Origin of the sequence: Streptomyces sp. HNM0645, assembly GCF_030056615.1 — a bacterium.
Taxonomy (GTDB): Bacteria; Actinomycetota; Actinomycetes; order Streptomycetales; family Streptomycetaceae; genus Streptomyces; species Streptomyces marianii.
Genome location: NZ_JASHLT010000040.1, coordinates 1 through 56,258, shown reverse-complemented (window position 1 = coordinate 56,258; position 56,258 = coordinate 1). Strand labels below are relative to the sequence as shown.

The window sequence follows — 56,258 nt, the reverse complement described above, 5'->3', positions numbered from 1 at the left end:
CGGTGACTCGACATCGCTGATCGACACCCTGGCGCGGCTCGCCGCGGAGTCCGTGGACGAGCTCCCGGAGGTCGTCCTGGTCCACGAGCGGATCGGTCCGGTGCCCGCACTCGAACTGATCCGGGAGGTGGCCCTGCGCTTCCCCGCGGTCGGGGTCATCCTGGTCACCGCCGACGCGAGCCCCGGCCTGTACTCGGCCGCGATGGACTCCGGCGCCCGCGGCCTGGTCGGCCTGCCCCTCTCCTACGAGGAGCTCGTCCAGCGAGTGCAGGCGGCGGCCGCGTGGTCGGTCGGCGTACGGCGCCATCTGGGCTCCGGCGGCGATGTGTTCACCGGCCCCGGCGGTACGGTCGTCACGGTCAGCGGCGCCAAAGGGGGCGTCGGCACCACGCTCACCGCCGTCCAGCTCGCCCTGGCCGCCAGGGCCGGCGGGATGACCGTCGCCCTCGCCGACCTCGATCTGCAGTCGGGCGACGTCGCCTCGTACCTGGACGTCCAGTTCCGGCGCTCGATCGTCGACCTCGCGGGCATCCAGGACATCTCGCCGCGCGTCCTGCAGGACGCGGTCTACACCCACGAGACCGGGATCGGGCTGCTGCTCGCCCCCGGCGAGGGCGAGCGCGGCGAGGAGGTCACCGAGCGCTCGGTGCGCCAGATCGTCAGCGCCCTGCGGAACCGCTACGAGGTCGTGGTCGTCGACTGCGGCAGCCATATGAACGGCGCCAACGCGGCGGCGATCGAGATGGCCGACACGACGCTGCTCGTCACCACGCCGGACGTGGTCGCCGTACGCGCGGCCAAGCGCATGGTCAGGCTCTGGGACAGGCTCCAGATCCGCAAGGCGGAGGAGACCGTGACCGTCGTCAACCGCTATGTGCGCAACGCGGAGATACAGCCCCCGCTCGTCGAGCGGATCACCTCCACCCGGGTCTCCCGGGTCGTCATCCCCGCCAACTTCAAGGAACTGCAGGCCCTCGTGGACGCCGGCCGGATGCAGGACCTCGAGGCCAAGTCCACCGTCAAGCAGGCGCTGTGGGGACTGGCGGGGGAGCTGGGACTGGTGAAGGCGAATGAAGCACCGCAGAAGCAGGGAAAGTTGAGGAGCGACCGGGGTGCCCTGGGCATCCGGAGAAGGTCCTGAGGGGCCGGAGACCGAGGGGGCGAGTTGAAGCGATGCACATCGTGGCAGGTACGGACCGGAGGGTTACCGACGGGCGTCCCGCCGACCGGCGTCGCGCCGGTGTGCGGACCGTCGGGGGTCGGGTGACGGGCCGGAGGCACATGGGGACCGGGCCGGCCGCCCGGAGGCGTGCTCTCCGGAGCGGGACCGTGGTGGGGGACGACCGCGGGCAGACCGCGGTGGAGTTCACCGGAATGGTGCCGATCATCCTGGCGACGCTGGTCCTGCTCTGGCAGGCGGCGCTCGTCGGCTACTCGTTCTCGCTCGCGGGGAACTCCGCGGACGAGGGCGCCCGGGCGGGCGCCGCGGCGGGCTGGGGCGCGGCCGGGCAGGTCTGCGAGCAGGCGGCGCGGAAGAACCTGCCGGACTCCTGGGAGGCCGAGATCAGCTGCCCGCCGGGCGGTGGGGACCTGTACGACGTGGAGGTAAATGTCGTCGTCCCGGTCCTCTACCCGGGATTCATCGACTTCTCGTTCACCGCACCCGGGCGGGCCTCCGCCGTGTGGGAGGGCTGACCATGCAGAAACACACCCGTGGACGGCGGTTCGGTGCACACGGGCGCCGCGACCGGGGCCAGACCGCGATCGAGTACCTCGGCTGGATCCCCATCCTGCTGCTGGTCGCACTCGCCGCGATCCAGCTGGGCATCGCCGTGTACGCGGTCCAGCAGGCGGGGACGGCGGCACGGGCGGCGGCGCGGACCGAGTCGATCGACAACGGGAGCGGAGTGCAGGCGGGGAAGGCGGCGATGAGCGACTGGCTGGCCGGCGGGACGGACGTCGACGTAAGCATGGCCGGTGACGAGGTGACCGCCACCGCGTACGTCGACATCCCCTCCCTCATCCCCGTTCTCGCGTTCGACCGGGCCACCCGTTCCGCGACCATGCCCGTCACCGACCGCTGACCCACCGCCCTCCGGCGCCACCGGGCACGCCGTCCGGTCAACCCTTCGAAGGAGTCGAGCACCTATGAGCCTCCGGGCGCGCATGAGCAATCCCGAACCGGGCCCCGGTCAGGGGTCGGACAGCCGGCTCGTCGGGATCTACCGCGCCAAGCTCCTGGAGGAGATCGACCTCGCGGAGATGTCCATGCTGCAGGCCGCCGAGCGGCGTGCGCGGCTGGAGCGCGTGCTGGGCCACATCATCAGCCGCGAGGGGCCGGTGCTGTCCTCGGTCGAGCGCTCGCAGCTGATCCGCCGGGTCGTGGACGAAGCCCTCGGCCTGGGCATCCTGGAGCCCCTGCTGGAGGACGCCTCCATCAGCGAGATCATGGTGAACGGGCCCGAGCAGGTCTTCGTCGAGCGCCGCGGCCGGCTGGAGCTGCTGCCCATGAGGTTCAGCTCGAACGAACAGCTCATGCAGACCATCGAGCGCATCGTCTCGACCGTCAACCGCCGGGTGGACGAGGCCAATCCGATGGTGGACGCGCGGCTGCCCAGCGGGGAGCGCGTCAACGTGATCATCCCGCCGCTCTCGCTCAGCGGCCCGATCCTCACGATCCGGCGCTTCCCCCGCGCGTTCACGCTCCGCGAGATGATCGAGCTCGGTTCCCTCGACGACCAGATGACGATGTTGCTGTCGGGCCTCGTCCGGGCGAAGTTCAACGTGATCGTCTCCGGGGCGACCGGCACGGGCAAGACCACGCTGCTCAACGCGTTGTCGGGGCTCATCCCCGACGGGGAGCGGATCGTCACCATCGAGGACTCGGCGGAACTCCAGCTCCAGCAGAACCATGTGATCACGTTGGAGAGCCGGCCCCCCAACGTCGAGGGCAAGGGACGGATCACCATCCGTGACCTGGTCCGCAACTCGCTGCGCATGCGCCCCGACCGCATCATCGTCGGTGAGGTCCGAGGCGGCGAGACGCTTGACATGCTCCAGGCAATGTCGACGGGTCACGACGGCTCCCTCGCCACCGTCCACGCCAACAGCGCGGAGGACGCGCTGATGCGGCTGCAGACCCTGGGCTCCATGTCCGAGATCGAGGTCCCGTTCGTGGCGATCAAGGACCAGATCAACAGCGCGGTCGACGTGATCGTCCAGCTCACCCGGCACGCCGACGGCTCCCGCAGGATCACCGAGATCGCCATCCTGGACTCCCACGGCAGGGAGGAGTACCGCATCGTCTCGGTCTGCCGGTTCAACGCCCGGCCGATGTCCGCCGACGGTCTGGTCCACGGTTCGTTCGAGTACCTGCCGTTGCCGCGACGGGTCGCCGAGCGGCTGTACATGAAGAACGAGCCGATCCCACCGGCCTTCGGCGTCGCCGACTCGGAGGACCAGCTCACGCTGCGCAGGGCGGTCGCATGAGTTCCCCGAGCCTGGCGCACCCACCGGGCCTGGCGCTTCCGCCGAGCTTGACGCTTCCGGGCCCGACGCACCCGCCGAGCCGGGTGCGCCGCACGAGCCCTGTGCCGTCCCCGACCGCGACAGAAGGTTCAGCCCGTGGCTAATCTCCCGCTCCTGACGATCGGCGTCACCCTGCTCGCCTGCGTCCTCGGCGTCCTCGGCGTGCACGTCTACTCCTCGGGCAAGGCCCAGCGCCAGGCGCTCGTCGACCGGATGTCCCAGACGGGGCAGATCGCCCTTCCCACGGGACGGCGGCGCCGTTTCCACGGGGTGGACCGGCGGCTGCGCGGCACCGCACTCGGCAAGCGGATCGAGCACAAGATCGCCACGACCGGCCTGGACCTCACCCCGGGCGAGTACGTCGTCTACGTGATCGGCGCCCTGCTCGCCGTCTACTTCACCGTCGGGGCCGTCTTCGCACCGTTCTTCGGCGTCCTGGCCGCCGTCACCGGTCTCTGGGGCGCCAACGCCTTCCTCAACTGGCAGCGCGCCAAGCGGACCGATGCGTTCATCAACCAGCTCCCCGAATTGACCCGCGTCCTCGCCAACGCCACCCACGCCGGACTCGCGATGCGCACCGCGCTCGCCATGGCCGCCGAGGAGCTGGACGACCCGGCCGGCGAGGAGCTCATGCGCGTCGCCGACCAGCTCGCCGTGGGCCACACCCTGGACGACGCGCTGGGCGAGCTCGCCGAGCGACTGCCCTCCCGCGAGCTGGTCGTCCTCGTCACGACCCTCGTCCTCTCCAACCGGGCGGGCGGCCAGGTCGTCAGCTCGCTGCGCAACCTGACCGAGACGCTGGAGGAACGCAAGGAGACCCGGCGCGAGGTCACGACCCTGCTCTCGCAGGTGAAGGTGACCGCGCTCGCCGTTCCGCTCCTCGGTCTCAGCTTCCTGCTGATGATCAACGCCATACGTCCGGGCGCCCTGGACAAGATGACCGCCTCGGTCGTCGGCCAGTTCGCCGTCGTCATCGCCTTCGGCATGTACGCCGTCGGCTTCTTCCTCATCCGCCGTATGTCCCGGATCCGGGTCTGAGGAACGGACGAAGGGAACAGGGGTACTAGCCATGGGACTTCTGCTGGCGGCCGTCGTCGGCCTCGCGGTGTACGGGGCCTTCCACGGCATCCGGATGTACCGGGCCGATGCCAAACTGCCCGGCGACCTCGCGGTGGCACTCGAGGTCGGCTCGAGCCGCACCACCGCGGTCGGTTCCGGAATCGACCGCATGGGCATGCGCTTCGCCCCGACCGTGCTCTCCATGATGGGGCCGAAGCGCGTCGACGCCCTGCGCCGCAGGCTCGACATGGCGGGCAACCCCGGCGGTATGACCGTCGACCGCTACGCCGCCCGACGTGCCGTCTACGGCATGCTCGGCGCGGCCGCCGCCTTCTCCCTCGTCCTGCGCGGGCAGGCGGTCATCGGCCTGCTCGCGCTGGTGTACGGACTCGTCTGGACCGATGTCGTCCTGCGCGCCGCCATCCGCCGTCGCCGCAACGACATCGAACGCACCCTGCCCGACTTCCTCGACGTGCTCGCCGTCGTCGTGTCCGCGGGACTCGGCTTCCGGCAGGCGCTGGAGCGGGTCGCCGAGAAGTACAAGGGCCCGTGGGCCGACGAGCTGCGGATCACCCTGCGCCAGATGGACATGGGCGTCAGCCGGCGTGAGGCGTTCGAGCAACTGCGCAAGCGGAACTCGTCCGAGCAGGTGTCGATGTTCGTCACCGCGCTCCAGCAGGGAGAGGAGCTCGGCGCCCCCATCGTCGACACGCTCATCCAGATCGCGACGGACATGCGGCGGACGGACGCGCAGAACGCCAGGCGCTCCGCCTCCAAGGCCGTCCCCAAGACGACGCTCGTGGTCACGATGGTCATGCTCCCCGCGACGATGATCCTCATCGTCATGAGCTTCTACTACGGCTCCGGCGTCGACTTCGCCGACATCCTGAGCGGCACCTGACCGGGCCTGCGCGACGGGGGGCCGGCGGGACACCGGGGCCGCCCCCCGGACCGTACCGGCGACGCGAGACGAGCATGAGCACGACGGCGGGACCGTACCGGCACAGCACCACCGACACGACAGCGCGAGCGAGCGGAACAGGAGGTGACCCACATGGGCCTGAGGATCCCCGTCCCAGGAGGCGGCGGCAGCACCGGAGCGTCCCGCGGCGGGACCGGCGACGGCCCGCACGGCGCCACCGCCGGCGAGATCCGGGGCGGGATCGGCGGAGGCCTCGGCGGGGAAGTACCGGGGCAGCCCGCCGCCGCGGCGTCCCGGCACGTGCCGTCGCTGCCCATCCAGGTCAACGCCCTCCAGGCCCTCTGCCGTCAGGTCTTCGGCTTCCGGCTGGCGACGATCGCGCTGGCCACGCCGTTCGCCCTGGACAACACCCGGCCGGGTCTGGGCACGTGGCTCGTCGGCTCGGCCGTGATCGTGACCTTCATGGTGTCGTACATCCCCCTGCGGGACTGGGAACGCTTCGGGCCGTTCCTGCTCCGGCATCCCGCGCTCCTCGCGATCGACTCGCTGTTCGGTGCGCTGCTCCTGGCCACCGCCTCACCCGAGTCGATCCTCGCGTACGTCACCCTCTGCACCCCGCTGCTCGCCGGGCTGGTCTACGGCTGGCGCGGGGCGGCGGTTTTCGCCGTGCTCCAGTCGCTCATCATCGGCGGCGCGTTCGCCGTCAACCCGGACGTGAAGGCCGGGCTCGGCGATCTGCTGCTCCCCGGGCTGTGCGTCATCGCGGGCGCGGTCGGCAGCACCCTGCGCAACCTCATGCTCGGCTTCGGAACCGCCACCCAGGCGCTCACCGAGGCCCGTGCCCGTCTCGCCGTCAACGAGGCGGTGGAGGGGGAGCGCGCCCGCCTCGCCCGGGAGATGCACGACTCGGTGGCCAAGACGCTCCACGGGCTGGCCCTGGCCGCGGACGGCCTGGCCGGGTCAGCGGACCGCATGGACCCGCTCACCGTCAAGCACCAGGCGGAACTCGTCGCCCGCTCGGCACGCCGGGCCGCCGCCGAGTCCCGCGAGCTGCTCTCGGACCTCCGGCGACAGTCAGGCCTCGACGGCGGTGTCGACCTGCTGTCCGAACTGAGCGCCCGTACGGAGGACTTCGCCCGACGGCACGACGTAGAGGCCCGCTTCCGCCGGCTCGGCCGGGCGCCCGTACCGGCCGTCCCCCAGATCGTTGCCCGCCAGGCGCTCACCGTCGCCTCGGAGGCCATGGAGAACGCCCACCGCCACGGGCGGCCCACGTACCTCGACGTCTCGGCCGGCGTGGTGGGCGACGTCCTGCGTATCAGCGTCTACGACGACGGCAGGGGGCTGCCGCCGGGCACGACACTCGACGACCTTCGCCGAGCGGGCCACTTCGGCCTCGTCGGCATGGTCGAGCGCGCCGCGTCCATCGGGGCCCGTATCCGCATCGGGCGCGGACGCCACGCCCGGGGGACGGAGGTACGGCTCGAACTTCCGCTGATGGCCATCGCCCCGGCGCCACTGGGCGTGCTCCCGCAACAGCGGCGGGCGACTCCGCTCCTGAACTGAAGGGCGTACGCGTTCCGTCGACTGACCGACCGACCGAGCGAAACCGACCGACTGACCGACTGACCGACTGACCGACCGACCGACCGACCGACCGAGCGAAACCGACCAACCGACCCAGTCCCCGTCCCGAGCACCCGACCCTCCCCGACAACCGCCCCACTCCGAGAGGAGGCCGCAACCATGCCGGACGACATCTCCCGTGCATCGGGGCAGCAGTGGACACGGCAACCGCACGTGTCACAGCACACGTCCTCGCATGCCGCACCGCTCACTTCCGACCATTCCTCCGGACCGTCCGCCTTCCCCGCTCCCCAAGGACCGGCGGACGCGGCATCCGGTGACTACCCGGCCCTGCCCGCCCCCGTCGCCTCCGCCCCGACGCTCCGGGTCGTCGTCGCCGACGACAACCCGGTAGTACGAGCCGGCCTGACCGTGCTGCTCCAAGGCCGCCAGGACATCCATGTCGTCGCGGAGGCCGCCGACGGACGCCAGGCATACGACGCGGCCGTCCGGCACCGGCCGGACGTCGTGCTGCTCGACGTGCGCATGCCCGGTGTCGACGGCATCTCGGCCCTTCCGCACCTGGTCCGCCTCGCGCCGGTGCTGATGATGACGTACAGCCGCGAGAGCGAGATCGTCCACGAGGCCCTTCGCCGCGGCGCGGGCGGCTATCTGGTCCACGGCGAGTTCACCGCGGACCAGCTCGTCGCCGCGGTCCGCGACATCAAGGAGGGCAGGGCCTCGTTCACGTCCTCGGCCTCCAGCGCCCTGCTCGCGGCGGTGCGTGGCACCACCGCGCCTCCGGAGCCGCCGGCGTCACCTCTGCCGGACGGTCTGGGTGCGGCGCTCGGCGGCCCGGAGGGACGGGGATCAACGTCTGCAACCGCACACGACACGAGCCAGCCTTCTGTCTACACATCATCAACAAATCAGCAGGTGGGCTTAGTTGCCCATCGTTCCCCTTCGCAACAATTCGATGCATCCCCTTCGCTTTCGCAAGCGAATGTGGCACATTCTTCTGCAGGATCGGCCCCCTCCGGGGCTGCCCCGGGGCCAGGCTCCGGGGGTCTGCTGACCGAGCTGAGCCAACGGGAGGTGGAAGTGATGGACCTGATCGCGTCGGGCATGACGAATCAGCAGATCGCCGCCACCTGCTTCATCAGCCAGAAGACCGTCAAGAACCACATCAACCGCATCTTCGCCAAGCTCAACGCCGGCAGCCGGGGCGAGGCCATCGCCATCTGGCACGGCCTGGCCCGAGGGGGGCCGGCGAGTCATGGCTGACACGACCGGGACGACGGGCACGATCGGCGTGACCGGAGCCGCGGGTACGACCGGGACGCCCGGACGATCGAGGGCCCAATCCGCGGAATGGGCCCCCGGCTGGGCCCTGAGGCCCATGCCGAGGGGTGTTCTCGCCCCGTACGTTTCTCATGCCGCCAGTGAGACCGGCCAGGAGGAAGCCGGAAGCGCGAGCGGCGCCGAGGACTCGTACGAGTCGGCCGGCAAGCGGCCGGCCGGACCAGGAGGGGAACACCATGTCGAACATCACTCTCAAGGCCGCGACCAACGCCCGCGTCTACGTCGGCAACTGGGCGAAGACGACCGTCGAGGCGATCCAGCGCCGCGGCGACAAGGGCCAGGGTGCCGTCGAGTACGTGGGTGTGATCGTGCTGGTCGCGCTGATCATCGCGGCGCTGGTGGGCTCGGGCGTGGCGGAGACCATCGCTTCCGGCCTGTCGAACAAGGTCAACGAGATCATCGGCGGCTGATGCAGCTTGATGCCGGTGAGAAGGGGCAGGTCGCTCCCGCCTACGTGGTGGTGGTAGCGAGCCTGCTCTTTCTCGCGCTTGCGTTTTTCGCGGTCGGCCAGGCCGGCGCCACTCGCAATGGCGCGCAGACGGGCGCCGATGCCGCCGCCCTTGCGGCGGCCAAGCAATCTCGGGACCAGTTCGAGCTGGAGCTGCCGGCCAACCTCAACCCGGCGCTTCTGACGGCGATCTTCAATTTGGGTCAGTTCGGAAGCTTTCGGGGCTGCGAGGCGGCCCACCCCATGGCACAGCGGAACGGCACCGTCGTGAAGCCGGGCGGCTGCAGCCCGGCGTTCAACGGCGGTTGGGCCTTCACCGTCGAGGTCGAGACGGAGAAGCCGGTCGGGGACACCGTCCTGCCGGGGACCGAGTCGAAGAAGGCGACGGCCGAGGCCACGGCCGAACTCACGTCCCGATGCCTCTACAAGCCGGTCCCCAAGCCGCTGGGGACGTTGACGTGCAAGGGGGCGGCTCCCTGGCTGGTGGGCGAAGGTCCTCCGCCGGACGGGCCGGACCTCTTCGACATCCGGCTGACCGAGAACTGACCGTGAAACGAACGCAGAAGGAATGACACGCATGAGTATCCGGCACGGAGTGACCACGCGCAGGGTGGCGACCGCCGCTGTCCTCGCGGCAGCGCTGACCCTTTCGCTCACCGCCTGCGGCGGGGACGACGGAGGGTCGGCGAAGGACAAGGGGAGCAGTTCGGCGCCTGCCGCCACGGGGAACGGCAAGCCCCAGGACGACGGCGGCAACACCGTGCCGGATACCAGTCAGACTCTGGCAACCATCAACGGCAGCAACGGCTTTCAGATCGTCGTCCACACCGCAACCCGTGAGGACGGCGGCTTCCTGACCGTGACGGGAACCGTCAAGAACACCAGCGGAAAACGGGCGGTCGCTCCGATCGAGTGGAACGGTCAGGAGAATCAGGTGCGTCGCACGGGGCGGTCGCTTGGTGGGATCACGCTGATCGACAAGGTCGGGAAGAAGCGCTACTACGTGCTGCGCGACACAGAGGGCTATCCGCTGACGACCACTGGGATCTTCAATGTCGACGCTGGTGCGTCGGTCGCCTTCTTCGCCCAGTTCCCGTCACCGCCTGACTCGGCCTCTCAGGTCGATATCCAGGTGCCAGCCATGCCCACCGCCACGATTGAGATCTCCTGATGACCGCCACCATGTCCCGCCCCCGCAGGGCCGCGGCATCGACCCTTCTCTCGGCCGTGCTGGTCGTCGGAATGCAGTTCACCGCCGTCGGCGGTGCCTGGGCCGACGAGACGCCCGCCCCGGGCACGCCGCCAGGTACCGAGTCGACCTCGCCGCCGCCCGAGGTCGACGGGAACTCGCCGGGCCTGAAAATCCGCGACGGTGCGACCCTCGCGCCCGCCCGGGTGCTCGACATCGTCTCCGTCGTCGAGTCAGAGGGTGGTGAGGAGCGCCGTGAGGAGACCAGCTCCAACCTGAAGTTCGCACTTCAGGCGGAGGTGCTCTTCGGTAAGGACAGCGCCAAGCTGTCCGGCGCCGCCAACGCCCGTATCGCCGAGATCGCGTCCGAGATCCGCAAGCAGGGGGCCAAGAAGGTCCGCGTCTTCGGCTTCACGGACAACCTCGGCTCGGCCGCGCACGGTGACGTGCTGTCCAAGCAGCGGGCGGACGCCGTGCACAACGTGCTCTCCCGGCAGCTGGCGAGCTCGGGGATCAGTTACGAGATCCGTGGCTACGGCGAGCAGTACCCGATCGCCGACAACAGCAGTGAGGAGGGCCGCAAGAAGAACCGCCGGGTGGAGGTCTCCTTCCCGCGCGGCGAGAGTGGCGCCTCGCAGAGCTGAGCCCGGGTCCCGACGCGTATTCCCCCGCAGCGACCCGAAGTCCCGTGGGGGACGTCGGACATGACGTCCCCCACGGGACTTCCTGCGTCGGACGCCGCGAAGCAGCGGCAGGCGAGGCCCGGACCGGTCGGCGCGGGCGAGGAGGACCGAGCCCCCCCGCTGCCGGCCGACCACGGCTGTCAGCCGCGGCACGGCAACCGAACCAGGCGTTCCCCCGTTTCCCGGTTCCGGCAGGCAGCGTCTCGGTCTTCCTCGCCCTCCCCCGCGCGATCCGATCCTCCCAGTCTCGTGGCCGCGTTCGCATTGCCGACGATCGGCAATATTTACGTATCCTTGATGCCGGACGTCGTTCGCCGGACGTCAGCCGTCTCTGATCTCCGGCAGCAGGAAATCGTCGTCGGCGTTCCGGGAAGCGGGGGAATCGATCATGACGCTGCAGGAGACCACGCCGTATCTGGAGGGGTACGCCGAGGCGCTCACGGGCGCCTGTGCCACCGGCCGGAGGCTCACCCGCGACGAACTGGCGTCGCTCCGCGGCCAGGGGGAACGGGCCGCGGAGATGGGTCTCGGACTGCGCACCATGGTCCACGCCCACCTCGCCGCCGCCCGTGCGATACGGCCGGGACTCACGGGGGCCGCGGCCGACCACCTTCTCGCCGCGGTCGAGCAGGCCGTGGACGCCTTCGCCGAGGGCCATGAGAGGGCGCAGCGTCTCGCGGTGCGCCAGGAGGAGGCGGCCCGCCGTGAGTTCGTCGACGACCTGCTCTACGGGCGCAGCGACCTCGGCCGGCTCGCCGAGCGGGCCGTACGCTTCGGACTGCTGCTTTCCCACGCCCACGCGGTGGCCGTCGCCCAGGGTTCGGAGCCGTACGACGACGGCCATCCCCTCATCCGCCGGATCGAGTCCTCGCTCGTCGCCCGCTTCGGAGATCGCCGCATCCTCCTGACCACGAAGGACGGCCGGTTGATCTGCATCGCGCCGGGCGACCAGTCCGATGTGCTCAACCACTTCGCGAAGCAGGCGTACGGGGCGACGGGCGGCGGCCGGGTGGCCATCGGACGCCCCCACCCGGGCGCAGGCGGGGTGGTCCACTCCTACGAGGAGGCGCTGAACGCCCTGGACCTGGCCGATCGCATGGGCCTGGACGATCCGGTGCTGCTGGCCTCCGACCTGCTGGTGTATCCGGTGCTGACCCGTGACCGGCAGGCCATGGCCGACCTCGTGCTCAGCGTCCTCGGCCCGCTCAGGGACGCCCGCGGCGGAGCCCTGCCGTTGCTCGACACGCTCACGGCGTACTTCGACGCGGGTTGTGTGGCGGCCGAGGCGGCCCGCCGGCTCAACCTCAGCGTGCGGGCCCTGACGTACCGGCTCGACCGCATCCACAGGCTCACCGGCGCGGATCCGGGCGATCCCGTGCACCGCTACACCCTGCAGACGGCGGTCATCGGAGCACGTCTGCTCGACTGGCCGCGCCGGGAGGTCTGACCCACGGCACGCAGGACCTCCACCGTGCGCGGGGCGCGGGGCGCGGGGCGCGGGTCCGGGACGGGTTCGGGTGAGACACCGGTGACGGTCACCGTGTCGGTCCCGCGCGCGTCGTCCGGCCCGTGGCGGGAGGTGATCCGGAACGGCTCCAGGAGGCCGGCCGTCGCGGTGACGGTCCGCTCGGTGCGGACCCTCACCTCGTAGGCGGGCGTCCCGCAGGGCTGCTGTGCGACGGCGAACACCCGGCAGGGGAAGGCGGGGTCGTACGCGGAGGCGCCGTCGAGGGCGAGGGTCGCGACGACGTGCACGTCGGCCGAGCCCACGCACCCGGTCCGCCGCCTCGGGTGGGTGCCGGGCCCAGCCGGACGTGCTTGCGGACTTTGGGTCCACGGGCCCATGACCGTTCCCTCCGTCGCCCCTAGCCTCCGGAGTATGGCTGCAACCGGTGGGGGAACGGCGGGAGTTGCGCCTGCGGGCGCTTCCGGAGGGATGGGTGCGGGGACGTTGCCGCCCGTCCGGGGGAACGGCCGGCAGCCCATGCCGCGGGCCGTGCGGGCCGTGCTCGTACTGCTGCACGCGCTGTTCGGGGTCACGCTGCTGGGGGCTTTCGGTCTGCTCGTGACGGCCGCGGCCGTGGACGGGGTCGACGGGGAGCTCCTCGGCCTTCTGGTGTACGCCGCCGCTCCGGGAGTGGCCGGATTCCTGCTCGCGCTGCGGGTGTGGACCGGTGGTGAGTGGGTGCGGCGGGCACTGCTCGCGGTGCAGGCGTGGCTGCTCTTCGGGGCGTTGAGCGCACTCGTCGACGGCAGCGGCCGGGGTCTGACCCAACTGCTCGTCCCCGTGGCCGTGATCGTGCTGCTTTTCCGGCCGTCGGCGCGCCAGTGGTTCCTCGTGCCCGGTACGAGCCGGGTAGAGCGGCGACCCCCGAAGCTCGCCCGCCTCATCAAGTGGCGCAGGGACGGCGGCCAGACGGCCACCGAGTACGTCGGGCTGATCGTGCTCGTCGCGGCCGTCGTCGTCGGCCTGGTCGCGACCGGGGTCGGCGGTCAGATCGCCGGAGGGCTCCGGTCCGCGGTCTGCGAGATAACCGGCACGGCGTGCGGGGGTGGCGACGGCGGGCCGGCGGACGTCGAGGCCGGCGACGGCAGCGACAACGGCACTGGCACTGGCACCGGCGACGACAGCGCGGGCACGGACGGCGGTGCGGGTGCCACGGGCGGCACCGGAGGTACGGGCGGCACCGGTGGGCCCCAGGACGGCACCGGCGGGACCGGGACGGCCGACGAAGCCGTCTACGACGAGGACGACGAGACCGACGAGACGGGCGTGCCGGGCGTGCCGGACGACGGTCTCGACGACGTCGACGACGGCGGGGACGCCGGAGACGGTGAGGACGCCGGCGAGAGCTGCACCTCCGGGATCGGCGCCTTCCTCTCCTGCGGTGCCAAGCAGGTGGGCGGCTTCTTCGAGGGCGTCGTCGTGGACGGCCTCTGGGGCGACATCACCGGCACGTTCGAGACGATCCTCGACCCCGGCAAGGCCTGGGAGGGCATCAAGGACTACGGATCCCAGCTCGGCGACCAGTGGCTCGAGGACAGTGCGGGGGCGGGCGACAAGTGGTCCGAGGGGGTCTACCTGGGAGCCCTCTGGGACTGGGGCTCGGCGTCCGTCAACACCGGAGTGACCGTTCTCGACGACGTGTTCGTCGGCGACGAGGTCCGCGACATGTGGAACCGGGGCGACGAGGGCCAGGCCATCGGCACGGTCTTCTGGAACGTCGGCTCCCTCTTCATCCCGGGCTACGGCGAGGCGAAGCTCGTCGGCAAGCTCGGGAAACTGGGCAAGCTCGGGAAACTCGGCAAGGTCGGCGAGCTCGCGCAGAAGGCCTCCGAGGCCGCGGCGAAGGCACGCAAGGCGGCCAGGGCCGGCGATGTCGAGGGCGCCGAGCAGGCCGCCAGGGAAGCGCAGCAGCACGCCGACGACGCCGCCCGGGACGCGGGGCTCACCGGCTGCACGATCGGGATGGGCGCGCGGACGCGCATCCCGTACGGCGGCGGGCCGGGCGTCCCCGGCAGCGGCACGGGCGTGGTCGCGGGCGGGCGCACCGCCGCACCGGTCGCGCTGCTCGCGGGCAAGTGCGACGAGGTCGACCCGGAGAAGAAGCAGGCCGCCGAGGAGGCGGCGAAGCAGGCAGAGGAGGCGAAGAGGGCGGCCGCCGCGGCGAAGCGGAAGGCAGGGCTCGAGAGGGCGCAGCAGCAGCCGAAGCCGTCCTGGTACGAGAACCTCACTAACCCCCGCGCCGGGACCAAGGACGGCGGCGGCGGGAAGTGGGAGCACATCAAGCCCGCCCTTTTCAGCTACGAATCCGAGATGGGTGCGCGTTACCAGGAGCAGATCTCCGGAGTGAACCGCGGAAAGGAGTACCAGGTCCCCCTCGACAAACTCGACGGCAAGCCCGTCAATTTCGACGGGTGGGACTCCGCGAAGGGGACCTATCTCGAGGCGAAGTACGGCTACCGCAATCCGAAGTACTACGACGCCGAGGTGGGGGAGCTTAAGCTCGACATCGCCAACCGCTGGGCCAAGCAGGCGCAGCGGCAGGTGGACGCGGCCCGAGGGAAGCCGGTTGTATGGCACTTTTCCGATCCGGAGGTGGCTGAGGCCGCACGGGCGATGTTTGAGGAGAGGCGTATCAAGGTTAAGGTTGAGCACACGGCGGATGACGTTGTTGGCACAAGCTGAGGGAAGAGGGAGAGCGAAGGTGCTGTACGTCGTGGTCAACGGGGGATGGGGGAGACGGCAGGAGAGCGTTGTTCAGATCGCTGAGCGCTGGGTGGAAAGCCTGTCGGCCTTGGGTGATTTGGATGATGCGGCTTTCACCGGCTGGCTCGAGGCAGTCGACGATATTTCCACTGCGCCGCGTATGCCGCTGTCGGTGGCTGCGCTCTCCGAGTACCTGAAGAGGGAGAACCCGGAGTCCGACGTGGACCGTATTGGCTACACGACATCCCTGCTGACAAACAATCACGGGATGCCTCGTGTGACATTTTCGATTCATGCAGGTGGTGCTTCGGAGTGGGTGACAAATTCCGTTGCACTGTCGTTCCGATCGCGCAAGCTGGATGAATCCGTGCCGGCTGTGGGTCGCTCCTCGGATGTACTGCGAATTCTCGCCGACGCCTGGGACATCGACACGGGACAGGCCTACGGCCGTGCCCAGTACGATGCGGTGCGAGATGAGTTTGGTCTCGATAATTCAGCCCCCCGCTGCGGCCGATCGGTGTACTTGTCTGCGAAACGCGCGGCCCTGGCTCCGGAGGGATTTCCCGGTACTTATGCACGCACGGCACACGGCGGGCTGATCATCGATCTCACTCGGGACGGAGCTGAGGAGCCCGACATCGAGACGATCCTCGAGACCAACCGGGCCCTTCGGTCCGCCGGGGCCCTCGAGGAACTGCCCGTGCCGTACGACCGCGCCAAGTGGTGAACCCGCCCGCGTCGGCCGTCCCCGCACCGTGAGCGCGGTCACTTCCACCCCGCGGCGATAATCGGGCGCATGTCTGACCAGCCCGAGTCCGAGCCGCAGGGCACGCGTCCGCGCAGAGCGCCCGTCCCGCCCGGGCTCCCCGGTGCCGCCCCCGCACTCCTGGGCTACGCGGCCGTCCGGGCGCTGGGGGCGGCGATCCTCGCGGTGGCCGCCGCGGTGCAGGGCAAGGACGCCCTCCACCGGTTGAACGGGCGCTGGGACTCCGTCTGGTACGTCCGGATCGCGGAGAACGGATACGGGTACGAGGTGACGCTGCCCGACGGCAGCGTCCACTCCGATCTGGCCTTCTTCCCGCTGCTGCCCGCGCTGGAGCGGGCGGTCTCCGAGGTGCTGCCGGTCGGCGCCGCCACGGCGGGGCTGGTGATCGGCTGGATCGCGGCGTTCGCCGCCGCCTGGGGCGTCTACGCCGTCGGCGCGCATGTGGCGGGGCAGCGGGCCGGGGTGCTGCTGGCGGTGCTGTGGGGCGTGTACCCGACCGCTTTCGTGCAGTCGATGGCGTACACCGAGACGCTGTTCACCGCGCTGGCCGCCTGGTCGCTGTACGCCGTGCTGACCGACCGCTGGATCACCGCGGGGACGCTCTGCGCGCTGGCCGGGCTCACCCGGCCCTCGGCCGCCGCGCTCGTCGCCGCCCTCGGGGTCGCCGGGCTCGTAAGGCTGTTCAGAAGGGACCTGACCTGGCGGACGGCCGTGGGCGTGGTCGTCGCGCCGCTCGGTTGGCTGGGGTACGTCGTCTTCGTGGCCGTGCGCCAGGGCAGCCCCACGGCCTACTTCGAGGTCCAGGCCGCCTGGGGCAACAACATCGACGGCGGGGTCGCACTCGCCCGCTTCGTCGGCGCGCAGCTGAGCGGCCCCGTTCCGCTCGCCGGCATCGGCCTCGTCGCCGCGATCGGGCTGCTCCTCTGGGTGGTGTGGCTGTGCGTGAAGCAGCGCCAGCCGCTGCCGCTGCTGGTGTACGGGGCGGGGATCGTCGTCATCTCACTGATCGGCGCCGCGTACTTCGGCTCCCGCCCACGGCTGATCATGCCCGCCTTCCCGTTGTTGCTGCCCGCGGCGGTCGCCCTCGCGCGTCCGGCCCGCCGGACGACGGCCGCGCCGGCGGTGGCGCTGCTCGCCGTCGCCTCGGGGGCGTACGGGGCGTTCACGCTGCTCGGTTCGGGACCGCCCTGAGCCCGGGCCGGGCCCGGAGCGACGCTCACGGGTCAGGGTGCCCCGCGCCCCGGTCCGCCGATCGCGAGCCGGACCCCCGGACGCACACCCCACTGCGCCATCGCCCCCGCCTCGGCCTCCAGGACATGGCGGCTGCGCAGCCTCGGCAGCCCGAGCCGCCCCGGGCGCATCGTGTGGACGTCGAGGACGCGCAGTTCCCTGTCGAGGTACGCCACGTCGATGGCGAAGCGCATCCGGAAGGTGTGCACACTCGTGCACGGCGTCAGCATGAGCGCGCCGTCCAGGCCGTCACGGCCCAGCAGGCCCCGGTACCGCGCCCCGTACGACGCGGCGACCAGCAGCTCGACCGGTTCCTCCCGGCCGGGGACCGTCAGCGTGCCCTTGCCGTCCTGCCATCCGCCCATGTGCCCAGACCGTAGCGGGAGTCGGGCGGCCGTGGGCCCCGGATGCCGGAGAGTGGGCCCGTGGGCCCATGACCCCGGGGCCTCGCGGCCCTAGGGTCGGACCGTGGAGTACGCGTACGTCACGCTGATCGCCGCCGCCGCCCTGTGGGGGGCCGCGGCCGGAGTCCTGGTGGCGCGCCCCGCCTACCGGATGTCCGTCGAGCCGGAGGAGACGTGGCGGGACGCCTGTCCCGCCGGCCATCCGATCACCGGGCCCGCGCAGGGCTGGCTGGGGGCCGCGCGCTGTGCCGGCTGCGCGGTGCCGCCCGTGCCCGTACCGCCCGCGCCCGTCGCCGCAGGGGCGGCGCCCGGGACCGGCACGCACGAAGTGCCGGGCGAGCGGAGGACAGCGGACCGGCCGGGCGCGGCCGAGCGGGGTGGCACGGGAGATCCCGTCGCCGCCGTCCGGGAGCCCGCAACCTACCGGTTTTCGCCCGTCGTGCCCGCGGCCACCGCCCTCGCCTGCGCCGCGCTCGCCGCGGCCGTCGGGCCCCGTCCGGAGCTGGCCGTATGGCTGCTGCTCGCGCCCGTCGCCGTACTGCTCGCCCTCGTCGACCGCAATGTCCACCGGCTCCCGGACCGGTTGACGCTGCCGCTGGCCGCTGCGGCGGCCGCGCTGCTCGGCGGTGCGGCTCTGCTCCCCGGTGCCGGGGGGTCGTGGCCGGCCGCGCTGCTCGGCGGACTTGTGCTCGGTGCCGCGTACCTCGTGCTCTTCCTCGTCAATCCGAACGGCATGGGCTTCGGCGATGTGAAGCTGGCCCTGTCGCTCGGTGTGGCGCTCGGCTGGTACGGGTGGGAGGTGCTGTTCGTCGGCGCCTTCGCGGGGTTCCTGCTGGGCGCCTTCTACGGGCTCGGCCTCGTGCTCCTCCGTGGGGCGGGGCGCGGGACGGCGATCCCCTTCGGGCCGTTCATGATCTCGGGCACCCTGATCGGGCTGCTGCTGGGGGCGTTGTCCGTTTAGCCCCGACCTGCTCGGCCGCGGCCCGAGGGGCCGCCCGGCCCTCGACACGGCCGCCACGGCATCGCGATGCGCGCCGCGGACGGCACCGGGCGATGGCCGGGCCCCGACCGGGCTCCACGTGCGGGGGCACGTCCGTCGTGCCGGGACGCGCCGGAGACCAGCCGTCGTCGTCCCGGGGAGGTCCCGCGTCCGCGCCCGTCGCGAGGTCCATGGGTGGCCGCCACGAGGGGGAGATCCCAGGTCATGTGGACGGCGCCGCGGACGGCGCCCTCTAGCATGCCGACGTATGCGGACATTCTTTGACAATCTAACGGTCTTGCGTACGCAGACGAAGCCACTTCCGGCTTCCGCGGACGCCCGGCCGGCGGAAGGTCCCGTCGTCGCCCTCCTCCCCTGGGTCTGGGCGGCGGTCCTGTCCCTGCTCTACGCGACCGTCGCCGTGCGCCGTCACCAACTCCTGCGCACCACGGGGTACGACCTCGGCATCTTCGAGCAGGCCGTACGCGCCTACGCCCAACTCCAGTCCCCCGTAGTCCCGTTGCGCGGGGACGGCTTCAATCTGCTGGGCGACCACTTCCACCCGCTGATCGCCGTGCTCGCCCCGCTCTACGGGCTCTGGCCGTCCCCGCTCTGTCTGCTCCTGGCCCAGTCCGTCCTGCTCGCCGTGGCCGTCGTGCCGCTCGCCCGCTGGGCGGTTCGGACGCTCGGCCGCCGCGCCGCGCACGTCGTCGCCTTCGGTTACGGCGCGAGCTGGGGCATCGCCTCGGCGGCCGCCTTCGACTTCCACGAAGTGGCCCTCGCCGTACCGCTCCTGGCCTTCGCCCTCGAGGCGCTCGGCCGGCGGCGCTGGGGGAGGGCCGTCGTCTGGGCCGCTCCCCTGCTGCTGATCAAGGAGGATCTGGGGCTGACCCTCGCGGCGGTCGGCGCGTACGTGGCGTGGCAGGGGCCCCGGAAGCTGGGGATCGCGACGGCCGCGGCCGGGCTCGTCGGCAGCGCGATCGAGATCAAGCTGCTGCTGCCCGCCTTCAACCCCGGCGGCGGGTACGCACACGGGGGCAACCTCACCGACGGGCACGGCTCGCTCCTCGCCACGATGGCCTTCGCACCGCTCGACGCGCTTCGCCCGGACGTGAAGGCCATGACGCTCGTGCTCGTCTTCGCCCCGAGCGCCCTGCTCGCCCTGAGGTCACCGCTGTCGCTGATCGCCGCGCCGACGCTCGCCTGGCGGATGCTGTCGGAGAACGCCTTCCACTGGGGGACCGCCTTCCACTACAGCGCCGTCCTCATGCCGGTCGTGTTCGCCGGGCTCGTCGACGTCCTCGGCCGCTGGCGGCAGTCCGGCGATCCGCTCGCGGCGCGCCATGTCCGCGCCTCCCTGGCCACGGTCCTGGCCGTGACCGTGGTCATGCTGCCGTCCTTCCCGCTCGCCCAGCTGGCGCAGCGGGCCGCCTGGCGCACGACCCCGCACGTCGAAGCCGCCCGCGCACTCCTCCAGCGGATCCCGGACGGGGCGACGGTGGCCGCCTCCAACCGGCTCGTGCCCCAGCTCACCTCCCGGTGCGACGTCGTGCTCTTCCCGACCTGGCCCGTCGAAGGGCATCTGTACGAGTACGACCGGAAGCGGCTGCCCAGGCCCACCGCGGAATGGATCATCCACGACCGCGAGGCCCCGGAGGCGTGGCCGTACAAGACGGGCCACTGGCCGTATCCGCCGGAGCAGCAGCAGGCCGAACTCGACGCGGCGCAACGGGCGTACGGCTACGAGCGCGTCGCGGCGCGCGACGGCATCACGCTGCTGAGGCGCACGCGGTGAGGCTCGGCCGCCAGGAACCACCGCCGGGGCGTCGGCCGTCGTCGTCCCCTCGCCGCCCGCGTTGCCGGGTCCGCCGCCCGTGCGCCGGTGCCTCCCCCCGGCCACGTCAACCGGGTGCACCACACCCCGGGTCCCCCGTGGGGAGTACGGGCGGGGCCGGGCGCGGCGACCTGACACGGCCCCTGCGCTGGCCCTTTCCCCCTCCGTACCGCAGTCACGTGATCTCGGAGAGTAGTGGCGGCATGCCGCAGCACGCGTCTGCCCTCACGAAGGGTTATGGTGGAAACCCCCCCTCGGGCCGGTCCGTATCCCCCCCACGGACCGGCCCGTTTTCTCTGGCCTCGGCGACCCGGGGCGCCGGGTCAGCTGCGACCGGCCCAGATGTTCGTCCCGGCGGTGTCCACCGCGAAGACGTCGATCTCCTTCAACTCCTCGCCGGTGAGCGGTGCGGCCTGCAGCGCGGCCACGTTCTCCTCCAGCTGCCCGACGCTGCTCGCGCCGATCAGCGCCGACGTCATCCGGTCGTCGCGCAGCACCCAGCTGAGCGCCAGCTGGGCCAGGGACTGGCCGCGCCGCTGGGCGATCTCGTTCAGGCCCCGCAGCCGGCGCAGCACGTCGTCGGAGAGCAGGTGCGGGTCGAGGGACTTGCCCTGCGTCGCCCGCGAGCCCTCCGGGATGCCGGTGAGGTACTTGCCGGTGAGCAGCCCCTGGGCGAGCGGCGCGAAGGAGATGCAGCCCATGCCGGCCGCCTCGAGCGTGTCGAGGAGCCCGTCGTCCTCGATCCAGCGGTTGATCATCGAGTAGGACGGCTGGTGGATGAGGGCCGGGACGCCCATCTCCTTCAGCAGCCCGGCCGCCTCGGCGGTCTGCTCGGCGTTGTAGGAGGACACGCCCGCGTAGAGCGCCTTGCCCTGCTGGACGGCGGACGCCAGCGCGCCCATCGTCTCCTCCAGCGGGGTGTGCGGGTCGAAGCGGTGCGAGTAGAAGATGTCGACGTAGTCCAGACCCATCCTCCTCAGGGAGGCGTCCAGCGAGGACATCAGGTACTTGCGGGAGCCCCATTCGCCGTAGGGGCCGGGGTGCATCAGATATCCGGCCTTGGTGGAAACGATGAGTTCGTCCCGGTACGGGGCGAAGTCCTGGGCGAACAGCTTGCCGAAGTTCAGCTCGGCGGACCCTGGGGGAGGCCCGTAGTTGTTCGCCAGGTCGAAGTGCGTCACGCCGAGGTCGAAGGCGCGGCGCAGGATCGCCCGCTGCGAGGCGAGCGTGCGGTCGTCGCCGAAGTTGTGCCAGAGGCCGAGGGAGATCGCGGGGAGCTTGAGCCCGCTGCGGCCGGTGCGGCGGTACTCCATCGAGTCGTAGCGGCTCTCGATTGCACGGTAATAGGGGGAGTCGTTCACGCTTCCCTCCCTATCACGGACTTGTGACAGACCGGGTTGGGTGCGTTCGGCCGCTCCGCAGTAGTGTGACGGGCGTCGGGGGGTCAGCCACAGCACGGAGGGGTTAAGGACTGTGAACCTGCGCGACCTGGTGTACGGGCTCTACGCACGCCGGGTGGAAGGCCGCCTCGACCACGCCCAGGTGCCCAAGCACATCGGCGTCATCCTGGACGGCAATCGCCGCTGGGCGAAGGCGTCGGGCGGCACGGCCGCGGAGGGACACCAGGCCGGGGCCGACAAGATCTCCGAGCTGCTGGGCTGGTGCGCCGAGACCGACGTCGAGGTCGTCACCCTCTGGATGCTGTCCACGGACAACTTCGACCGTCCGGAGGAGGAGCTGCGCCCGCTGCTCGGCATCATCGAGAACACCGTGCGCAATCTGGCCGCCGACGGCCGGTGGCGGGTGCACCACGTGGGGACCATGGACCTGCTGCCCGCCAGGACCCAGTCGGTCCTCAAGGAGGCGGAGCAGTCGACGCTCGGTGTCGACGGGATACTGGTCAACGTCGCGGTCGGCTACGGCGGCCGCCAGGAGATTGCGGACGCGGTCCGCTCCCTGCTGAACGAGCACGCGGCCAAGGGGACGACCTTCGAGGAGCTCGCGGAGATCGTCGACACCGAGATGATCGCGTCCCACCTCTACACGCGCGGACAGCCCGACCCCGACCTGGTGATCCGCACGAGCGGCGAGCAGCGCCTGTCGGGTTTCATGCTCTGGCAGAGCGCCCACTCCGAGTACTACTTCTGCGAGGTCTTCTGGCCGGCCTTCCGCAAGGTCGACTTCCTCCGCGCCCTCCGCGACTACGCGGCACGCCACCGCCGCTACGGAGCCTGAGGGCGGGCCGCCCCGCCAGGGCCCGTCCGGGAGCGGTCCGCGCCCGGACCCACCCCCGTCCGACGGTGGTGCGCCCCCGTTCGCGGCCGGGGTCCGGGGCGGTGGTCCCCGTTCGAGCGCGTGCGGGCCCGCACCGCGGTGGGTTCCGCGGGCGGGGTGGCGGGATCTTGACGACCGGTCGCACGTTCGGCCCTGGAGCAAGGGGCCGATCGGGTGGTGTTCGCGTGTCCGTGGGTGCGGTCCCGGGCGTGGTCACCGCATGTTCATCGACGCGTCGTCATATGCCATGGCATGGCCTTGCTTGTTCGAGGGAATATCCCTGACAGGTCGACATCCGGACACCCGCTCCGGATGCCGTTCTGCAGCGCGCGGCACCGAGCCGCTCGCCCGGGAGGCCCTTTGCGCCAGGACGACCGTGCGGCCAGCACGGAAGGAACGGGGGGCCGGTGCCCGGCCCGTGCATCGTGGCCGGAGACCGGTCCTGTCCCCTGCCGTTCGGCGGGGAGACCCCAAGTACGCGACGCCGTCGCACCCCGATCTCAGCCGAGGGGGTACGTCCTTCCGTGGTGAACAGCACAAAGCGCCGCATGTCCGACAGGCGCACCTACGTTCTCGACACCAGCGTCCTGCTGGCCGACCCCAATGCCGTCTCGCGTTTCGACGAGCACGAGGTCGTGCTCCCGATCGTCGTCGTGACGGAGTTGGAGGCCAAGAGGCACCACCCGGAGCTCGGTTACTTCGCCCGGCAGGCGCTGCGCCTGCTCGACGACTACCGGGTCCGGTACGGCCGCCTGGACGCACCCCTCCCGTTGGGCGACCTCGGCGGCACGCTGCGCGTCGAGCTCAACCACTCGGACCCCGGGGTGCTTCCCGCCGGCTACCGGCTGGGTGACAACGACTCACGGATCCTCGCGGTGGCACGTAACCTCCAGGCAGAGGGGTACGACGTCACCGTCGTGTCCAAGGACCTGCCGCTGCGCATCAAGGCGTCCTCCGTCGGCCTGCTCGCCGAGGAGTACCGCGCGGAGCTCGCGGTCACGGATTCCGGTTGGACCGGTATGTCCGAACTTGCCCTGTCCGCGGAACAGGTGGACATCCTCTTCGAGGAGGAACGCCTGTACGTTCCGGAGGCGTCCGATCTGCCCGTCCACACCGGGCTCGTCCTCCAGTCGGAGCGGGGCAAGGCCCTCGGTCGGGTCGCCTCCGACGGAAACGTCCGGCTGGTCCGCGGCGACCGCGAGGCCTTCGGGATCCGCGGCCGCAGCGCCGAACAGCGCATCGCCCTCGATCTGCTGCTCGACCCGGACGTCGGCATCGTCTCCATGGGCGGCCGGGCGGGCACCGGCAAGTCCGCGCTCGCGCTCTGTGCCGGTCTGGAGGCCGTCCTGGAGCGCAGGCAGCACCAGAAGGTGATGGTCTTCCGGCCGCTGTACGCGGTGGGCGGGCAGGAGCTGGGCTATCTGCCCGGCACCGAGGCCGAGAAGATGAGCCCTTGGGCGCAGGCGGTCTTCGACACGCTCTCCGCGGTGGCAGGTCGCGAGGTCATCGAGGAGGTCCTGGGCCGGGGCATGCTCGAGGTGCTGCCGCTGACCCACATCCGCGGGCGCTCGCTGCACGATGCGTTCGTCATCGTCGACGAGGCCCAGTCCCTGGAGCGGAACGTCCTCCTGACCGTTCTGTCTCGTATCGGGGCCAACTCGCGGGTGGTCCTGACCCATGACGTGGCACAACGGGACAATCTGCGTGTCGGGAGGTACGACGGGGTCGTCGCCGTCGTGGAGAAGCTGAAGGGCCATCCGCTCTTCGCGCACGTCACGCTCACCCGGTCCGAGCGCTCGCAGATCGCCGCGCTGGTGACCGAAATGCTGGAGGACGGACCGATCTGACAGGACCTGCCCGACTTGGGAGTTGACGCCGCCCGGTGAAGCGAAGGAGCTTAGCCGGGCGGCGTCGTGTCGTGCCGCCCTTTCCAAGAAACTCCTGGGACAAACGAGGTGTGAGCTTTCACACGCAGCCATGAATTGCCTTGCGGTATCGGCTTCCGGCAGAGTCTGGGTTCCGTCAGGCCCCGCATACGGCACAGCCGCACCCTCAGGGGTGCGGCAGCACACAACTCCACAGACGCCGCCGTATGCCGCCCGAGCACCACGCGGCACTCCCGCAAGGGAGCGCCCACCGGGCCCGTGCCTCCCGTGACCTAGCAAGAGGGAGTGCCAGTGTCAGGGGCACGATCGCGCCCGCGAGGTCACCTGTGCGGGCGATGCTGGAAGGAAACCGTGTGAGCCGGATCTCGGTCCGGGGATTCGCAGTGGCGTCCGCCACCGCAGTCACCACTGTCGGCGCTGTCGTGGGTGTTGCCTCGGGCAACACCGTGCCCGCGAACGGCGACAACCTGGAGACGACCGCGGCAGACGCGACGCTCCTCGCGGACATCCCCGTCGGTGAGCAGGCCCAGGTTCAGGTCGCATCCCTGACCCAGCAGGCCGACGCGCAGGCGGCCGCCGCCGACGCGGCCGCGAGGAAGTCCGCCGAGGAGGCGGCTCGCCTCCAGGCCGCCAAGGACGCCGAGGCGAAGAAGGAAGCCGCCGAGGAGAAGGCCCAGCGCGAGGCCGAGGCCAAGGAGGCCGAGGAGCGCGCCAGCCGCTCCGCCGTCCGTGACGCCTCCAGCTTCGCGACGCAGTCCTCGTACAGCGTCTCCGAAGTCCAGGCGATGGCCCGCCAGATGGTCCCCGGTGACCAGTTCCAGTGCTTCAGCAACATCGTGGACCACGAGTCCAGCTGGAACTACCGGGCCCAGAACCCGTCCTCCGGTGCCTACGGCCTCGTCCAGGCGCTGCCGGGTTCCAAGATGGCGTCCGCCGGCGCGGACTGGCAGACGAACCCCGCGACCCAGATCAAGTGGGGCCTCAACTACATGAACGACCGGTACGGCAGCCCCTGCGGTGCCTGGTCGTTCTGGCAGGCCAACAACTGGTACTAGGCCGACCATCGGTACCGGCCCGACGGCCGGTACCAGACGGACAACCGGTACCGACCGGGCCCCGGATTCCCGGGAGTTCCGGCTGCTCGACTCCGCTGAGCCCCTCACCGTCCGACGGTGGGGGGCTCGGTGCGTGTACGGTCGGGGCGGACCTTGGGGGGAGAGGGAAGCACGAGATGTCGAAGACGCCAGCTTGGCTGGGCCGGCTGGGGGCCGGACTGTCCCGGCTCGGGGCACGGTTGGAGGAGCGCCGGGCCGCGGCCGCGGGCAACGGCAACGGCATGGGTGACGGCGATCTCGGCGCCGTGAACCCGCCCGAGCACGTCCCGCCGCCGCCCGCGTACGCCCCGGCCGTTCCGGTGAGGCCCCATCCGGTCGAGGCCATTCCCTGGGGCATGAGGGTCGCGGCCGAGGCGGGCTGGCGGCTGCTGGTCCTGGCCGGAACGCTCTGGGTGCTGATGCGTGTCATCGGCGCGGTCCAACTCGTCGTGCTCGCCTTCGTCGCGGCCCTGCTGGTCACCGCGCTGCTGCAGCCGACCGTGGCCCGTCTGCGGGGGTTCGGCCTGCCGCGCGGGCTCGCCACGGCCGTCACGGCGATCCTGGGCTTCGTCGTCATCGGCCTCGTCGGCTGGTTCGTCGTCTGGCAGGTGATGGACAACCTCGACAACGTCGCCGACCGGGTCAAGGACGGTATCGAGGAGCTCAAGCGCTGGCTGCTCAACAGCCCGTTCCATGTGACCGAGCGCCAGATCAACGACATCGCGAACAACCTCCAGGACACCATCGGCACCAACACACAGGAGATCACCTCCGCCGGTCTCGAGGGCGTGAGCGTGATGGTGGAGATCCTCACCGGGATGCTGCTGGCGCTGTTCTCGACCCTGTTCCTGCTCTACGACGGGAAGCGGATCTGGCAGTGGACCCTGAAGCTGGTCCCCTCGGCGGCCCGCCCGGGTGTCGCCGGTGCCGGCCCGCGCGCCTGGCGGACGCTGACGGCGTACGTGCGGGGCACGGTGGTGGTCGCCCTCATCGACGCCATCTTCATCGGACTGGGCATCTACTTCCTCGATGTGCCGCTGGCCGTTCCGCTCGCCGTCTTCATCTTCCTGTTCTCCTTCATCCCCCTCGTGGGTGCGGTCGTGTCGGGGGCCCTCGCGGTCGTCGTCGCACTGGTCACCCAGGGTGTGTTCACCGCCCTCACGGTGCTGCTGGTGGTGCTCGCCGTGCAGCAGATCGAGGGGCACGTGCTGCAGCCGTTCATCCTCGGCCGCGCGGTCCGCGTCCATCCGCTGGCCGTCGTCCTCGCCGTCGCCACCGGAGGTCTGACGGCCGGAATCGGCGGCGCGGTGGTCGCGGTGCCACTGGTCGCGGTCACGAACACGGTGGTCACCTATCTGCGTGCGTACGGCCGGGGCCAGGTGAGCCGGATCGGTCCCGCTCCGCACGGGGCGACGGTGATGGACCTCGCCCCGTCCCCGCCCCCGCCCCCGACCGCGCCCCCGACCGCGCCGAAGCCCGAGTCCTCGCCCCCGGAGGACGAGGAACGCACGTGACATTCCGCCCGAATCGGTGCGCGGGGCCGGTCCCCCGCCCCCGAGCACGGGTCAGACCGTCGCCGTGCGGGCGGGACCGTGTCCGGTGACGAGCGTCGGCCCGCGCGACCCCGGAGGCCGTGGCTGTGGGCGCTCGGCGGCGCGACGGTGGCGTCCGCGGTCCGGGCGGCGATCTGCGGAACCCCGTGTACGAGGAGGGCCCCGCCCGGCACGCAGCCGGGCGGGGCGCCCTCCTCACGTCCGGCCGTCCGGCCGGGACGTCACTACTCGGCCAGAACGGCTTCCGCGTCCAGCGTGGTCCCGACGGCCTGGATCACCGAGGCGATCTTGAAGGCCTCCTGGACGACGGCGCGTTCGACGCCCGCCTTGCGGAGCACCTGCTCGTGGGAGTCCAGGCACTGGCCGCAGCCGTTGATCGCGGAGACGGCCAGCGACCACAGCTCGAAGTCGGTCTTCTCGACACCGGGGTTGCCGATGACGTTCATCCGGAGACCGGCGCGCAGCGTCCCGTACTCGGGGTCCGACAGCAGGTGCCGGGTCCGGTAGAAGACGTTGTTCATCGCCATGACCGCGGCGGCCGACTTGGCGGCGGTGTACGCCTCGCCGGACAGGTTGGCCTTGGCCTCGGGCTCGAGCTCGCGCAGCACGATCGGCGAGCGGGAGGCGATCGCGCAGGCCAGGACGGTGCCCCACAGCTGCTGCTGCGGGAGGTCGCTGTTGCCGATCACCGAACCGAGGTTCAGCTTCAGGTCCTTGGCGTAGTCCGGCAGGGCGGACTTCAGCTCATCGAGCGCCATGCTCACTCACCGGCCAGCAGCTTGACCGGGTCGAGGGTGGTCTCGCCCTTGGTCCAGTTGCAGGGGCAGAGCTCGTCGGTCTGCAGGGCGTCGAGGACCCGCAGGACCTCCTTGGGGTTACGGCCGACGGAACCGGCGGTCACCATCGTGAACTGGATCTCGTTGTTCGGGTCGACGATGAAGACGGCGCGCTGGGCGAAGCCGTCCTCGCCCTCGATGCCGAGGTCGCGCATCAGCTCGTGCCTGGAGTCGGCCATCATCGGGAAGGGCAGGTCACGCAGGTCGTCGTGGTCCTTGCGCCAGGCGTGGTGGACGAACTCGGAGTCGCCGGAGAAGCCGAGGACCTGGGCGTCGCGGTCGGCGAACTCGTCGTTCAGCTTGCCGAACGCGGCGATCTCGGTGGGGCAGACGAAGGTGAAGTCCTTGGGCCACGCGAAGACGACCTTCCACTTGCCCTCGTAGGACTTGTGGGTGATCTGCTCGAACTCCTGGCCGCTCTCCAGCGAGACGCAGGCGGTCAGTTCGAAGGTGGGGAACTGGTCACCGACAGTGAGCACGCGCTCTCCTTGCAACAGGAAGCCCCTCGTGAGGGCCTCCGGGGGGTTGGACGGATCCCCACCCTGGCACAGAGTGCATTGATCAAAGAAATAGCTAGACTGGGTCGCCGTGATCGGAGGTGCTTATCAGTGGTGGCGAAGAATGGGTCGAATCGGGGCAAGCAGCCCAGCCTCGCTCAGCTTCGCGCCTTCGCCGCCGTCTCCGAGCATCTGCACTTCCGGGACGCGGCCGCCGCAATCGGGATGAGCCAGCCCGCGCTGTCCGGGGCCGTGTCGGCGCTGGAGGAGGCACTGGGTGTCCAGCTGCTGGAGCGTACGACGCGGAAGGTCCTCCTGTCGTCCGCGGGTGAGCGGCTGGCGGTCCGGACCAAGGCGGTCCTCGACGCCGTCGGCGAACTGCTGGAGGAGGCCGAGGCGGTACGCGCGCCGTTCACCGGGGTGCTCCGGCTCGGGGTGATCCCGACCGTCGCGCCGTACCTGCTGCCGAGCGTGCTGCGGCTGGTCCACGAGCGCTACCCGGAACTGGACCTCCAGGTCCACGAGGAGCAGACGTCGTCGCTGCTGGAGGGGCTCTCGGCTGGCCGGCTCGACCTGCTGCTCCTCGCCGTCCCCCTCGGGGTGCCCGGGGTGACGGAACTGCCGCTGTTCGACGAGGACTTCGTGCTGGTGACGCACGACGACCACTGGCTCGGCGGCCGCGAGGGCATTCCGCGCGACGCGCTCCGGGAGCTCCCGCTGCTGCTGCTCGACGAGGGCCACTGCCTGCGCGACCAGGCCCTCGACATCTGCCGGGAGGCGGGCCGCGCCGAGGGGGCGCCGGTCACCACCACGGCCGCCGGGCTGTCCACGCTGGTCCAGCTGGTCGCGGGCGGACTGGGCGTCACCCTCCTCCCGCACACCGCCGTCCAGGTCGAGACCGGCCGCAATCCGGCCCTGGCCACCGGCTACTTCGCGGACCCGGCCCCGGCCCGCCGCGTCGCCCTGGCGATGCGCACGGGAGCGGCCCGCCAGGGCGAGTTCGAGCAGTTCGCCGGCGCGCTCCGGGAAGCGCTGGGGGACCTCCCGGTGCGCGTGCTCCACGACGGCGGGCTCGCCGCCTCCGCCCTTCCGGTCGCATCGGCCGGAGCGGCGCCGGCAGGCTGAGGAGCGTCACCGGGGGCGCCGCGACGACACCGACGCCCGTCATGGCGCGGCCGGCCCGGTCGACGGCCTGCCGCCGGCGTCGTCACCCTCTTCCGTTCCGGGGCTCCGCTCCCGCGCGGCCGCCTCGCCGGCCGGCGGTCTCCGAACGGCGGGCGCCCTGCGGAGACGGCCCCGGCTACTCCTCGGGCGGTGCCTTCGGCGGCCGTCCGCGGCGGGGGATGGGCCTGACGCCGCCGGGCAGACGGCCCGACTCCGACAGTGCCCGGCGCAGCAGGAACTCGATCTGCGCGTTGGCGCTGCGCAGCTCGTCCGATGCCCAGCGTGCCAGCGCCTCGTACACCGCCGGGTCGAGCCGCAGAAGCACCTGTTTCCGTTCGGGAGGGGTCACTGGTAGAGCGTGCCCGTGTTCAGGACGGGCTGTGCGGCGCGGTCCCCGCAGAGCACCACCATCAGGTTCGACACCATCGCGGCCTTGCGCTCGTCGTCCAGCTCCACGAGGCCCTCCTCGGCGATCCTCGACAGCGCGGTCTCCACCATGCCGACCGCACCGTCCACGATCTGCCGGCGGGCGGCGACCACGGCCCCCGCCTGCTGGCGCTGGAGCATGGCCGAGGCGATCTCGGGTGCGTACGCGAGGTGGGTGAAGCGGGACTCGACGATGTGGACGCCCGCGGCCTCGACCCGTGCGCGCAGTTCCAGGGCGAGCTTCTCGGTGATCTCCTCGGCGTTGCCGCGCAGCGACAGGCCGTCCTCGTCGTGAGCGTCGTACGGGTACTCGATCGCGATGTGCCGCACCGCCGCCTCGGTCTGGGTGGAGACGAACTCCCGGAAGTCGTCCACCTCGAACGTCGCCTGTGCGGTGTCCTCGACCTTCCACACGACCACCGCGGCGAGCTCGATCGGGTTGCCGTAGGCGTCGTTGACCTTGAGCACCGCGGTCTCGTGGTTGCGGATCCGGGTCGAGATCTTCGCCCGGGTGGTCAGCGGGTTGACCCAGCGCAGTCCGTCCGTGCGGATCGTGCCCCGGTAGCGGCCGAAGAGCTGCACCACCCGTGCCTCGCCCGGCGCGATCATGTTGAGTCCGCACATCGAGAGGGCGGAGGCGCCCACCACGACGACTCCGAGCACGACCAGTGCGACCGCGGCGGCCGTCGCCGTCGCTGTGGGGCCCGTCACGATCAGTGCGACGCCGGCCGCGAGTCCGGCCAGGGCGAGGAGCAGTGCCAGGCCGCCGCCGATGCTGTGCGCGGCGAACTCCCTGACCTTCGGTGCGGGCATCTCGGGTGCGTCGTCGTGGCGCAGGGATGTGCTGGTCGCGGGCATTCTCGTCCCCCGTTCCGCGGGCCGCACCGGCGGCCCGACTAGCTAGCAATGTGATTACACATTATCTGAACCGGCAACCCTGTGCACCCCTCGTGAGTCGGTTCCTTGTGAGACGGGTGCTGATTGTCACGTCCGGAAAAGACCGGATCGGTGGTCCTTTGTCTGTACGACCGGTGTTAGCTTTCTGAGCTGATCTGGCGAAGAACGCCGGGGTACGGCACGACCAAAGACCAACGACCAACGACGAGCGCGGAACAGAGAGCGGAGCGACGAAGCGATGGGCCGAGCGGAAGCGCGGAGAACCCGGCAGCGCGACGCGCGCCGGGCGGGCAAGGCCGGGGGGATACGGCGCTTCTTCACCTGGCGGAAGCTGCTGGGCACCTTCTTCACCCTCTGCCTGCTTGGCATGGGCGCGCTCTTCATCGTCTACCTGCTGGTGCCGGTCCCCACGGCCAACGCGCAGGCCGAGAAGGAGAGCAACGTCTACAAGTACAGCGACGGCTCCATCCTGGCCCGTACCGGCTCCGTCAACCGCGAGATCGTCGGCCTGGACAAGATCCCGGACGAGGTCGAGAAGGCCTTCGTCGCCGCCGAGAACAAGACCTTCTACAAGGACTCCGGCGTCGACCTGAAGGGAACCGCGCGTGGTGTCTTCAACACCCTGACCGGCGGGGGCAAGCAGGGTGGCTCCACGATCACCCAGCAGTACGTCAAGAACTACTACCTGAACCAGGACCAGACGGTCACCCGCAAGCTCAAGGAGCTGGTGATCTCGCTGAAGGTGGACCAGCAGAAGGACAAGGACGAGATCCTCGCCGGCTACCTGAACACCAGCTACTACGGGCGCGGCGCCTACGGCATCCAGGCCGCGGCCCAGGCGTACTACCGCAAGGACGCCCAGAAGCTGACCGTCGCCGAGGGCGCCTATCTCGCCGCCCTGCTCCAGGCCCCCAGCCAGTACGACTGGGCGGTGGCCTCGCCGACCGGCAGGAAGCTGGTGACCGAGCGTTGGAACTACGTCCTGGACAACATGGTCGGGGAGAACTGGCTGGACGCGTCGGCGCGTTCGGCCCTCACGTTCCCCGTGCCGAAGAAGCCGAAGGCGGCCCCGGGCATGGAGGGGCAGACCGGATACCTCGTCAAGGCGGCCAACGCCGAACTCGCCAGGCGCGGCGTCAGCGAGGACCAGATCGAGGCCGGCGGCTGGACGATCACGCTCAGCATCGAGAAGAAGCGCCAGGACGCCCTCGTCGAGGCCGTCGGCGAGCAGTTGGAGGAGAAGCTCGACCGCGAGGGCGACACGCGCGACGCGACCGTCCAGGCGGGGGCGACCTCCGTCGACCCGAAGACCGGCAAGGTCGTCGCCCTGTACGGCGGGGTCGGCGCGACCGAGCACTGGATCTCCAACGCCACCCGGCGCGACTACCAGCCCGCGTCCACGTTCAAGCCCGTCGTGCTCGCCTCCGCACTGGAGAACGGGGCCGAGACCCAGGACGGCCGGCGGATCGGCCTCGGCACGATCTACGACGGCAACAGCAAGCGCCCGGTGGAGGGCAGCGACACGCCCTTCGCGCCGGAGAACGAGGACGACCGCAGCTACGGCCCCGTCACCGTCCAGAGAGCCACCAACAGCTCGATCAACTCGGTGTACGCCCAGATGATCGTGGACGTCGGCCCCGGCAAGGTGAAGGAGACCGCGGTCGGCCTCGGGATGCACGACGGCGAGGGCTGGCCGGTGCGGCCGGCGATGTCGCTCGGCACGATGGGCGCCTCGACCTGGGACATGGCAGCGGTCTACGCGACCCTCGACAACCACGGCGAGCAGGTCGTGCCGTCGATCGTGAAGGACGTCAAGCACCGGACCCGCGAGGCGGGAGCCGCGCCCGAGGGCGGTGACCGCGTCATCAGCCGGGAGGCCGCCGACACCGTGACCCAGGCCATGACCGGCGTGGTGCGGAACGGCTCCGGGCGCAACGCCCAGGGCGACTACTCCGCGGCCGGCAAGACCGGCACCTCGGAGAACAACCGCTCGGCCTGGTTCGTGGGGTACACGCCCGAACTGGTGACCGCCGTCGGCCTGTTCGGAGAGGACGCCAAGGGCCGCCAGGTCACCCTGACCGACACCGTCAACGAGGGCCGCGCCAACGGCGGTGGCGTGCCGGCCCTGATCTGGCAGCAGTACACGACCGGTGCGCTCGGCGGCGGCTCGGACGAGCGGTTCGACCTGGATCTCCTGGAGCCGGTGCAGGAGGAGCTCCCGGCGAGTCCGAGCGGGTCGCCCTCCGAGAGCGAGGAGCCGGAGGAGCCCTCGGACGAGCCGTCGCAGTCGGAGCAGCCGGACGACCGGCCGAGCAACTCACCCGATCCGTCGCAGTCGGACGACGAGTCCACGGGGCCGGGCGACTCGACGGGCACCACGGAGGGCACCGACAGCGGTACCACCGAGGGCGGCGGGACCGACTCCGGCACCACGGAGGGCGGCGAGAGCGACGGCGGAACCGATTCCGGCACCACGGACGGGACGACGGCGGGGACGACGTCCGGCGCGCGGCCGCCCCGGCCCCAGAACACCTGAGGGCTGTCCCCCGGGGGAACCGTGGGACAGCCCTCGGGACACGGGGGCCGCCAGACCCGGGAAGGCCCGGCGCCGGAGCGCCGGGCCTTCCGTGTGGTCCGCACGGAGGCGGGCGGTCAGCCTCCGTTGACCTCCTTGGAGATCCGGTCGCCGATCTCCTTGTCGACGTTGCGCCAGTACTGCACCGCCCGGTCCAGCACCGGTCGTGAGACGCCCTGCTTCAGATGGCCGCTGACGTTCGACACCAGCCGTGAACGGGCGGCGTCGTTCAGGACGTTGCGGACCATCGTCCCCGCCTGGCCCCAGTCGTCGTCCTCGCGGTGCAACTTGTACGCCTCACGCACCATCTCACCGGCCGTCGCCCACCCCGCGGGGTCGCCGAAGCGCGCGAAGTCGGCGGCCGGGCCGCCGTAGGAGTTCGGGGCGTAGGGCCGCGCGGCGTAGGACGGCGCGTAGCGCATCGGGCCGTCCTTGGCGTACGAGTTCACCGGCGCGTGCGGCCGGTTGGGCGGCAGTTGCGCGTAGTTGGGGCCGATCCGGTACCGGTGGGTGTCCGGGTACGAGAACAGCCGGCCGAGCAGCATCTTGTCCGGCGAGGGGCCGATGCCCGGAACCATGTTCGACGGTTCGAAGGCGGCCTGCTCGATGTGGATGAAGTAGTCCTCCGGGTTCCGGTTCAGCGTCATCCGGCCCACGTCGATCAGCGGGTAGTCCCCGTGCGGCCACACCTTCGTCAGGTCGAAGGGGTTGAACCGGTAGTCCGCGGCGTCCTCGAACGGCATGACCTGGACCTTCAGGGTCCATGAGGGCGCGTTCCCGGCCTCGATCGAGTCGTACAGATCGCGCCGGTGCCGGTCCGCGTCGGAACCGGCGAGTTCGTCGGCCTCCTCCTGCGTGAGGAAGTCGATGCCCTGGTCGGTCTTGAAGTGGTACTTCACCCAGAACCGCTCACCGGCACCGTTGATCCACATGTAGGTGTGCGATCCGTAGCCGTTCATGTGGCGGTAGGTCTTGGGGATGCCCCGGTCGCCCATCAGCCAGGTGACCTGGTGCGCCGACTCGGGGGAGAGGGTCCAGAAGTCCCACTGCATGTCGTTGTCGCGCAACCCGGTGGCCGGGTGGCGCTTCTGCGACCTGATGAAGTCCTGGAACTTGATCGTGTCGCGCACGAAGAAGACCGGCGTGTTGTTGCCGACCAGATCGTAGTTGCCCTGCCCGGTGTAGAACTTCAGCGCGAAGCCGCGCGGGTCGCGCCAGGTGTCCGGGGAACCCTGCTCACCGGCGACCGTGGAGAACCGGGCCAGCATCTCGGTGCGCCTGCCCGGCTGGAACAGGTCGGCCTTGGTGAACTGGCTGACGTCGTTGGTGACTTCGAAGAAGCCGTACGCGCCGGAGCCCTTGGCGTGGACCACCCGCTCGGGGACCCGTTCCCGGTTGAACTGGGCCATCTTCTCGATCAGGTAGTGGTCCTGCAGAAGGATCGGGCCGTCCGGTCCCACGGTCAGCGAGTGCTCGTCGCTCTCCACGGGAATGCCGTGGTTGCTCGTCGTGTACGAAGCCTTGGGGGGTGACTCGGTCACGAGCGTCCTCCCGTCCATCGAGGGGAATGTGGTCGCTTCGGCCGTGTGCCCCAGTCAACTCCTCACATGCGAAGTCGGCAACATTGGGACCAGATCCAGGATTGGTCCAGATACGGTCACGCCTGGGTGGACAGCTCGAACCAGACGACCTTGCCCGTGGACAGCCGTGTCGCCCCCCACCGTCTGGCCAGCCGGTTCACCAGGAACAGCCCGCGGCCGCCCTCGTCCGTGTCCCGGGCCCGCCGCTGGCGGGGCAGCTGCGGGGAGTCGTCGCCGACCTCGCACCGCAGCACGTCGGTGCGCAGGAGCCGCAGGGTCACCGGCCGCTCCGCGTACCGAACGGCATTGGTCACCACCTCGCTGACCAGCAGTTCCACCGAGTCGGACAGTTCCTCCAGGCCCCATCGTGCCAGCGCCCTGCGGGCCAGCCGGCGGGCCCGGCCGGGGGCGGAGTCCTCCGGCTCCAGGAACCAGTAGGCGACGTCACTCGGAGCGATCCCGTCGAAACGTGCCGCGAGCAGCGCGATGTCGTCGTCCCGGTCGCCCGGGCCGAGCATGTCCAGCACGTCGTCGCAGAGCGCCTCCAGCGGCGGCGAGTGGTCGGGGCCGGTGAGCTGCGCCGTCGCGGCCAACCGCTCCCTCAGCTGTTCGATCCCGGTCCACACGTCCCGGAGCCGCGACTCCACCAGCCCGTCCGTGTACAGCAGCAGCGTCGCCCCGGCGGGCGCGTCCAGCTCCACGGCCTCGAAGTCCACCCCGCCCACGCCGATGGGGGCGCCCGGCGGCACCCGCAGGACCTCCGCCCGGCCGCCGAGGTGCAGCAGTATCGGCGGCGGATGTCCGGCATTGGCGATCGTGATCCGGTGCGACACCGGGTCGTAGACCGCGTACAGGCAGGTCGCCATGCGGTCGGTGCCGAGCCGCTGCGCCTGCTCGTCGAGGTGGTGCAGCACCTCCTGCGGCGGCAGGTCCAGACCGGCGAGGGTCTGGGCTGTCGTCCGCAGTTGGCCCATGATCGCGGCCGAGGTCATCGAGTGGCCCATGACGTCGCCGACGACCAGCGCGACCCGGCTGCCGGGCAGCGGGATGGCGTCGTACCAGTCGCCGCCGACCCGGGCCGTCTCCGCGGCCGGGAGATAGCGCGAGGCCAGCCGTACGCCGGTCGGCTGCGGCAGTCCCTCGGGCAGCATCGTGCGCTGCAGCTCGTCCGCGATGTACGCCTCACGGCCGTACAGGACCGCCTTGTCGATGCCGAGCGCGGTGTGCGTCGCCAGCTGGGCGGCCACGAGCAGATCGTCCGGCTCGAAGGCCGGCCGGTCCGGACGCCGCAGGAAGATCGCGGCGCCGGTGACCCTGCGCCGGCCGCGCAGCGGGGCCAGGACCGCCCGCTGCCCCGCGGGCAGGGTCTTGCCGTCGCCCAGTAGTTCGGGCAGTGCGGCCCGGGCGGCGGCCGAGTCGCCGAAGACCGGACGCACACCCCGCAGCACCTCCGCGAGCGCACCGCCGGCGATCACCTCGCACAGCTCGGCGGCCGGAGCCGTGTCCGCCGGGGTGCCGAGCACCGGCACCTGGGCGCCGCCGACCAGGGCGCCGTCGGTGTCCTCGTCGGTCAAACGCAACCTGTCGGTCCGGCGGAGCCGCAGCACGAACGGCGCCACCGGCCGCTCGTCGCCAACGGGCAGCGGATCCCGCAGGTACACCAGGATCGCGTCGGAGAACGTGGGCACCGTGGCCCGGCACAGCCCGAGCACGATCTCGTCCAGGTCTATTCCGCGGGCGATCCGCCGGGTCGCCGCCCCGACGAAACGCAGCCGGTCGCCCTCGCGGCGCGCCAAGCCCGCGGGATCCTGCGGCGGCTCCGGGGGCGCGGGCGGCTGCGGCGGGACCGCGGTGGCCGCGGCCGGCAGGGGGGCGGCGGCGGCCTGCCGCGGCCGGGTGCGCTCCTGCGGCCGGGCAGCCACGGGCTGCCGGCCTTCGTGGGAGGTGGGGTGCTCCGTCACGCCTGGGATTCCGTCCGTCCGGGCCGGTGGTGCGAGGCTGGGGACCGTCCTGCCGATCCTGCCGGGCACGGCACGACCGGCACGGCGGGTCCCGGCGCCTCGGGTGCCGCTGTACGCCTCCGGGGGCGGTGACGATCTTGGCTGCGCCGCGGTTCCCGGGGCCATCGGGCGAACACGCCCCGGGCCCGGGACGGCAACGCCCCTGGGTGGTCGATATAGCCCATACCCAATCCGGGCGAGGCATCGACAGATCGGGGGAGATCCGGGCACACATCCGGCACGGTTCAGTCCCCCTTGTGATGACTTACGGTCAGTTTTTGTGCTGCGCTCAATCGTTGATGCCATGTGGCCTTGCGGAGGACGATCCTACGTTTGAACCCCGGGGGCGCATCAAGGGTCTCACGGCGTCGTCATGCGGACGTGGGTGCGGGGGTCCGATTCCAGTCGGCCGGAAGCTCCGGTACGGGCCAGCGCGGGTCGGGCCGCCAGCCCTCCCAACCGTCGCAGTACGGCGGGCCCCAGTCGCCGATCACCTCGACCGCCTCCAGCCCGGCCGCACGCACCCGCCGCGCCTTCTCCTCGCCCATCAGTCCGGCCGTGCACGCCTGTTCGAGCTCGTCCTCGTCCAGCCACTGCCAGCTGCGGTCCGGCCGCACGGCGATGTCCAGAAAGTGATCCTCGGAGTCGATCCCGCCGGACCAACGCAGATGCGGTTCCTCCAGGTTCACGTACCAGTTCCTGAACTGCCAGCCCTGTTCCCAGAAGAGCCACACCGACCAGGCGTCGCCGGGTCTGGCGAGTTTCAGCACGCCCGTTCCGGACCAGCGGGCGCGCACGGTCGTCCGGGGTGACGTGTACCGCGTGGCGAGCGGTTCGTGGTGCACGGGCGTCCCGTCGGCGAGTGCCGGTTTCACGCACTCGGTGCCCGGGGCCATCCACACCGCCAGCAACTCGTCGGTGTCCCGGACCACGGTCACGGGTCTGCAGATGTGCACGTCGGAGGAGCCGTTGCCGCGATACCGCCAGAGGATCTGCTCCCCCGGCGCCCAGTGCTCAGAGCCCGCCGATCCCGTCATGCGGAGATCCTAGTGCCGGGTCAGGCAAGGTTTGCCCGTCAAGGAGCGGCGTCCGGTGCACGGGGTCTCCCCCGGCCCTCCGGGCCGAGGGGAAGGATCGCAAGGCGCCGGATCGGCCTCGTAGTGGGCCTACTCGGTTGATTCGGCGACGCCGCGAGTCGCCGTGCCGGGCGTCGCGACGGGGCGAACGTTGCCTGACGCGGCACTAGGTGCCGCCCAGGGCGTCGCGACGGGGCGGACCGCGGGGGGTTCGCCCCGCCCCGGCGAGCACCTCAGGGGTGGGTCATCCGCAGCACGTCCAGCGCCTCGTCCAACTGCTCGAGCGTGAGCGCGCCGCGCTCCACGTACCCGCCCTCCAGCACCACTTCACGGATCGTCTTCCGCTCGGTCAGCGACCTCTTGGCGACCTTCGCGGCCTCCTCGTACCCGATGTACTTGTTGAGCGGGGTGACGACGGAGGGGGACGACTCGGCGTACTCGCGGGCCCGTTCCTCGTCCGCCGTGATGCCGTCCACCGTGCGGTCGGCGAGCAGCCGGGACGCGTTCGCGATCAGCCGCACCGACTCCAGCAGGTTCTTGGCCATCACCGGGAGCATCACGTTCAGCTCGAAGTTGCCCGCCGCGCCCGCCACCGCGACCGTCGTGTCGTTGCCCATGACCTGGGCGGCCACCATGAGGACGGCCTCGGGGACGACCGGGTTGACCTTGCCCGGCATGATCGAGGAACCCGGCTGGAGGTCGGGCAGCCGGATCTCGGCGAGCCCGGTGCGCGGCCCGCTCGCCATCCAGCACAGATCGTTCGAGATCTTGGTGAGCGAGACGGCGATCGTCCGCAACTGGCCGCTCGTCTCGACCAGCCCGTCCCGGGCGCCCTGTGCCTCGAAGTGGTTGCGCGCCTCGGTCAGCGGCAGCCCGGTCGTCCGTGCCACCTCGGCGATGACCGCCGCCGGGAACCCGGGCGGTGTGTTGATGCCCGTGCCCACCGCCGTACCGCCGAGCGGGAGTTCGGCCAGCCGGGGCAGCGACGCGTTCAGCCGTTCGATCCCGTACCGGATCTGCGCCGCGTAGCCGCCGAACTCCTGGCCGAGAGTGACCGGTGTCGCGTCCATCAGGTGCGTACGGCCGGACTTCACCACACCGGCGAACTCCCCGGCCTTGCGCTCCAGCGCCAACGCCAGGTGCTCCAGCGCGGGGACCAGGTCCCTCGTCACGGCCGCCGTCGCGGCGATGTGGATCGAGGAGGGGAAGACGTCGTTGGACGACTGCGAGGCGTTGACGTGGTCGTTGGGGTGCACGTCGCGGCCGAGGCGCTCGCTCGCCAGGGTGGCCAGGACCTCGTTCATGTTCATGTTGGACGACGTCCCCGAGCCGGTCTGGAAGACGTCGACGGGGAAGTGCTCGTCCCAGCGGCCCTCGGCGACCTCCGCGGCCGCGTCCTGGACGGCCCGGGCGATGTCCTCGTCGAGCACGCCGAGCTCCGCGTTGACCTTGGCGGCGCCTGCCTTGATCCGGGCCAGCGCCTCCACATGGGCGCGTTCCAGCCGTTGTCCGGAGACCGGGAAGTTCTCCACGGCTCGCTGGGTCTGGGCCCGCCACTTGGCGGCTTCCGGCACCCGCACCTCCCCCATGGAGTCGTACTCGATCCTGTGACGGCCTGCGGTCTCGCTCGCGTCGGACATCCTCAAACCTCCTGAACACGGTCAGCACGCCCCTGGTTCCGGGTATTCCCGAGCGCGCACGGGCCAGTAGAAGCCCTCGACGGCATCGGACCGGGGAGGCGGCACCGCCCGGGAGCCGCGTCTCGGCGGCCCGGAGGCGGCGCGGGACACGGAAGAGGGCCCCGCCGCAGGGGAGCGGCGCGGCCCTCTCGGGTGCTGCGGTGCGGGTCCGGGGGCCCTCCGGGTCCGGTCGTCCGAATCCGGACCGGACCCGGGCTCAGGCCAGGCCGGGGCCGCGGACCGGGATGGTGGTGAAGGTCGGCGCGGGCGCGGGGTCCTGGAAGAAGTCGCCGCCCTTGTCGTCGACGACGATGAAGGCGGGGAAGTCCTCGACCTCGATCTTCCAGACGGCCTCCATGCCGAGCTCCTCGTACTCGACGACCTCGACCTTCTTGATGCAGTCCTGCGCGAGGCGCGCCGCGGGGCCGCCGATCGAGCCGAGGTAGAAGCCGCCGTGCTCCTTGCAGGCGTCCGTGACCTGCTGGCTGCGGTTGCCCTTGGCCAGCATGACCTTGGAGCCGCCCGCCGCCTGGAACTGCTCGACGTAGGAGTCCATGCGCCCGGCCGTCGTCGGGCCGAAGGAGCCGGACGCGTAACCCTCCGGGGTCTTGGCGGGACCGGCGTAGTAGACCGGGTGGTCCCTGAGGTACCGGGGCATCTCCTCGCCCGCGTCCAGCCGCTCCTTGATCTTGGCGTGCGCGATGTCGCGGGCCACGACGAGCGGACCGGTGAGCGAAAGCCGGGTCTTGACCGGGTACTTGGTCAGCTCGGCGAGGATCTCGTCCATCGGCTGGTTGAGATCGATCTTCACGACGTCGCCGCCCTCGTCGAGGTGCTCGTCCGTCGTCTCCGGCAGGAAGCGCGCCGGGTCCGTCTCCAGCTGCTCCAGGAAGACGCCCTCGGCGGTGATCTTCGCTACGGCCTGGCGGTCGGCGGAGCAGGACACGGCGATCGCCACGGGGCAGGAGGCGCCGTGCCGCGGGAGCCGCACCACCCGCACGTCGTGGCAGAAGTACTTGCCGCCGAACTGCGCGCCGATGCCGATCTTCTGGGTCAGCTCGAAGACCTTCTCCTCCAGGTCCTTGTCCCGGAAGCCGTGGCCGAGGGCCGAACCCTCCTCCGGCAGCTCGTCCAGGTAGTGCGCGGAGGCGTACTTCGCGGTCTTCAGCGCGTACTCGGCCGACGTGCCGCCGACGACGACGGCCAGGTGGTACGGGGGGCACGCGGCGGTGCCCAGCGAGCGGATCTTCTCCTCCAGGAACTTCATCATGGAGGCCTCGTTCAGGACGGCCTTGGTCTCCTGGTAGAGGAAGGACTTGTTGGCGGAGCCGCCGCCCTTGGCCATGAAGAGGAACTTGTACGCACCGCCGTCGGTGGCGTACAGCTCGATCTGCGCGGGCAGGTTCGAGCCGGTGTTCTTCTCCTCCCACATGGTGAGCGGGGCCATCTGCGAGTAGCGCAGGTTGAGCTCGGTGTAGGCGTCGAAGATGCCGCGGCTCAGCGCCTCCTCGTCGCCGCCCTCGGTCAGGACGTTCTGCCCGCGCTTGCCCATGACGATCGCCGTGCCGGTGTCCTGGCACATGGGGAGCACGCCGGCGGCCGCGATGTTCGCGTTCTTGAGCAGGTCCAGCGCGACGAACTTGTCGTTCGACGAGGCCTCGGGGTCGTCGATGATCCTGCGCAGCTGGGCGAGGTGCGCCGGGCGGAGGTAGTGCTGGATGTCGTGGACGGCCTCTTCGGCGAGCTTGCGCAACGCCTCCGGCTCGACCTTGAGGAAGGTACGCCCGTCGGCCTCGAAGGTGGAGACGCCTTCGGCGGTCACCAGGCGGTAGGGCGTGGTGTCCTCGCCCAGCGGGAGCAGATCGGTGTACTCGAACGCAGGGCGGGTCGGACGGGAGACAGGGGGCATTGCGGCCATTCCTCACTCGGCAGACGGCGGCTGGCATCCATTGGCAGCGCGCCCACAAGCGTAAGACGCCCCCCGCCGTCCGGGCTTGTGAGGTAGGGCTCAGTCGGCTCCGGGGGCGCCCGGGCCCGTGCCGTCGGGCCGGGGTGCCCGGTCCGGGATCGTGTGCGGCGGCGCATGAGCACGCGGACGCCGGCACCGGCGCGGGCACGCTGGCGTTTCGGCACGACGGCACGACGGCACGACGGCACGGGGCGACGGGGTGCGAGGGCGCCGCGCGCGGCCACTAGTCGCGATCTATCGCGTTTCGCTAGGGTGTTGCCGTGGACCTCGACAAGCATGATTCAGCGGCCCCCGGCCGCGGACAGCCCCAGAAGCCGGTCGCGCCCGCCGTGCCCACGGACCCCGCCGGGGCGATCCGCGCCTCGGACGCGGATCGCGACAGGATCGCGGACATCCTCCGGGAGGCCCTGGCCGAGGGTCGGCTCGACGCCGAGGAGCACGCCGAGCGGATCGACGCGGTCTACCGCGCAAAGACCGTCGGCGAGCTGGAGCCGATCGTCCGCGACCTCCCCGCGAACCGGCCTCCCCGTCAGGAGCCCTCCCCGTACGCGTACGACCCCGACGCCTCCGCCGGCCCCGCCGAGAACCTCGTCGCCGTCTTCTCCAGTTCCACCCGCAAGGGCCGCTGGCGGGTCGGCGCCCGGACCCAGGCGTTCTCGCTCTTCGGCAACATCGAGATCGACCTGACCGAGGCGATGTTCGGCCAGCGGCTCACCGTCATCAACGCGACCTCGATCTTCGGCAACGTGGAGGTGCGCGTTCCCGAGAACATCTCGCTGCGCGGCAGCGGCACGGGCATCTTCGGCAACTTCGAGGTCGTCACCCTGGAGGCGGCCGACCCGGAGGCTCCGGTGGTGGTCGTCAACGGCTATTCCGTTTTCGGCAATGTGGAGGCCAAGCCGAAGCGCGGCAAGCGCATCGCGGACCTCCACGACCGGCTGCGCAAGCATCCGGGGCACTGACCGGCGGGTGGGTGGGAACGGCCGTCCGCAGTTCCGGCGTTCGGAACCCAGTGCCACTCAGTGCATAGGCGCGCGCACAGCGGGTAGGCCTTGCTGCATCGTCTCTCGCTCGCGAAGCCGTCGTCAGGAGTAGACCGTGCTGCAACTGCCGCATCAGTCCCTGCAGGTAGCCGTTCCGCCCCAGCGTTCTGCCGCTCGGGAAGACCAGGACGCGCCTTGGCACACGGAGGCGGTGTGCCGCCGGGACGAAGCCGGGCTGTTCTTCGCGCCCTCCAAGGAACCGACGGCCGCGCGGCTCTCGCGAGAGGACGCCGCCAAGCGGGTCTGCGCCCGCTGTCCGGTCATGGTCGAGTGCCGGGAGCACGCGTTGCTCCAGCCCGAGCCGTACGGCGTGTGGGGCGGCCTGACCGCGGCCGAGCGCAGGGTCGTCCTGGCCCGTCGCCGGCGGCGCGAGACGGAGATCAAGAAGGCGGCGTCGGCGGCCTGACGGAGACCGCGGCACCCGGGCACACGCGGAGAGGGGTGCTCCCACCGCACAACGGGGGCACCCCTCTCCGCGCTTCGTGTCCGCGTCCGGTGTCCTGCCGGGCGCGGCCTACTTGGCGCGGTCGAAGTCGATGGCGCTGTAGGCGCGCAGCTTCGACAGCCGGTGGGTCGAGTCGATCTGCCGGATCGTGCCCGACTTGGAGCGCATGACCAGCGACTGCGTGGTCGCGGTCGCGGAGCGGTAGCGCACGCCGCGCAGCAACTCGCCGTCCGTGATGCCGGTCGCGACGAAGAACACGTTGTCCCCGCTGACCAGGTCGTCCATGAGGAGCACGCGGTCCAGGTCGTGTCCGGCGTCGAGGGCGCGCTGCCGCTCCTCCTCGTCCTTCGGCCACAGCTTGCCCTGGATCGTGCCGCCGAGGCACTTGATCGCGCACGCGGTGATGATGCCCTCCGGCGTGCCGCCGATGCCCATCAGCATGTCGACGCCGGTGCCCTCGCGCACGGCCATGATCGCGCCGGCGACGTCGCCGTCCGAGATGAACTTGATCCGCGCGCCCGTCTCGCGGATCTCCTTGACGATGCCCTCGTGGCGGGGGCGGTCGAGGATGACGACGGTGACGTCCTCGGGGGAGGAGTTCTTCGCCTTGGCGACCCGGCGGATGTTCACCGAGACCGGGGCGTTGATGTCGACGAAGTCGGCGGCCTCGGGACCGGTGACCAGCTTGTCCATGTAGAAGACCGCGGACGGGTCGAACATGGTGCCGCGGTCGGCGGCCGCGAGCACCGCGATCGCGTTCGGCATGCCCTTGGCGGTGAGCGTGGTGCCGTCGATCGGGTCCACGGCGATGTCGCACTCGGCGCCGGTCCCGTCGCCGATCCGCTCCCCGTTGAACAGCATCGGGGCTTCGTCCTTCTCGCCCTCGCCGATCACGACGACGCCGTTCATCGACACGGTGCTGACGAGGGTGCGCATGGCCTTGACGGCCGCGCCGTCCGCGCCGTTCTTGTCGCCGCGGCCGACCCAGCGGCCGGCGGCCATGGCGGCGGCCTCGGTGACCCGGACGAGCTCCAGGGCGAGGTTGCGGTCCGGGGCCTCGGGCGAGACCTCGAGCTGGGACGGAAGATGATTCTCGGTCATCGGAGCGCACCTTTCTGTACGACGACGGCCGGTTGAAGAGGGTGCTGCGACTCTATCGGTACGCCGACAAAATGAGCAGAGGGGCCCACGTTTGAGCAGTCAACCTTGATGCGACCATAGTGCGGTGGCAGGCAAGCGAGGCAACCAGACAGTGCGTGGAATGATCCAGTCGATGACGGTCATCTGCGCGTTCGCAGGCGTCATCTACTTCTTCATTCCGCACGACGACTCCCTGGACCCGATCCAGCCCGTCGACTACAGGGTGGAACTCACGACGGCACGCCGGGCGGCACCCTACCCGGTTGCGGCACCCGCCGGGCTGCCCGCGGGCTGGAAGCCCACCTCGGTGACCTTCCGGCGCGAGGACGGCCATGCCTGGCACATCGGGTTCCTGGACCCGGACGGGCAGTACGTGGCGGTCGAGCAGTCCACGGAAGCGCCGCGGAAGTACGTCCCGAAGGTCACCCAGCAGGCGGCCCTGACCGAGCGCACCCAACAGGTGGGCGGGGAGTCCTGGCAGCGCTGGGAGGGCCCCAAGTACGACGCTCTGGTCCGCACCGACAAGGGCTCCACGACCGTGGTGACGGGCACGGCCTCGTACGAGCGGCTCGCGCAGATGGCCGCGGCGCTCGACTCGCGGTCCGGCGCCTCGCCGTCGCCGACTCCGCCGGCCTCCTGATCCGTCCTTCCGGGACGCACGCCCGCCGCCGGCCTGATCGGCACGGCGGCGAGCGGGCCGCGGGCGCCGTTCGCCCCCGGCCCCGGGTCGTCACCTGGGCGGTTCGCCCGCCAGGACCGCTCGACACGCACCGTCCCTCCGGCCACGCACGGTTTCCTCGGTCCGAGCACCGGTCCCTCGGGCGTGGCGAGGCCGCCGCACCGAAGCGGTGCGGCGGCCTGGTGCCGCGGCGCGTCCCGGTGGCGGCGGACTGCCCCGCCGGGCGCGGCGCGACGGTCAGACGGTGGTGACGACCTCGTCGAACGCCAGCCGCGGCGAACGCGGGAACCAGGCGCTCTCGCCCGGCTTGCCGATGTTGACGACCATCAGCGGGGTGTGGTCGTCGTCCAGGAACTCCTTCTGCACGCCGGCGAAGTCGAGGCCCGTCATGGGCCCGGCCGCCAGGCCGGCGGCGCGGACGCCGACGATGAAGTACGCGGCCTGGAGCGCGGCGTTCAGCACGGCGGACCGCTCACGGACCGGCCGCTCGGCGAAGAACGCGTCCTTGGCCTGCGGGAAGTGCGGGAACAGCTCCGGCAGCTCCTCGTGGAACTCGTTGTCGGCGGCGAGGATCGCGACCAGCGGAGCGGTGGCGGTCTTGGGCCGGTTGCCCTCGGACATGTGCTTCACCAGGCGCTCACGGGCCTCGGTGGAGCGGACCAGAACCACCCGCAGCGGCGACTGGTTGAAGGCGGTGGGACCGTACTTGACCAGGTCGTATATCGCCTGGACCTGCTCCTCGGTCACCGGCTCGTCAGTGAAGGTGTTCGCGGTGCGGGCCTCGCGGAAGAGGAGGTCCTGGGCGGCGGGGTCGAGAACGAGGGACATGCTGCTTGCCTTCCGATGAGCAAAGAGGATCAAGCTGAGCATTCACCGTACGACCGGAATAGATGAAGATTCAACCATTCGAGCTTTCGGGTGAGCCGAGTCACTCAACTTTCAATAACTCAACGTTCAACTAAATTGGGTCCGTGCTTATGCCCGCCCCTGGACGTGAAGGCCGCAGCGCCCCGCCGTCCGGCGCGTCCGATGCCGGCGCGGCGCCGGCGGTGGTCGGTGCGGCGTCTCAGCCGGCCGCGTCGCTCCCGTCCCGGCCGCCACCGGCACCCGCCCCGGGGGCGCCCGCCGCCCCGTCGTGGGGTTGGCCCCGCTCCGCCAGCGCCGCGTCCAGCCGCGCGCGGGCGCCGTCGAGCCAGCGGCGGCACACCTTCGCCAGCTCCTCGCCGCGCTCCCACAGCGCCAGGGACTCCTCCAGCGTCGTGCCGCCCGCCTCAAGCCGGCGTACGACCTCGATCAGCTCGTCCCGCGCCTGCTCGTAGCCGAGCGCGCCCTCGTCGGTGCTGGCCGTCATGTGATCCACCCTCAATTCCGCCTGTTGTCGTCCGGCCCTGCCGCGCGCGGGCCGCTTCCCCCGGGGCCGGAGGCCGCGCCACGTCCCACCGCGCCGCTCAGCCGCCCGTCACCCGGACCCGGAACTCGCCCTCGGCGACCCGCGCCCGCAGCTCCTCGTCCGCCGCCACCTCGCCGGCCGCGCGCACCACCGTGCCGTCCTCGCGCTGCAGCACCGCGTACCCCCGCTCCAGCGTCGCCGCCGGCGACAGCGCGACGACGCGCGCGTGGGTGTGGGACAGCTCGGAGTCCGCGCGGTCCAGCAGGTGCCCCAGAACCCGCCGGCTGCGGGCGACCAGGGCGTCCGTCTCCTGTTCGCGCTCCTCCACCATCCGGTGCGGATGCTCCATGACCCGCCGGTGCAGACAGTGCTGCAGGCCGCGTTCCTCGCGCTCCAGCAGGCCGCGGACCGTCCTCAGCGCGCGGTCCCGCAACGCCTGCACCCGGTCCAGCTCCTCGCCGACATCTGGGACGACCTTCTTCGCGGCGTCGGTCGGCGTCGAGGCCCGCAGATCGGCCACCAGGTCGAGAAGCGGGGAGTCCGGCTCGTGCCCGATCGCGGACACCACGGGCGTACGGCAGCCGGCGACCGCGCGCACCAGCTGCTCGTCCGAGAACGGCAGCAGATCCTCCACGCTGCCACCGCCGCGCGCCACGACGATCACGTCCACGCCGGCGTGTTCGTCCAGCTCCTTCACCGCCTGGATCACCTGGGGCACCGCACGCACGCCCTGCACGGCGACGTTGCGCACCTCGAAGCGGACGGCGGGCCACCGTCGCCGGGCGTTCTCCAGCACGTCCCTCTCGGCCGCCGAGGCCCGGCCGCAGACCAGGCCGATCAGCTGAGGCAGGAACGGCAGCGGCTTCTTGCGGTCCGGTGCGAAGAGCCCCTCGGCGCCCAGGGAGCGCTTCAGCCGCTCCAGTCGAGCCAGCAGCTCCCCGATACCGACCGGCCTTATCTCGGCGGCCCGGAGCGAGAGCTGCCCGCGCGGGGCGTACCACTCCGGCTTCGCGTGGACGACCACCCGCGCGCCCTCGGCAACGGCGTCCGCGACCGCGTCGAACACCTGGCGGTAGCAGGTGACGCTGACCGAGATGTCGTACGCCGGGTCGCGCAGCGTCAGGAAGACCACTCCGGCGCCCGGACGGCGCGACAGCTGGGTGATCTGCCCCTCGACCCAGACCGCGCCGAGCCGGTCGATCCACCCCCCGATGAGCCGTGACACCTCGCCGACGGGCAGGGGGGCTTCGGCTGACGTAGTGAGACCCATGCCCGCGAGCGTAACGGCAGCCTCCGACACGCCCGGGCCGACGGCACCGCACCCACTGCGCCGGGCCGGCGACTCCGCTTCCTCCCCTCCCGGGCCGGCGGCAGCGCGCCCGACCGCGTCCGGGCCGTGACCGCCACGTCCCGTGCGGCCCGGTCCCGCGCCCCGCGTCGCGCCCTTCCCGGAGCCGGCGACGGTGCCGGCGCCCGTCATGGGAGCCTCCGTCCCGTACGTCCCGCCCCTCGGAAGGGATCACGAGGCGTGGTCGCGGACCCGTACCGGTCTCAGCCCTGTGGGCGATCGTTGGGCCGTCGGGCGCGCCCTTACGATGGGGGACATGACTGCAACGAACGCCCGCCGCGTCCTCCTCGCCGCACCCCGTGGCTACTGTGCGGGCGTGGACCGTGCCGTGATCGCCGTGGAGAAGGCCCTCGAGCAGTACGGCGCGCCGATCTACGTCCGCCACGAGATCGTCCACAACAAGTACGTCGTGCAGACCCTGGAGAAGAAGGGCGCGATCTTCGTCGAGACGACGGAGGAGGTCCCCGAGGGCTCCATCGTCATGTTCTCGGCGCACGGTGTTGCCCCGGTCGTCCACGAGGAGGCCGCCGAGCGGAAGCTGGCCACCATCGACGCGACCTGCCCCCTGGTGACGAAAGTCCACAAAGAGGCCGTGCGGTACGCGAAGGACGACTTCGACATCCTCCTCATCGGCCACGAGGGCCACGAGGAGGTCATCGGTACCACCGGCGAGGCCCCGGACCACATCACCCTGGTCGACGGCCCCCAGGACGTGGACAAGGTCGAGGTCCGCGACCCGTCCCGGGTGGTCTGGCTGTCCCAGACCACGCTCTCCGTCGACGAGACGATGGAGACCGTCGACCGGCTGAAGACCAAGTTCCCGCTGCTGGTCTCCCCGCCGAGCGACGACATCTGCTATGCCACGCAGAACCGCCAGATCGCGGTCAAGCAGATGGGTGCCGAGGCGGACCTGGTGATCGTCGTCGGCTCGCAGAACTCCTCCAACTCCAAGCGGCTCGTCGAGGTCGCCCTGGGCGCGGGCGCCCGCGACGCCCACCTCGTGGACTACGCGCACGAGATCGACGAGACCTGGCTGGACGGCGTCTCGACCGTGGGCGTCACCTCGGGCGCGTCGGTGCCCGAGGTGCTGGTCGAGGAGGTCCTGGAGTGGCTGTCACAGCGCGGCTTCGAGGACGTCGAGATCGTCAAGGCGGCCGAGGAGTCGATCACGTTCTCGCTGCCGAAGGAGCTCCGCCGCGACCTGCGCACCGAGGCGTCGTCGCTCGTCGAGGACTGACGGACCGGGCCGGGAGCGGGATGCCGGACCCCTCCGGAGGGACCGGCGGACCTGGGGGAAATCCGGCGAAGGTCCCCTCGTCGGGGAGTGACGGTCAGCCCTTCCTCGTAACGTTGTGTCCATGAACGTCTTCGGAGTGGACATCGGCGGATCGGGGATCAAAGGCGCCCCCGTGGACCTGGACCGCGGCGACCTCGCCGAGCCCCGCCACAAGGTACTCACCCCCCACCCGGCCGCGCCCGAACCCGTGGCCGACTGCGTCGCGGAGGTGGTGCGGCACTTCGGCTGGTCGGGCCCCGTGGGGGTCACCTTCCCCGGAGTGGTCACCGGCTCGGTCATCCGTACGGCCGCCAACGTCGACAAGAACTGGATCGACGTCGACGCAGCCGGACTGCTGCGCGAGCGGATCGGCCTGCCGGTGACCGTGCTCAATGACGCGGACGCGGCCGGAGTGGCCGAGATGACCTTCGGTGCGGGCAAGGGCCGCAAGGGCACGGTGATGCTGCTGACCCTCGGCACGGGCATCGGCAGCGCGCTCTTCCTCGACGGCAGGCTCGTGCCGAACACGGAGCTCGGCCATCTGGAGCTGAACCACCACGAGGCCGAGAAGCGGGCGTCGACCAAGGTCAAGGAGGACGAGGGGCTGAGCTGGGAGCACTGGGCCCGCCGGGTCCAGAAGTACCTGGCCCACCTGGAGATGCTGTTCTCGCCCGAGTTGTTCATCATCGGCGGCGGCGTGAGCCGCAAGGCGGACAAGTTCATCCCGCTGCTCCACCACATCCGGGCGGAGATCGTCCCTGCCCAGCTGCAGAACAACGCGGGGATCGTCGGAGCGGCGATGACGGCGGCGGCCGAGCACGGCTGACGAGCGCGGCCGGTCCGCGCCCCGCCGACCGGCCGGACCGGACGGCACACGCCGGGGAGGCGCCCGTCACTCAGGTGACGGGCGCCTCGTCGTCGGGTGCCGCGGGCGCCCCCTCGGGCCCGGCGCGGTGCCCGGGGTCTCAGGCCCGGCGCGGCGGCCCGGACGGCCGGCGGGAACGGCGCCGGGTCGTCATCAGCCGGATCTTCCGCACGGTCGCGATCAGTCCGGCGACGAGCGTGCCCCCGTACAACCAGCCCGCCTGCACGGCCAGCGCGGTGACCACGGCCATGATCTGGACGCCGATGCCCCCGGACCCGCCGGTCCCCTCCGAACCTCCCGTGATCGGGAGCAGTCCCACGGCGAAGGCGATCGGCACGCTGATCGGCGCGGTGACCAGGTCCGCGCTCCGTACCCAGAACGCGGTCAGGGCGCTCACCGGCAGGAACAGCACCCCGTACACGACGGCCGAGCCGTCGAAGAGCAGCTGGTCGAGCGAGCCGATCACCAGCATGAGAACGCAGACGAACAGACCGGCGCCGAGTCCGGTCAGCCGCGGGTTCGGCAGTCTGCGCAGGGCGGCCACCAGTGGGGGGCCCTGGCGCGCGGGCCGTGCGCCCGGCCGCCTCCCGGGCCGTTGCGGGGTGTCCGGCTGCCCCGCCCCGCCGGGCCGGGCCGTGACCCGGTACACCGAGGCACCCTCGATGAGGGCTTCCTTGGAGAGGGGGGCCTGCTGCGAAAGAGGGGCCTGCGGCCGCGGCCGCTTCGACGGGGTACCAGTCCTTTGCTGCTCCACGTGACCAAACGTAGGTCGCGATGTGCGATCAGTACGTCACGGGACACGCCCTTTGGGTGAGCTTGGTCAAGAGTTCGAGACATCGCACGCGTGACGTACTCCGTCGGGCCGCCCGTAAACTGGGGGATCGGCCCACTCCCGGGCCCGGCCACCAGCCAGTCCTCACTCCAGGAAGTCGCCAACGTGTCGCTCACGATCGGAATCGTCGGTCTGCCGAATGTCGGCAAGTCGACCCTGTTCAACGCCCTGACCAAGAACGACGTGCTGGCGGCCAACTACCCGTTCGCCACCATCGAGCCCAATGTGGGCGTGGTCGGCGTCCCCGACGCCCGGCTCGGCAAGCTGGCCGAGATCTTCGGCTCGCAGCGGGTCCTGCCCGCGACGGTCGACTTCGTCGACATCGCCGGCATCGTCCGCGGCGCCAGCGAGGGCGAGGGCCTGGGCAACAAGTTCCTGGCGAACATCCGCGAATCCGACGCGATCTGCCAGGTCATCCGGGCCTTCAAGGACGAGAACGTGGTCCACGTCGACGGCAAGGTCTCGCCCAAGGACGACATCGAGACGATCAACACCGAGCTGATCCTGGCCGACCTGCAGACCATCGAGAAGGTCCTGCCACGACTCCAGAAGGAGTCCCGGATCAAGAAGGACGTGGCGCCGAAGGTCGCGGCGGTCGAGGCGGCCAAGGAGATGCTGGAGAAGGGCGACACCCTCTTCTCCCAGGGCATCGTCCAGGGCTCGGAGAACGCGGAGCTCCTGCACGACCTGCACCTGCTCACCACCAAGCCGTTCCTCTACGTATTCAACGTCGACGAGGACGAGCTGACGGACGACGCCTTCAAGGACGAGCAGCGCGCACTGGTCGCCCCGGCCGAGGCGATCTTCCTCAACGCCAAGCTGGAGGCGGACCTCGCCGAGCTCGACGAGGAGGACGCCATGGAGCTCCTGCAGTCCGTCGGCGCCGAGGAGCCCGGCCTCGCCACGCTGGCCCGCGTCGGCTTCAACACGCTGGGTCTGCAGACCTACCTCACGGCGGGCCCCAAGGAGTCCCGCGCCTGGACGATCAAGAAGGGCGCCACGGCCCCCGAGGCGGCCGGTGTGATCCACACCGACTTCCAGAAGGGCTTCATCAAGGCCGAGGTCATCTCCTTCGCCGACCTGGTCGACACCGGCTCGGTCGCCGACGCCCGCGCGGCGGGGAAGGCGCGCATGGAGGGCAAGGACTACGTGATGCAGGACGGGGACGTGGTGGAGTTCCGCTTCAACGTGTGACGGGCTGACGCCATGATCGGCTGAGGTGCTGGTCAGGCGGTAAAACCCCAGCTCAGGGGCCAGATCTTCGGGTCTGGCCCCTTCCCGTTTTCTCCGGCTGGATCAGCCTGTTTCCTGGCCTCGTGCTGACTTGGTGCTGACTCACCGGGCGGGTTTGTACGTGCTCTGAGCTGGGGTTTCCGGGGTGCCATGCGAGGCTGGAGAGAACGGGGGCGCACCTGGGGCCGGGCACGGGAAACCCGGTACGCACGCGGAAGGGCCGCCGGGCAGGATGGGGAGTGGCTGACCTGCTGTGGGATGAAGTCAGGGGGTTCTTCGACCCCGATCTGATGGGCGCGCTGCCAGACGTGCTCGTTCCTGGGGCCTCGGTCGAGGACTGGCAGGCTGTCCTCGACCTTGTTGACGTGAGCGGATGGAAGTGCCAGTACTCCGAAGGAGAGTCAGTACTTCCTGTGCCTCGGGCGGAGGTAGTTCTGTCCCGCCAGGCTGATGCGGAGTGTCCGCAGCTGAGGGTCTGGCTGGCCCCCGAGGTGCTGGTGATCTTCCGGTTCTACTCGGCAGACGAGATCGACTTTGATGTCGACCTGCGGGAACTCCAGGGGCAGGAGCGACTCGACTTGTTCTGCGGGTTCCTCACTGCCATTGGACGGCGGTTGGGCAAGCCGGTGCTGATGGATGCCGAGGGCGGTGACGGCAGCCATCCCGTACTTGGATTCGAGGTCGAGAGCGATCGTGTCGTGCTGTTGGCGGAGCCGCTCGCGTCCTGACGATGTTGCTTCGGGCCTCCGGGAACGGCCCGTCTTTATGCGACAACGCGAATATTCGCGTGACCGCATGGACGGCGGCAGCGCCCCCTCCGTACGGTCGTGATGCCGCCCCACGAGGGGGCGCGGGACAGGGGGTTTCACCATGGCTCGTGAGGAACTGACCCGGCTGACCGGCAACGGGAACGGCGAGTGCGGCAAGGACGACTGCCCGAACGTCTACCGGACAGCGTCCGGCTCGTTCGTCGTCCAGGGCGACGTGTCCAATGCGTTCACCGCTCCCGAAGGGGAAGGGCTCGTGGAGATCCCGGAGGAGACGTTGAGGGAGGCTTTCCGTGCTCTTGGCTGGTGAGGCGTGGGCGGCGCGGTTCGAGCGCTTCACGCAAGAGGCGTGGCGTCTTGAGACGTTGCCGCAGTACCTCATGCCGCAGGAGGATGAGGAGTTCGCGGCGTTCCGTTCCGGGACCCGTATCGACCCGGAGACCGTGGCGAACGAGTACACGGATCGGCTACGCCGACAGGCGGCAGAGGGGCGCACGCAGGGCCGCGTCCACGTCGTGACCCGCCCTCTCTCTGAATACCTGCGGTTCGAGTTCCACCACTACTACAAGGCCCATGCCTTGGCCGGTGAGCAGATCCGCATCCTCGATGTGACGGACAGGCTCAATCCCCTTGAGGGCGCACAGGACTTCTGGATGTTCGACCACTCCGAAGTGGTTCTTATGAACTACCACCCGGACGGTAGGCAGATCAGCCGCGAAGTGTACGAGGGCGATACGGCGCCGTTCGTCGAATACCAGAGGATCGCTGTAGCCGAGTCGGTTCCCTTTGAGGAGTACGTGAAGGGCCTTGACCTTTGAGCCAGAAGCCCTAGGCCAATCCAGGTCAGACCTAGCGGCGGTCCTGAAGAAAGAGCGCAAGCGGGCCGGCTGGACTCAAGTCCGGCTCGCGAAGCGCTGCAACATGAGCCAGACAAAGATCAGCAATATCGAGAGCGGGAAGCTCACCCCCGCCATAGTCGACGTAGAGCTGATCCTTGATGCCCTCGGAGCGGAAGGGCCATTGGCGGCTGAGATCCTTGCTCTCGCCCGCTCCGCGAACACGGAGTGGCAGGACCACTGGAGTTCACGCCGCAGGGGTCTGGACAAGAAACAGAACGAGCTGGCCAGGCTTGAGGCGGTCTCCACGGAGTTCCGCTATTTCCTGCTCTCCATGATTACCGGCCTGCTCGCCACACCTGAGTACGTGCGCGCGAGCATCGCTGACGTTCCTGGAGACCAGTCCAAGACCATCGCGAAGAAGCTGGAGCGGCAAAGCGTCCTGGTCAATCCGGAGAAGCGGTTCACATTCCTGCTGACGGAACAGGCCGTCAGATGGCCGCTGCTTCCTCCCCTGGAAATGACCATGCAGATGGACCGGCTCGTGTCTGTGTCCCGTATCCCGAATGTGCGGTTGGGTGTGATCCCCTTGGGTGGACACATTCCAGAGCGACCCCTCAACACGTTCACCGTTTATGACCGTCGCCTGGCCACCGTGGAGACAGGAACAGGGGCCCTGATACTTCGGGACCATCGGGACGTGAACGTGTACCGAGAGGACTTCGAGCGGTACGAGGGATACGCCGTGTGGGGTGACGACTGCCGTTCACTTTTGAACGACTGGGCCATGATCTTTACCCGACAACGCCAATAAACCTGGGCCCCTCCGGCTCGCCCGATGAAACTGGTTGCTCGGGACATTCGGTTGGGGAGGCGGCAAGCGTGAGTAATCCGAGAACGACGATGAGCGGCCCGGTGCATTTGTCTCTGCCTCGGACTCCGCCTGATCCTGCACCCGGCTGCGGGGTGTGCGCGGCGTTGTTCTCGCAGCGTCAGGCGGCGCGGGACAGGGGCGACCTGTCGGCAGCGACGGACGCGGACGTGGAGATCCGCAACCACCCGCACCGGACACGCGGCCGGGGGCGGCCGTGAGCCGCGCTGTCCTGCGCTACGTAGAGCACCGGATCACTCAGCACCCGGGCACGGACGTGACATTCGAGGCGGAGTGCCTGGCCTACGAGTGCGGGTGGTCGGCGCAGCCGTCGGCGGATGGTGCGGCCGTGGACGTGGAGTGCATGAGCCATACCGGTCGGACAGGGCACGGGAGCTTTCGGCGCGTGTGTACGTCGTTCGCCTTGGTGGTGCGGACCGAGTAGAGACGGTCTCGGCGCGCTGGAAGGGGCGGAGTGAGCGACGGGCTCCCCTCTGCCCGCCTCTGTCGACCTCCCCCGTAGTCGGCAGAGGCGAGTATCGCTGCTTGGGTCAGATCGTGGACACGACGGCGTAGAGCAAGGAGAGGGCGAAGAGGGTGGGGTGTGACCCCTGGGGCCAGTCGGCAACGACCGCCCTGTCTTAGCAGCGCAAATTCCGCCACGGTTCCAGACCGCTCCGCCCCTCAGCCGGCGACTTGCTACGGGTTGTATCCGCAGGTCAGGAGAGTGTCGGGGCTCCATCTCCCGGCGGCCTGAGCGCATAGGAATGGGGTGTTCGCCTTCCCGTGACGCTAGGGCCTGTCTGATGAGTCGTGCAGGGGGCGTTCATGGATGCGGAGTCGTCCCGGCAGCCTCAGGGCAGTTAAATGCTCGGGTGGTGAACTGGGCACGGATGTACGACTGCCACGGGGACATCGATCGCGTCCCCGAACTCCTGGCGCGCGTCGAGCGCGAGGACGACGCAGAGGCATGGGATGAGCTGGGTTATCGGCTGGTCCTTGAGCGCGACTTGGTGTTCCCCGCCAGTTTCGCCGCACTGCCGCGTCTCGCGTCGCGGAGCGCGCGGGCGCGCGGGCTGGCCGGGACGATCGTGCGGTGCGCGGCAGGGGGCCACGGGTGCGACGATCTGCTCGCGGGCTGTGCCGACGCGATCGCGGAGTTCCGTGAGCTGCTGGATCGGCACCTGCGGTCGCGGCCAGACGACTACTTCGCGACTTTCCTCGACTTGCTCGCGGCGGAAGAGCAGTACCACTGGAGCGCGGTCCTGGGGGACTTCTCGGATGACTTCTACCAGGTCGCCTGCCCTCACTGCGCTGCGGAGGTGACGATCGCTATCGGCGATTACGGGCGCTACTCAGCCATCCGGGACTGGCACCTGGGCGACGTGGACCGACGCGGACTCAGGCCGGCGTCCCCAGAGGGCCTTTCCGGCGTCGGTCGATGGATGCATGAGACTGCCGTCCGTGATGGGGAAGTCGTGCTCGCCAACGGGATCGCCCATCTCTTCGGCCATGCGGAATGTCCGCGCTGTGCCAGCGTCTTCAACATCGCTGATGAGTACGCGTCTTCCAATCGCCCCGTCATGTGAGCGGTGTGTCGGGAGCGAGCGGCTCTCGGCGTGCGCCCGGCTGGTTGTGCGGGAACAGCCACATGCGGGCCAGCCTCTGCGACTGAAGCTTCCCCTTGATGTTGGACAGCTGGAGACTGGGACGTGAGGTTCCAGAGGAAGTAGTGCCAGGTGGGAAGCAAGAGCAACCGCAGCAGGCGGTACTCGGAGGAGTTCAAGCGCGACGCGGTCGCGCTGGTCCGCTCCTCCGGCAGGACCGTCACCGAGGTGGCCCGGGAG

54 protein-coding genes (1 of these 54 running past the window's edge) are annotated in these 56,258 nt (G+C 70.6%); 37 read left to right on the top strand and 17 right to left on the bottom strand.

From position 1 onward, the window contains the following. The 13 genes from QMZ92_RS25210 to QMZ92_RS25150 form a co-directional block, all read left to right on the top strand. Nucleotides 1-1,141, top strand: the 3' portion of a protein-coding gene (locus tag QMZ92_RS25210) for a CpaE/TadZ family protein (protein ID WP_283299761.1). The gene continues 101 nt to the left of window position 1, outside the view; the window shows 1,141 of its 1,242 coding nt (coding positions 102-1,242); the start codon falls outside the window, past its left edge; the stop codon is at nt 1,139-1,141. Between the two features lie 188 nt (nt 1,142-1,329). Continuing rightward, nucleotides 1,330-1,695 (top strand): TadE/TadG family type IV pilus assembly protein, encoded by a 366-nt coding sequence (locus QMZ92_RS25205; protein WP_283299760.1) that lies wholly within the window; start codon nt 1,330-1,332, stop codon nt 1,693-1,695. A gap of 2 nt (nt 1,696-1,697) precedes the next feature. After that, nucleotides 1,698-2,084 (top strand): TadE/TadG family type IV pilus assembly protein, encoded by a 387-nt coding sequence (locus QMZ92_RS25200; protein ID WP_283299759.1) that lies wholly within the window; start codon nt 1,698-1,700, stop codon nt 2,082-2,084. 64 nt (nt 2,085-2,148) lie between these two features. Further along, nucleotides 2,149-3,489, top strand: a complete 1,341-nt coding sequence (locus tag QMZ92_RS25195) for a TadA family conjugal transfer-associated ATPase (RefSeq protein WP_283299758.1) — start codon at nt 2,149-2,151, stop codon at nt 3,487-3,489. Nucleotides 3,490-3,624: 135 nt separating this feature from the next. After that, on the top strand, nt 3,625-4,566 hold the full coding sequence (locus QMZ92_RS25190) for a type II secretion system F family protein (protein ID WP_283299756.1): 942 nt from the start codon (nt 3,625-3,627) through the stop codon (nt 4,564-4,566). Nucleotides 4,567-4,597: 31 nt separating this feature from the next. Next, the gene (locus QMZ92_RS25185) at nt 4,598-5,488 is read left to right on the top strand and encodes a DUF5936 domain-containing protein (protein WP_283299755.1); all 891 of its coding nucleotides are present in this window, start codon (nt 4,598-4,600) and stop codon (nt 5,486-5,488) included. 153 nt (nt 5,489-5,641) lie between these two features. After that, a complete protein-coding gene (locus QMZ92_RS25180) occupies nt 5,642-7,075 on the top strand; it encodes a sensor histidine kinase (protein ID WP_283299754.1) in 1,434 nt (477 codons plus the stop codon). A gap of 180 nt (nt 7,076-7,255) precedes the next feature. Further along, nucleotides 7,256-8,359, top strand: coding sequence for a response regulator transcription factor (locus tag QMZ92_RS25175; RefSeq protein ID WP_283299753.1), 1,104 nt, complete (start codon nt 7,256-7,258; stop codon nt 8,357-8,359). Between the two features lie 254 nt (nt 8,360-8,613). Beyond that, on the top strand, nt 8,614-8,847 hold the full coding sequence (locus QMZ92_RS25170) for a hypothetical protein (RefSeq protein ID WP_283299752.1): 234 nt from the start codon (nt 8,614-8,616) through the stop codon (nt 8,845-8,847). After that, the gene (locus tag QMZ92_RS25165; RefSeq protein WP_283299751.1) at nt 8,847-9,431 is read left to right on the top strand and encodes a pilus assembly protein TadG-related protein; all 585 of its coding nucleotides are present in this window, start codon (nt 8,847-8,849) and stop codon (nt 9,429-9,431) included. The genes QMZ92_RS25170 and QMZ92_RS25165 overlap by 1 nt, the downstream gene beginning before the upstream one ends. A gap of 31 nt (nt 9,432-9,462) precedes the next feature. Beyond that, nucleotides 9,463-10,056, top strand: a complete 594-nt coding sequence (locus tag QMZ92_RS25160; RefSeq protein ID WP_283299750.1) for a hypothetical protein — start codon at nt 9,463-9,465, stop codon at nt 10,054-10,056. Continuing rightward, complete coding sequence (locus tag QMZ92_RS25155) at nt 10,056-10,718, top strand: OmpA family protein (protein ID WP_502962132.1); 663 nt, start codon at nt 10,056-10,058, stop codon at nt 10,716-10,718. Before QMZ92_RS25160 ends, QMZ92_RS25155 begins: the two co-directional genes overlap by 1 nt. 427 nt (nt 10,719-11,145) lie before the next feature. Continuing rightward, nucleotides 11,146-12,204, top strand: a complete 1,059-nt coding sequence (locus QMZ92_RS25150) for a PucR family transcriptional regulator (RefSeq protein WP_283299749.1) — start codon at nt 11,146-11,148, stop codon at nt 12,202-12,204. Here QMZ92_RS25150 and QMZ92_RS25145 read toward each other — a convergent pair. Beyond that, nucleotides 12,141-12,527: a type 1 glutamine amidotransferase family protein gene (locus tag QMZ92_RS25145; protein ID WP_283299748.1), complete on the bottom strand. Its 387-nt coding sequence runs from the start codon at nt 12,525-12,527 to the stop codon at nt 12,141-12,143. The two genes, QMZ92_RS25150 and QMZ92_RS25145, sit on opposite strands and share 64 nt — an antisense overlap. A 214-nt stretch (nt 12,528-12,741) precedes the next feature. On the opposite strand from QMZ92_RS25145, the gene QMZ92_RS25140 reads away from it, so the two are divergent. The 3 genes from QMZ92_RS25140 (at nt 12,742) to QMZ92_RS25130 (ending at nt 16,924) form a co-directional block, all read left to right on the top strand. Further along, entirely contained in the window at nt 12,742-14,946 is a 2,205-nt protein-coding gene (locus tag QMZ92_RS25140; protein ID WP_283299747.1) for a Tox-REase-5 domain-containing protein, read from the top strand. A gap of 19 nt (nt 14,947-14,965) precedes the next feature. Further along, on the top strand, nt 14,966-15,694 hold the full coding sequence (locus QMZ92_RS25135) for an Imm52 family immunity protein (RefSeq protein ID WP_283299746.1): 729 nt from the start codon (nt 14,966-14,968) through the stop codon (nt 15,692-15,694). A gap of 69 nt (nt 15,695-15,763) precedes the next feature. Then, on the top strand, nt 15,764-16,924 hold the full coding sequence (locus tag QMZ92_RS25130; protein ID WP_283299745.1) for a mannosyltransferase family protein: 1,161 nt from the start codon (nt 15,764-15,766) through the stop codon (nt 16,922-16,924). Nucleotides 16,925-16,956: 32 nt separating this feature from the next. Here QMZ92_RS25130 and QMZ92_RS25125 read toward each other — a convergent pair whose 3' ends face one another. Continuing rightward, nucleotides 16,957-17,328 (bottom strand): DUF192 domain-containing protein, encoded by a 372-nt coding sequence (locus tag QMZ92_RS25125; RefSeq protein ID WP_283299744.1) that lies wholly within the window; start codon nt 17,326-17,328, stop codon nt 16,957-16,959. Between the two features lie 103 nt (nt 17,329-17,431). On the opposite strand from QMZ92_RS25125, the gene QMZ92_RS25120 reads away from it, so the two are divergent. Both QMZ92_RS25120 and QMZ92_RS25115 read left to right on the top strand, forming a co-directional pair. After that, nucleotides 17,432-18,328, top strand: a complete 897-nt coding sequence (locus QMZ92_RS25120) for a prepilin peptidase (protein ID WP_283299743.1) — start codon at nt 17,432-17,434, stop codon at nt 18,326-18,328. Between the two features lie 316 nt (nt 18,329-18,644). Beyond that, the gene (locus QMZ92_RS25115; RefSeq protein WP_283299742.1) at nt 18,645-20,141 is read left to right on the top strand and encodes a DUF2079 domain-containing protein; all 1,497 of its coding nucleotides are present in this window, start codon (nt 18,645-18,647) and stop codon (nt 20,139-20,141) included. 362 nt (nt 20,142-20,503) lie between these two features. On the opposite strand, the gene mgrA is transcribed toward QMZ92_RS25115, so the two are convergent. Further along, nucleotides 20,504-21,541: an L-glyceraldehyde 3-phosphate reductase gene (gene mgrA, locus QMZ92_RS25110; RefSeq protein ID WP_283299741.1), complete on the bottom strand. Its 1,038-nt coding sequence runs from the start codon at nt 21,539-21,541 to the stop codon at nt 20,504-20,506. A gap of 112 nt (nt 21,542-21,653) precedes the next feature. On the opposite strand from mgrA, the gene QMZ92_RS25105 reads away from it, so the two are divergent. From QMZ92_RS25105 to QMZ92_RS25090, 4 genes are all read left to right on the top strand, one after another. Then, a complete protein-coding gene (locus tag QMZ92_RS25105) occupies nt 21,654-22,415 on the top strand; it encodes an isoprenyl transferase (protein ID WP_283299740.1) in 762 nt (253 codons plus the stop codon). 563 nt (nt 22,416-22,978) lie between these two features. Continuing rightward, nucleotides 22,979-24,301 (top strand): RNA 5'-3' helicase PhoH2, encoded by a 1,323-nt coding sequence (gene phoH2 / locus QMZ92_RS25100; protein ID WP_283299739.1) that lies wholly within the window; start codon nt 22,979-22,981, stop codon nt 24,299-24,301. Nucleotides 24,302-24,693: 392 nt separating this feature from the next. Further along, nucleotides 24,694-25,395, top strand: a complete 702-nt coding sequence (locus QMZ92_RS25095) for an aggregation-promoting factor C-terminal-like domain-containing protein (RefSeq protein ID WP_283299738.1) — start codon at nt 24,694-24,696, stop codon at nt 25,393-25,395. Between the two features lie 176 nt (nt 25,396-25,571). Continuing rightward, a complete protein-coding gene (locus QMZ92_RS25090) occupies nt 25,572-26,948 on the top strand; it encodes an AI-2E family transporter (RefSeq protein WP_283299737.1) in 1,377 nt (458 codons plus the stop codon). Between the two features lie 263 nt (nt 26,949-27,211). On the opposite strand, the gene QMZ92_RS25085 is transcribed toward QMZ92_RS25090, so the two are convergent. Together QMZ92_RS25085 and QMZ92_RS25080 are read right to left on the bottom strand one after the other, a co-directional pair. After that, nucleotides 27,212-27,745, bottom strand: coding sequence for an alkyl hydroperoxide reductase (locus tag QMZ92_RS25085; RefSeq protein ID WP_283299736.1), 534 nt, complete (start codon nt 27,743-27,745; stop codon nt 27,212-27,214). A gap of 2 nt (nt 27,746-27,747) precedes the next feature. After that, nucleotides 27,748-28,302 carry a peroxiredoxin gene (locus QMZ92_RS25080; protein ID WP_283299735.1) on the bottom strand — a complete coding sequence of 185 codons (555 nt, stop codon included), beginning with the start codon at nt 28,300-28,302 and terminating at the stop codon, nt 27,748-27,750. A gap of 129 nt (nt 28,303-28,431) precedes the next feature. Between QMZ92_RS25080 and QMZ92_RS25075 the strand changes: the two genes are divergently transcribed. After that, complete coding sequence (locus tag QMZ92_RS25075) at nt 28,432-29,445, top strand: hydrogen peroxide-inducible genes activator (RefSeq protein ID WP_283299734.1); 1,014 nt, start codon at nt 28,432-28,434, stop codon at nt 29,443-29,445. Nucleotides 29,446-29,620: 175 nt separating this feature from the next. On the opposite strand, the gene QMZ92_RS25070 is transcribed toward QMZ92_RS25075, so the two are convergent. After that, the gene (locus QMZ92_RS25070) at nt 29,621-29,884 is read right to left on the bottom strand and encodes a type II toxin-antitoxin system antitoxin (RefSeq protein ID WP_502962133.1); all 264 of its coding nucleotides are present in this window, start codon (nt 29,882-29,884) and stop codon (nt 29,621-29,623) included. Beyond that, complete coding sequence (locus QMZ92_RS25065) at nt 29,830-30,768, bottom strand: SPFH domain-containing protein (RefSeq protein WP_283299733.1); 939 nt, start codon at nt 30,766-30,768, stop codon at nt 29,830-29,832. The genes QMZ92_RS25070 and QMZ92_RS25065 overlap by 55 nt, the downstream gene beginning before the upstream one ends. A gap of 277 nt (nt 30,769-31,045) precedes the next feature. Here QMZ92_RS25065 and QMZ92_RS25060 point away from each other — a divergent pair, with 277 nt between their 5' ends. Continuing rightward, entirely contained in the window at nt 31,046-33,343 is a 2,298-nt protein-coding gene (locus QMZ92_RS25060) for a transglycosylase domain-containing protein (protein ID WP_283299732.1), read from the top strand. Nucleotides 33,344-33,459: 116 nt separating this feature from the next. Here the strand turns inward: QMZ92_RS25060 and QMZ92_RS25055 are convergent, their stop codons facing one another. The 5 genes from QMZ92_RS25055 to QMZ92_RS25035 form a co-directional block, all read right to left on the bottom strand. Further along, a complete protein-coding gene (locus QMZ92_RS25055) occupies nt 33,460-34,941 on the bottom strand; it encodes a catalase (RefSeq protein ID WP_502962131.1) in 1,482 nt (493 codons plus the stop codon). Between the two features lie 98 nt (nt 34,942-35,039). Continuing rightward, nucleotides 35,040-36,923: an ATP-binding SpoIIE family protein phosphatase gene (locus QMZ92_RS25050; protein ID WP_283299729.1), complete on the bottom strand. Its 1,884-nt coding sequence runs from the start codon at nt 36,921-36,923 to the stop codon at nt 35,040-35,042. Between the two features lie 410 nt (nt 36,924-37,333). Beyond that, nucleotides 37,334-37,999: a cytidylyl-2-hydroxypropylphosphonate hydrolase gene (gene fomD / locus QMZ92_RS25045; RefSeq protein ID WP_283299728.1), complete on the bottom strand. Its 666-nt coding sequence runs from the start codon at nt 37,997-37,999 to the stop codon at nt 37,334-37,336. 272 nt (nt 38,000-38,271) lie between these two features. After that, nucleotides 38,272-39,678 (bottom strand): class II fumarate hydratase, encoded by a 1,407-nt coding sequence (locus QMZ92_RS25040; RefSeq protein WP_283299727.1) that lies wholly within the window; start codon nt 39,676-39,678, stop codon nt 38,272-38,274. A gap of 256 nt (nt 39,679-39,934) precedes the next feature. Beyond that, nucleotides 39,935-41,626, bottom strand: coding sequence for a fumarate hydratase (locus QMZ92_RS25035; protein ID WP_283299726.1), 1,692 nt, complete (start codon nt 41,624-41,626; stop codon nt 39,935-39,937). A gap of 320 nt (nt 41,627-41,946) precedes the next feature. Between QMZ92_RS25035 and QMZ92_RS25030 the strand changes: the two genes are divergently transcribed. Both QMZ92_RS25030 and QMZ92_RS25025 read left to right on the top strand, forming a co-directional pair. After that, nucleotides 41,947-42,648 carry a DUF1707 SHOCT-like domain-containing protein gene (locus tag QMZ92_RS25030; RefSeq protein ID WP_283299725.1) on the top strand — a complete coding sequence of 234 codons (702 nt, stop codon included), beginning with the start codon at nt 41,947-41,949 and terminating at the stop codon, nt 42,646-42,648. A 136-nt stretch (nt 42,649-42,784) separates the two neighbouring features. After that, complete coding sequence (locus QMZ92_RS25025) at nt 42,785-43,135, top strand: WhiB family transcriptional regulator (protein WP_078503542.1); 351 nt, start codon at nt 42,785-42,787, stop codon at nt 43,133-43,135. 108 nt (nt 43,136-43,243) lie between these two features. Here the strand turns inward: QMZ92_RS25025 and glpX are convergent, their stop codons facing one another. Then, nucleotides 43,244-44,275, bottom strand: a complete 1,032-nt coding sequence (gene glpX, locus QMZ92_RS25020) for a class II fructose-bisphosphatase (protein ID WP_138053405.1) — start codon at nt 44,273-44,275, stop codon at nt 43,244-43,246. 124 nt (nt 44,276-44,399) lie between these two features. Here glpX and QMZ92_RS25015 point away from each other — a divergent pair, with 124 nt between their 5' ends. Further along, nucleotides 44,400-44,954 (top strand): DUF4245 domain-containing protein, encoded by a 555-nt coding sequence (locus QMZ92_RS25015; protein WP_283299724.1) that lies wholly within the window; start codon nt 44,400-44,402, stop codon nt 44,952-44,954. A 276-nt stretch (nt 44,955-45,230) separates the two neighbouring features. Here QMZ92_RS25015 and QMZ92_RS25010 read toward each other — a convergent pair whose 3' ends face one another. The 3 genes from QMZ92_RS25010 to xseA form a co-directional block, all read right to left on the bottom strand. Then, a complete protein-coding gene (locus QMZ92_RS25010) occupies nt 45,231-45,821 on the bottom strand; it encodes a malonic semialdehyde reductase (RefSeq protein WP_283299723.1) in 591 nt (196 codons plus the stop codon). Between the two features lie 238 nt (nt 45,822-46,059). Beyond that, the gene (locus tag QMZ92_RS25005) at nt 46,060-46,344 is read right to left on the bottom strand and encodes an exodeoxyribonuclease VII small subunit (RefSeq protein ID WP_283299722.1); all 285 of its coding nucleotides are present in this window, start codon (nt 46,342-46,344) and stop codon (nt 46,060-46,062) included. Between the two features lie 97 nt (nt 46,345-46,441). Then, a complete protein-coding gene (xseA, locus tag QMZ92_RS25000) occupies nt 46,442-47,653 on the bottom strand; it encodes an exodeoxyribonuclease VII large subunit (protein WP_283299721.1) in 1,212 nt (403 codons plus the stop codon). 325 nt (nt 47,654-47,978) lie between these two features. On the opposite strand from xseA, the gene QMZ92_RS24995 reads away from it, so the two are divergent. After that, nucleotides 47,979-48,968 (top strand): 4-hydroxy-3-methylbut-2-enyl diphosphate reductase, encoded by a 990-nt coding sequence (locus QMZ92_RS24995; protein ID WP_283299720.1) that lies wholly within the window; start codon nt 47,979-47,981, stop codon nt 48,966-48,968. A gap of 121 nt (nt 48,969-49,089) precedes the next feature. Beyond that, nucleotides 49,090-49,833 carry a polyphosphate--glucose phosphotransferase gene (gene ppgK / locus QMZ92_RS24990; RefSeq protein ID WP_283299719.1) on the top strand — a complete coding sequence of 248 codons (744 nt, stop codon included), beginning with the start codon at nt 49,090-49,092 and terminating at the stop codon, nt 49,831-49,833. A gap of 139 nt (nt 49,834-49,972) precedes the next feature. Here the strand turns inward: ppgK and QMZ92_RS24985 are convergent, their stop codons facing one another. Beyond that, nucleotides 49,973-50,626, bottom strand: a complete 654-nt coding sequence (locus QMZ92_RS24985) for a DUF6542 domain-containing protein (protein ID WP_283299718.1) — start codon at nt 50,624-50,626, stop codon at nt 49,973-49,975. 183 nt (nt 50,627-50,809) lie between these two features. On the opposite strand from QMZ92_RS24985, the gene ychF reads away from it, so the two are divergent. From ychF to QMZ92_RS36495, 8 genes are all read left to right on the top strand, one after another. Continuing rightward, on the top strand, nt 50,810-51,898 hold the full coding sequence (gene ychF, locus QMZ92_RS24980) for a redox-regulated ATPase YchF (protein WP_283299717.1): 1,089 nt from the start codon (nt 50,810-50,812) through the stop codon (nt 51,896-51,898). Between the two features lie 278 nt (nt 51,899-52,176). Beyond that, nucleotides 52,177-52,665, top strand: a complete 489-nt coding sequence (locus QMZ92_RS24975) for a hypothetical protein (protein ID WP_283299716.1) — start codon at nt 52,177-52,179, stop codon at nt 52,663-52,665. Between the two features lie 142 nt (nt 52,666-52,807). Next, on the top strand, nt 52,808-53,014 hold the full coding sequence (locus QMZ92_RS24970) for a hypothetical protein (RefSeq protein WP_283299715.1): 207 nt from the start codon (nt 52,808-52,810) through the stop codon (nt 53,012-53,014). Next, on the top strand, nt 52,998-53,522 hold the full coding sequence (locus QMZ92_RS24965; RefSeq protein WP_283299714.1) for a DUF6879 family protein: 525 nt from the start codon (nt 52,998-53,000) through the stop codon (nt 53,520-53,522). Before QMZ92_RS24970 ends, QMZ92_RS24965 begins: the two co-directional genes overlap by 17 nt. Beyond that, nucleotides 53,512-54,354, top strand: a complete 843-nt coding sequence (locus tag QMZ92_RS24960) for a helix-turn-helix domain-containing protein (protein ID WP_283299713.1) — start codon at nt 53,512-53,514, stop codon at nt 54,352-54,354. Before QMZ92_RS24965 ends, QMZ92_RS24960 begins: the two co-directional genes overlap by 11 nt. Before the next feature lie 154 nt (nt 54,355-54,508). Beyond that, nucleotides 54,509-54,856 (top strand): DUF7848 domain-containing protein, encoded by a 348-nt coding sequence (locus tag QMZ92_RS36500; protein ID WP_502962130.1) that lies wholly within the window; start codon nt 54,509-54,511, stop codon nt 54,854-54,856. Between the two features lie 430 nt (nt 54,857-55,286). Continuing rightward, nucleotides 55,287-56,000, top strand: coding sequence for a hypothetical protein (locus tag QMZ92_RS24950; RefSeq protein WP_283299712.1), 714 nt, complete (start codon nt 55,287-55,289; stop codon nt 55,998-56,000). A 150-nt stretch (nt 56,001-56,150) separates the two neighbouring features. Further along, nucleotides 56,151-56,258 (top strand): transposase (locus tag QMZ92_RS36495; RefSeq protein ID WP_502961999.1); only part of this gene is annotated, 108 nt, incomplete at its 3' end.

What these genes read in the sequence shown, in the direction of transcription:
- QMZ92_RS24970 (WP_283299715.1), top strand. Translation starts at nt 52,808, where the DNA reads ATGGCTCGTGAGGAACTGACCCGGCTGACCGGCAACGGGAACGGCGAG.
- ppgK (WP_283299719.1), top strand. Translation starts at nt 49,090, where the DNA reads ATGAACGTCTTCGGAGTGGACATCGGCGGATCGGGGATCAAAGGCGCC.
- QMZ92_RS25160 (WP_283299750.1), top strand. Translation starts at nt 9,463, where the DNA reads ATGAGTATCCGGCACGGAGTGACCACGCGCAGGGTGGCGACCGCCGCT.
- QMZ92_RS25005 (WP_283299722.1), bottom strand. Translation starts at nt 46,344, where the DNA reads ATGACGGCCAGCACCGACGAGGGCGCGCTCGGCTACGAGCAGGCGCGG.
- QMZ92_RS25180 (WP_283299754.1), top strand. Translation starts at nt 5,642, where the DNA reads ATGGGCCTGAGGATCCCCGTCCCAGGAGGCGGCGGCAGCACCGGAGCG.
- QMZ92_RS25035 (WP_283299726.1), bottom strand. Translation starts at nt 41,626, where the DNA reads ATGCCCCCTGTCTCCCGTCCGACCCGCCCTGCGTTCGAGTACACCGAT.
- QMZ92_RS25090 (WP_283299737.1), top strand. Translation starts at nt 25,572, where the DNA reads ATGTCGAAGACGCCAGCTTGGCTGGGCCGGCTGGGGGCCGGACTGTCC.
- QMZ92_RS25185 (WP_283299755.1), top strand. Translation starts at nt 4,598, where the DNA reads ATGGGACTTCTGCTGGCGGCCGTCGTCGGCCTCGCGGTGTACGGGGCC.
- QMZ92_RS25065 (WP_283299733.1), bottom strand. Translation starts at nt 30,768, where the DNA reads ATGCCCGCGACCAGCACATCCCTGCGCCACGACGACGCACCCGAGATG.
- QMZ92_RS24995 (WP_283299720.1), top strand. Translation starts at nt 47,979, where the DNA reads ATGGGGGACATGACTGCAACGAACGCCCGCCGCGTCCTCCTCGCCGCA.
- QMZ92_RS25200 (WP_283299759.1), top strand. Translation starts at nt 1,698, where the DNA reads ATGCAGAAACACACCCGTGGACGGCGGTTCGGTGCACACGGGCGCCGC.
- QMZ92_RS25085 (WP_283299736.1), bottom strand. Translation starts at nt 27,745, where the DNA reads ATGGCGCTCGATGAGCTGAAGTCCGCCCTGCCGGACTACGCCAAGGAC.
- fomD (WP_283299728.1), bottom strand. Translation starts at nt 37,999, where the DNA reads ATGACGGGATCGGCGGGCTCTGAGCACTGGGCGCCGGGGGAGCAGATC.
- QMZ92_RS25195 (WP_283299758.1), top strand. Translation starts at nt 2,149, where the DNA reads ATGAGCCTCCGGGCGCGCATGAGCAATCCCGAACCGGGCCCCGGTCAG.
- QMZ92_RS25140 (WP_283299747.1), top strand. Translation starts at nt 12,742, where the DNA reads ATGCCGCGGGCCGTGCGGGCCGTGCTCGTACTGCTGCACGCGCTGTTC.
- QMZ92_RS25155 (WP_502962132.1), top strand. Translation starts at nt 10,056, where the DNA reads ATGACCGCCACCATGTCCCGCCCCCGCAGGGCCGCGGCATCGACCCTT.
- QMZ92_RS25010 (WP_283299723.1), bottom strand. Translation starts at nt 45,821, where the DNA reads ATGTCCCTCGTTCTCGACCCCGCCGCCCAGGACCTCCTCTTCCGCGAG.
- QMZ92_RS25125 (WP_283299744.1), bottom strand. Translation starts at nt 17,328, where the DNA reads ATGGGCGGATGGCAGGACGGCAAGGGCACGCTGACGGTCCCCGGCCGG.
- glpX (WP_138053405.1), bottom strand. Translation starts at nt 44,275, where the DNA reads ATGACCGAGAATCATCTTCCGTCCCAGCTCGAGGTCTCGCCCGAGGCC.
- QMZ92_RS25040 (WP_283299727.1), bottom strand. Translation starts at nt 39,678, where the DNA reads ATGTCCGACGCGAGCGAGACCGCAGGCCGTCACAGGATCGAGTACGAC.
- QMZ92_RS25175 (WP_283299753.1), top strand. Translation starts at nt 7,256, where the DNA reads ATGCCGGACGACATCTCCCGTGCATCGGGGCAGCAGTGGACACGGCAA.
- QMZ92_RS25150 (WP_283299749.1), top strand. Translation starts at nt 11,146, where the DNA reads ATGACGCTGCAGGAGACCACGCCGTATCTGGAGGGGTACGCCGAGGCG.
- QMZ92_RS25170 (WP_283299752.1), top strand. Translation starts at nt 8,614, where the DNA reads ATGTCGAACATCACTCTCAAGGCCGCGACCAACGCCCGCGTCTACGTC.
- QMZ92_RS25165 (WP_283299751.1), top strand. Translation starts at nt 8,847, where the DNA reads ATGCAGCTTGATGCCGGTGAGAAGGGGCAGGTCGCTCCCGCCTACGTG.
- QMZ92_RS25055 (WP_502962131.1), bottom strand. Translation starts at nt 34,941, where the DNA reads ATGGACGGGAGGACGCTCGTGACCGAGTCACCCCCCAAGGCTTCGTAC.
- QMZ92_RS25130 (WP_283299745.1), top strand. Translation starts at nt 15,764, where the DNA reads ATGTCTGACCAGCCCGAGTCCGAGCCGCAGGGCACGCGTCCGCGCAGA.
- xseA (WP_283299721.1), bottom strand. Translation starts at nt 47,653, where the DNA reads ATGGGTCTCACTACGTCAGCCGAAGCCCCCCTGCCCGTCGGCGAGGTG.
- QMZ92_RS25060 (WP_283299732.1), top strand. Translation starts at nt 31,046, where the DNA reads ATGGGCCGAGCGGAAGCGCGGAGAACCCGGCAGCGCGACGCGCGCCGG.